The sequence below is a fragment of the Siccirubricoccus phaeus genome, from assembly GCF_008360935.1.
GTDB lineage: Bacteria > Pseudomonadota > Alphaproteobacteria > Acetobacterales > Acetobacteraceae > Siccirubricoccus > Siccirubricoccus phaeus.
The window spans coordinates 285,294-340,494 of sequence record NZ_SRXO01000002.1 but is presented as its reverse complement, the minus strand read 5'-3'; the positions used below and the strand labels follow the sequence as shown (position 1 = coordinate 340,494).

Here is a 55,201-nt window from a genome sequence, read left to right as displayed (position 1 = left end):
GCGAGCGTTCCGCCCAGCTCGAATTGCGGGTCGTAGGGCAGCAGGGTGCAGGCCAGCACCGACGGCCGCGCCGCCCCGCGCCGCTTCACCAGCATGCGGGCGGAGGCGCACATCAGGCTGTCCGGCGATTTCTTCAATATGCCCCAGCAGGCGGTGGTGATCTCCGGCACATCCGCCGCGGCATCCATCTCCGGGAACAGCATCAGCGCCACCGGATCGGTGGCATCCACCGGAATGCGATGGGCGGCGAAAAGCCGGGCGAAGCCGGCCCGCATCGCCGCCTCCCCCTCCCCGCCGAAGCCGGCGCGGCCGGCGACATGCACCTGGAAGCCATGCTCCGCCAGCCAGAGCAGCCCGTCCAGCGCCTGGGCGAAGCTGCCCGCCTGCCGCTCGGCATCGTGCAGGGCGGGGTCGTAGTGGTCGAGGCTGACGCGCAGCGTCAGCCGCGCGCGATACGCCGCGCGCAGCGCCAGCAGGGCGGCGGCGTGGTGGCGCATCGGCTTCATCGCATTGGTCAGCACCAGGGCGCGGAAGCCGCGCCCCAGCACGGCCTCCAGCATCGCCGGCAGCTCCCGGTTCAGGAAAGGCTCGCCGCCGGTGAAGCCGATCTCCTCCACCGGCAGGGCGTCGCGCGCGATCTCCGCCAGGAAGGGCGCCAGCTCCGCCGCGGAGAGATAGGCCAGCGCGTCGTTCCGCGGGCTGCTTTCGATATAGCAATGGCGGCAGGTGATGTTGCACAGCGTGCCGGTATTCACCCAGAGCGTCCGCAGCGCCGCCAGCGTCACCACGGCGCGCGATTCGCCCTTCGCCGTCACCAGCGGGTCACGGAATTTTCCGGCGGCGAGCGGGCGGTGCGGCGAAGGGGCTGACAAGCGGCGACCTCCTGATGACCAGCTAGAGCGGTTTCACGCTGACTGTGCAGCGCGAAACCGCTCTAGCTTATGGATCGTAGAGCAGATTCACGCCTCCGGGCGATGCCGCCCTCCGGCGATCTGCTCGAGGGATTCGTCCTCACGCGACAAGGGTTACACGACGCCGGCTTCCTGGCGCCGCAATCCCGCAGCGTTCGGCATCAGGAAGCCGGCCCTTGTTTTCAGCGGCCTGCCTGTTCGCTCCATGCGCCGGAACGCCGGCGAACCCTGCGGGCAGGACATTGGCGAAAACCCCGGCACACATCCCGTTAACCACCGCGTGAGACCTTCCCCGCGTGGCTGTCGTGACCCACCCCTCCCCGAACCTGCCGGACCCGCGCAATTTCGACCCGGTGATCTTCCCGGGCACCGCGGGGCTCGGCGAATGGCCGCCGCCGGCCTTCGACTTCGCGGCCGCCGCGCTGCGCGAGCCCGGCCTGTGCTTCGAGCGCGATGCCGGCGGCGCCATCGCCGTGGTGCGCCGCTTCGATCATATCCGCCTGCTCGTCGATATCGAGCGCGCCCATCTGATGTTCGACATCCGGCCGGGCACGCGGGATTTCCTGCTGCTCCGCCTGGTCCCGCCGGCGCTGCGCTATATCGAGACGGTGGAGCCGAACGACCCGGTGCCGCCTGCGCTGCGGGACGAGGACCCGCCCTTGCCGGAGGAGCACCATATCTACGCCGCCACCACCGCCCTGGTGGAGGCCATGGCGGCGACGGCGCAGGAGGAGGCGGTCGCGCTCTGCGATTCTATCCGCCGGGTGCCGCCGGGGGCGGAGATGTTCGAGCAGGCGGTGGCCCGCTGCATCACGCGGGAGGGGCTGCCGCTGGAGACCGTGGCGCCGCTGGCAAGGCGGCTGCAGCGCCTGGCCAATGCCCATGCCGGGGCGCTCGCCGCCGCCGCCGCCCAGCCGGATTACCGCGCCATGGAGCGCATGGTGCACCTGACCCACAAGGTGCTGGGGGATGATCGGCGCTGGGCGAATGATCTGCTGACCCTGGCGCTCGGCTCGCTGGGCCCGGTGATCGACCGGCCGCGCCGTACCATGGATCTGGTGGTGCGGGAGGCGGATGCCAGTTTGCGCCGCCCCGGGGCGCTGCAGAATCTCGGCCGGCTGATCACCACCCAGCGCAATTTGCGGGACCGGCTGACGGATCTCGCCTTGTTCTGGGGCCGCACGGCCACGGCCTGGCTGGCGGTGCATCCGGAGACCACGGACCGGCGGGAAATCGAAGGGCTGGCGCGCAACACGCTACGGCGGCTCTCCATCAATTCCCTCTACCAGCCGCCGGACTGATTTCACCGCCAAACCAGCCGCCGGACTGATTTCACCGCCAAGCCGCCGGCGCGGCGTCGTGGGGCCCCGGCATCCGTCACGATCGGCGCCTCGCACAGCCTGCCGCGGCAAAGCCGCGACGGGGCAACAGGCGGCGCGGGCGGACCGTGGACGCTGTGCGCCAGCCTCAAGGGGCGCGGCGGAAGGGTTGCAGCAGCAGGCGGTCCAGCCGCTGCTGCGGCGCCGCGCGCCAGCCGGGCAGGCCGATCACCACCGCCTCCCCCGCCGCCGGCGCGGCGCGGTAGCTGCCGAAGATCCGGTCCCACCAGGGCAGGCAGAAGCCGAAGCAGCTATCCGTCTCCGCCTTCGCTTCCGAGTGATGGGTGCGGTGCATCTCGGGCGTCACCAGCACCAGGCGCAGCGCCTGCTCCAGCCGTGGCGGCAGGCGGATGGCGGCGTGGTTGAACATGGCGGTCGCGTTCAGCAGCACCTCGAAGGCGAGCACCGCAACGGGCGGCGCGCCCAGCGCCACCACCGCCGCCATCTTCAGCGCCATGGAAAGCAGGATTTCCAGCGGGTGGAAGCGCAGCGCGGTGGTGGCATCCAGATCGGGGTCCGCGTGATGCACCCGGTGCAGCCGCCAGAGCAGTGGAACCGCATGGCTCACCCGGTGCTGGGCATAGACCAGCAGATCCAGCGCCAGCAGCGCCGCCGGCACAGAGAACCATGGCGGCGCGCCGGCCAGCAGCCCGATCCCCCGCGCCTCCGCCCAGAGCGCGGCGCCGACCGCCGCGGCCGGCACCGTCGCCCGCACCGCCAGCGCCCCCGCCACCCCCAGGCCGAGATTGCCCAGCCACCGCGCCGCGGTGGCGCGGCGCCAGGGCCATAGCCTTTCGGCCAGCAGCAGCGCCGCCAGCACCCCGAGGAAGACAGCCAGACGGATCACCGGTTCCTGCGGCATGGGCGCAAAATGGCGCGAAGGGCACTATCCTCCAAGCGCCGGGCGGGGGGGCCGCCTATATCCTGCCGGCCCACCCGGAAAGCTTAGCCAGGCCACGCCACCCCCGAGGACCCACCCAGGCCGACGACCCGGGCCGACCACCCAGGCCGACCACCCAGGCCCATGACCCCAGGCCCATGACCCAGGAAGGACGCCGCATGAGCTGGCAACCCGCCGAGGACCCCGTCTGCCCCGCCCCGCCGTCCGGCGTGGAGCTGGTGCTGCTGCCCCGCGCCCATGATGTGGGCGGCTTCGAGGTGCGCCGCGCCCTACCGGCCAAGGAACGCCAGATGGTCGGCCCCTTCATCTTCTTCGACCAGATGGGGCCGGGGGAATTCCTGGCCGGCAAGGGGCTGGATGTGCGGCCGCACCCGCATATCGGGCTTTCCACCGTCACCTACCTGTTCCAGGGGTCCATCCTGCACCGGGACAGCCTCGGCTCCCGCCAGCCCATCCTGCCGGGGGCGGTGAATTGGATGACGGCCGGGCGCGGCATCGTCCATTCCGAGCGGACCGATGCGGCAGAGCGGGACCATGCCAACCCGCTCTACGGCATCCAGCTCTGGGTGGCGCTGCCGAAGGGGTTGGAGGAGACCGATCCCTCCTTCATCCACCACCCTGAAGCGACCCTGCCGGCTGTCACCGATGGCGGGCTCTCCCTGCGGCTGATCGCCGGCGAGGGCTGGGGGCTGCGCTCTCCGGTCGCTACCGCCTCGCCGCTCTTCTACGCCGATGCGGTGCTGGCCCCGGGCGCCGCGGTGCCGCTGCCGGAGCAGCAGGAGGAACGCGCCGCCTATGTGCTGGAAGGCGGTGTGAGCGTCGCCGGCGACGTGTTCGAGGCCGGGCGGATGCTGGTGTTCCGCGCCGGGGACAAGCTGGCGCTGCTGGCCGGGCCGCAGGGCGCGCGGCTGCTGCTGCTGGGCGGCGCGGCCATGGACGGGCCGCGCTACCTGTTCTGGAATTTCGTCGCCTCCAGCCGGGAGCGGATCGAGCACGCCAAGGAGGAATGGCGGGCGCAGCGCTTCGCCAAGGTGCCGGACGATGCGGAGGAGTTCATCCCGCTGCCGGAGGCGCGGGTGCAGGCCGGCGCCGCGACGCGGCCGAGCGAGGGGTCGCCGACCAGCTAGTGTCCCGGTTCCGAAGTCCTGCGGACTTCGTTCTCGGGCACTAGCTTTTGTTTTCAGTCGCCTGCTTGTCCGCTACGTCGCTGGGAATCCAGCGAACTTCGCGGGCAGGACACTAGAGCAAACTCCGATCAGGTGGCATCACCTGATCGGAGTATTTGCTCGCTTGGACAAAGGCCTAGAGCATTCTCCATGGACCAAGGTGCATGGAGAATTGCTCTAGATGCGGACCGCGCTGATCTACACCCTGGCGGCGCTGGCCGAGATCGCCGGCTGCTTCGCCGCCTGGGCCTGGTGGCGGCTGGGCGCCTCGCCGCTGTGGCTGGTGCCGGGCGGGCTGAGCCTGGCGGCCTTTGCCGGGCTGCTGACGCTGAGCCCGGCCGAGCTGGCGGGGCGCGCCTTCGCCGCCTATGGCGGGGTGTATATCGTGGCGAGCCTCGCCTGGATGTGGCTGGTGGAGGGACGGGCGCCGGATCGGTGGGATGTGGCCGGGGCGGTGGCGTGCCTGGGCGGGGCCGGGGTGATCCTGTTCGGGCCCAGGCATTGAGAGGGGCTCCGCCCCTCTCAAACTCTCCCCGCCAAAGGCCGAAAGGCCTTGGAAACCATGAGTTTTGCGCTTCGACCGACGGGTCCAAACTCACGGGTTCCAAGGGCCCTTCGGCCCTTTGCGGGGTGAGCGCGAGAGGGGCAGAGCCCCTCTCGACTAGGTCAAGAACGCCCCCCCATTCACATGAATGGTCTGCCCGGTGACATACCCGCCCTCCGGCCCCGCCAGCAGCCGGACCATGGCGGCGATCTCCTCCACCGAGCCCTTCCGCTGCAGCGGGATCCCGCTTTCCCGCATCGTGCTCGGCCGCGCGCCCGCGGACGCCCCGCGCACCGTGTCGATACTGCCCGGCGCCACGGCGTTGCAGCGGATGCCATGTGGCGCCAGCTCCACCGCCAGCGCCCGCATCAGCCCTTCCAGCCCGGATTTGCTGGCTGAGACATGCACCCGGTTCGGCGTGCCGATATGGGTCGAAATCCCCGACAGCCCGATGATCGAACCGCCGCCGCGCCGGATCATCTGCGGCACCACCGCCTGGCTGAGGATGAAGGCGCCATCCAGCGCCACGGAGAGGATCTCCCGCCACTCCGCCAGCGACATCTCCAGGAACGCCGTCTGCCGTCGCAGCCCGGCATTGGCCACGGCGATGTCGATGCCCCCCAGCTCCGCCTCCGCCCGCGCCGCCATGGCGGCGACGGCATCCGGCACGGTGACATCCGCCAGGCAGGCGATGGCGGTGCCGCCGGCAGCGCGGATCTCCGCCGCCACGCCCTCGATCGCCGCCTGGTCGTGGCGGCCGTTCACCACCACCGCCGCACCGTCCCGCGCCAAGCTCAGCGCGATGGCCCGGCCGATATTCTTGCCCGCGCCGGTGACGAGGGCGACCTTCCCGGCCAGGACGCCCGATGCCCGGAGCGGCGCGGGCCGCGGCGGGCCGGGCCGGCCGCCCTCTTCCTCTTGTGCGCCCGCCATCTCAGCCCTCGGTCACATAGGGCTTGGCCGCCGCCTCATAGGCGCCGTAGCCCAGCAGCTCGCGGAATTTCGCGGTGGGCAGCGCCGCCCCGACCGCCTCCTGCTCTCCGGCCTTCAGCGCCGCCAGCCCGGCCTCGATCCCCGCCATGGCCGGGGAGATCATGCCCGTCGGGAAGGTGCCGATCTTGAGGCCCAGCTCCGCCGCCAGCGTCTGGCTCGGCGCGATGCGACCGCCGCCCGGGGAGAGCACGGCGAAGGAAGGCCGACCCTTCGCCGCCGCGACGGCCCGCCGCACCTCCGCCTCATCCGCCGGGCTGTCGAGGAAGAGGATATCGGCCCCCTCCTCCACATACATCTCGATCCGCGCCACGGCTTCGTCGATGCCGGCGGTCGGGCGGCAATCCGTGCGGGCGAGGATCAGGATGCCGCTCTCCTTCGCCGCGGCGACGGCGGCGCGGATCTTCATCCGCGCTTCCTCGCGCGGGATGCAGGGCTTGCCGGCGGCGGTCAGGCCGCGCGGGGTGATTTTGTCCTCGATGAGGATGGCGGCGGCGCCGGCCTGGCCGTAGGCGCGGACGGTGCGCTGCACGTTCATGGCATTGCCGTAGCCATGGTCGCCATCGGCCAGGATCAGCAGATCCGGCGCGGCGCGGCGCACCATGGTGAAGCTGTCGAACATCTCGCCGAAGGAGATCAGGTCGAGATCCGGCCCGCCAAGGCGGCTGGCGGCGACGCAGGAGCCGGAGAGGAATGCAGTCTTGAAGCCGGCGCCGGCGGTGAGCTTGGCGGAGATGCCATCCCACACCGCCGGCATGGCGATGAGGCCGGGCTCGGCCAGCAGGGCGCGCAGGCGTTCAGGCGGGGTGGGCATGGCATTTCCTCGGGAGTCGGTTGGGGGAGGATGTTGAGCGCGTTTCGGGCCGGCTGGAAATAGGGGCGGTCCGAGAGGGGCTCTGCCCCTCTCGGGCTCACCCCGCCAAAGGCCGAAAGCCTTTGGAAACCTTGAGCCTGGACCCGCCGGTTCGAACTGCGGGACAAAAATCGCAATAGCTGTCGGTCCCTGGCGAGGATCGGAGGCGGCGCGCCTACGGGCGTCCTTGAACGGCGTGCCGGCGCCATGACGCAAGAGACCCGCCACAAGCCCTTCTGCGGCAGGCTCAAAGGATCGGCTAGCGCAGATCGCCGGAGGGCGGCATCGCCCGGAGGCGTGAATCTGCTCTACAATCCATAAGCCAGAGCGGTTTCGCGCTGCACAGTCAGCGTGAAACCGCTCTAGAAATGGCTCCAGCCGAGCCGCGGCAAGGCCAAGGGCGCGCCGGCAGCATCCAGTACCCGCACCTCGGCAGGTCCCTCCACGAATTCGCCGATGCGCGTCACCGCCACGCCGGCCGCCGCGGCACGAGCCTCGACCTCCGCCCCCTGGCCGGGCGGTGCCGCGAACAGCAGCTCATAGTCGTCACCACCACCCAGCACCAAAGGCAGCAGCGCCGGGTCCCCCGCCAGCAGCGCCGCGGCCGGCGGGGAAAGCGGCACGGCATCCGCCCGCAGCACCGCCCCGCAGCCCCCGGCCCGGCAGAGATGCCCAAGGTCCTGCACCAGCCCGTCCGAGACATCCATCGCCGCTCGTGCCAGCCCGCTCAGCGCCTGGCCCAGCGCCAGCCGCGGCTGCGGCACCCGGTAGCGCCCCGCCAGATGCCCCGCCGCATCCGCCGGCAGCCTGCCTTGGAGCACCCGTAGCCCCAACGCCCCATCGCCGATGCTGCCGGAGACCCAGATCTCGTCCCCCGGCCGCGCCCCCGCCCGCCGCAGCGCCGCCCCGGGCGCCACATGGCCGAGGATGGTGAGGGACAGGCTGATCGGCCCGGGGATGGAGACCGTATCCCCACCCAGCACGGAAAGCCCGAATTCTGCCTGATCCGCCGCCAGCCCGGCGACAAAGCCAGCCAGCCACGCCTCGGACGTGCCCGCCGGCAGCGCCGTCGTCATCAGATAGCCCAGCGGCGCCGCCCCCATGGCGGCCAGATCCGAGAGATTCACCCGCAGCAGCTTGCGCCCGATGGTCTCCGGCGGGTCCTCGGCCAGGAAATGCACCCCCGCCACCATCGCATCCGCCGCCAGCACGAGCTGCTGCCCCGGCGGCGGGTCCAGCAGCGCCGCGTCATCCGCCAGATCCAGCGCGCCGGGCCCGGCCAGCTTGCGGAAATGCCGGGCGATGAGCGCGAATTCGCCCGGCAGGCTCATCGCCCTCGCGCCTCAGCGCCGGTGCTGGGCGGCGAATTCCTCGGCGCGCAGCGCCCGCGCCATGGCGTCCAGCACGCCATTGGCGAAGCGCGGCTCCTCGCCGCCGAAGAAGCCATGCGCGATGTCGAGATACTCGTTGATCACCACCCGCGCCGGCGGCGCCTTCTGCTCCCACAGCTCCGCCGCCGCGGCGCGCAGCAGGGCGCGCAGCACCGGGTCCAGCTTGGCCAGCGGCCAATCCTCGTCCAGATGGCGGGCGATGATGCCGTCCAGCACCTCGCCATTCTTCGCCGCCCGGCGGACGATGGCGCTGAACAGCGGCGCGTCCGCCTCCGGCACCTGGCCATCCTCGAAGGCGCCGGTGCCGAGGCGGTGGCGCAGGAATTGGGAGATGACCGGCTCCGCCGCCTCCCCTGTCTGCTCGCTCTGGTACAGCGCCTGCACCGCCGCCAGCCTTGCGCCGGTGCGCGGCCGGCCGCGCGAGGCGGGCGCCGCCTGGGCGGGGCGCTTGCCCTTGGCCGCCGGCTTCGGCGCAGCGGCAGCGGGCCTGGCCTGCGGCTTCGCCGCCTCCGGCTTCCCCTCCGCCGCCATTTCCGCGCGCAGCCGGTCGAGCTCCGGCGTCTCCGATCCTTCCTTCGGCATCAGAGACCCCAGCGCCGCCGCAGCCGGAGCTGGCCGAGCAGCGCATGCGCCGCCTCGGCCCCCTTGTTGTGCTTGTCCTCCGCCGAGCGGGCCAGGGCCTGGGTGAGGGTGTCCACCGTCAGCAACCCGAAGCCGATGGCGGCGCCGGTCTCGCTGGAGATGTCCATCACCCCCTGGCAGATGGCGGTGCAGATGAAGTCGTAATGGTCGGTCTCGCCCTTCACCACGCAGCCCAGCAGCAGGAAGCCGTCATATTCTTCCGTCTTCTGCGCCAGCGCCATGCGCAGCGCCGCCGGCAGCTCATAGCCGCCGGCCACCGCCACGGTCTGGTGGAAGGCGCCAACGGCGGCGAAGACCTGCTCCGCGCCGCGGCGCATGCCGCTCACCACCGCCTCGTAATAGGGTGCCTCAATCACCAGCAGCCGCGGCGCGGGGCCCGGTACGGGCTCTGCCACGCGCTCCGGCGCGTCGATCGTACTCATTCCGCATCCTTCCGGAGGAGCGGCCGCGTCTCGACAACCCTCAGGCCATAGCCTTCCAGGCCGACGATCGGCCTTGGGTTGTTGGACAGCCGCACCATGTCGCGTACGCCAAGATCGGCCAGGATCTGGGCGCCGATCCCATAGTCGCGGATCTCCGGCGGTGCAACGCGGCGATCCTTGTTGCGCTTCACCTGCTCGCTCATATTCGTCGGGCGCCAGTCGCGGATCACCACCACCACGCCGCGCCCGGCCTGGGAAATCATCCGCATCGCCTCATGCAGGTCGCGGCTGCCGGTGCCCATGATGGTGTCGTGCAGCAGGTTCGCCGCATGCATCCGCACATGCACGGGACCGGGGACGGTGACGTCGCCTTTGACCAGCGCCAGGTGCTCGCCATGCTCCAGCGTCTGGGCATAGACCACGAGCTGCCATTCGCCGCCGATCAGGTGGTCGATCGTGCCTTCCTGGATGCGCCGCACCAGCCTTTCCGTCCGCCGGCGATGCGCGATGAGGTCGGCGATGGTGCCGAGCTTGAGGCCGTGATGCTGCGCGAAGGTGACGAGGTCCGGCATCCGGGCCATCGTCCCGTCGTCGTTCATGATCTCGCAGATGACGCCGGAGGGATTCAGCCCGGCCAGCCGCGCGAGGTCGACCGAAGCTTCGGTATGCCCGGCGCGGACCAGCGTGCCGCCATCCCGCGCCATCAGCGGGAAGACATGGCCCGGCGTCACCAGATCCTCCCGCCCCGCCTCCGGGTTGATGGCGACGGCGATGGTATGCGCCCGGTCGGCGGCAGAGATGCCGGTGGTGACGCCCTCCTTCGCCTCGATGGAGACGGTGAAGGCGGTGGAATGCCGCGTGCCGTTGGCGGCGGCCATCAGCGGCAGGCCGAGCTGTTCCACCCGGTGCCGGCCGAGCGCCAGGCAGATCAGCCCGCGCGCGTGCTTGGCCATGAAATTGATGGCGTCCGGCGTGGCGAATTGCGCCGGGATGACGAGATCGCCCTCATTCTCCCGGTCCTCGTCATCCACCAGGATGAACATGCGGCCGCGTCGGGCTTCCTCGATCAGCTCCTCGGTCGGGGAGATGAAATCGGCGAAGCTGGCCTTGTGCGGCAGGGCGGCGGTCATCCTGGAGGTCCCCTACTGAGCGGCCGGCGGGGCCAGCGCCCCGGGATCGGCCGCCACCAGCCGCGCCACATAGCGGGCCAGCGTATCGATCTCGATGTTCACCCGCGCGCCGGGCTGCAGCGTGCCGAAGGTGGTCACGGCGGCGGTGTGGGGAATGATGTTGACCCCGAACACGTCCCCGTCAACCTCGTTAACCGTCAGTGACACCCCGTCGATGGCGACGGAGCCCTTGACGGCGACGAAGCGTGACAAACCGGGCGGCAGGCGGAACCGCCAGCGCACCGACCCGTTCTCCGGCGCTGCCGAGAGCACCTCCGCCACGCCATCGACATGGCCGGAGACGAGGTGCCCGCCCAGCTCGTCGCCGATGCGCAGCGAGCGTTCCAGATTGACCCGGCTGCCCGGGCGGAAGCCGCCCAGGATGGTCTTCGACAGGGTCTCGGCCGAGGCATCCACCGCGAACCAGTCGCCGCCGAGCTGGACGGCGGTGAGGCAGCAGCCGGAGCAGGCGATGGAGGCGCCGATGACGGCCGGTGCCGGCTGCGCCAGGAAGGCAGGGGAGGTGCCGATGACGAGGCGCATATCCTGCCCCTCCCCGATCGGCTGCACCTCCCTGACCGTTCCGAGGTCGGTCACGATTCCGGTGAACATGGCCCCTCGACCTCCTCGCTGACATATTCGCTGAGCCAGTCCGCCCCGACCGGCCGGCTGGAGATGCGCCGGAATCTGGGCATGGCGGAAAGCAGGTCCAGCGGCAAGGGCTGCACGGCCGGCAGCCCGTCCCCGCCCATGATTCCGGGCGCGTGGAACCAGGCGAGGCGCTGCACCAGCCTGGCGCGCAGCAGCGCGGCAGCAAGGCCGGCGCCGCCTTCGGCCATCACCCTGGTGATGCCGCGCTGCGCCAGGGCGCCGAGCAGGGCGGCCAGGTCCAGCCCGCGCCTTTCCCGCCGCACCGGCAGGATTTCCACCCCCGCTTCCTGATAGGGGGCGAGGGCGGCGGGCTTCTGCCCGGTGCGGGTGGCGATCCAGGTCGGCACAAGCCGCGCCGTGGTGACCAGCTTCGCGCCGAGCGGCGTGCGCAGCCGGGAATCCGCCACCACCCGCGCCAGCTTCACGCGGGACATGCCGGGGATGCGGCAGGTCAGCTCCGGATCATCCGCCAGCACCGTGCCGCTGCCGACCAGGATGGCGTCATGCCGGGCGCGGATGGCATGCGCGGCGCGGCGGGCCTCCGGGCCGGTGATCCATTGGCTCTCGCCGGTGGCGGTGGCGATGCGGCCATCCAGCGTCGTCGCGAGCTTCAGGGTGACGAGGGGCAGGCCGCGGGTGATGCGGCGGGCGAAGCCGGCATTCAGCGCCTCCGCCTCCGCCCGGCCAAGGCCGAGTTCGACGATCACGCCGGCCTCCCTGAGGCGGGCCAGGCCGCGGCCATCGACGCGCGGGTCCGGGTCGCCGGCCGCGACGACCACGCGCCTGACGCCGGCGCGGATCAGGGCGTCGCAACAGGGCGGGGTGCGGCCCCAATGGGAACAGGGTTCCAGGGTGACATAGGCGGTGGCGCCGCGCGCCGCCTCGCCGGCGCGGTCCAGGGCCTGGGTCTCGGCATGCGGGCGGCCGCCGGGCTGGGTCCAGCCGCGGCCGACCACCTGGCCATCCTTCACCAGCACACAGCCCACGGCCGGGTTGGGCCAGGTATTGCCCAGCCCGCGGCGAGCCACCGCCAGCGCCGCCCGCATATGGGCAAGATCGGCGTCAGGATCGGCCATGGGGCGGCGCTGTGAACATCATCGGGGGAAAGTGGCGTGACAAAGGGGTGAACGAAAGGGGGGATCGGGGAGGGCCCTGCCCTCCCCGAGCTCCTCCCGCAACGGGTTCCCATCGACGATGCGGGGCATTGTCGATGGGGTCTCCCTCAGGCCGAAGGGCCTTCGGAAGCCATGAGTCAGGCGCGTTCCAGCAGTACCGCGCCGGCGGGCAGCACCCGTCCGCTCCAGCCGGGCGGCACCAGGGTGGTGGCATCCAGCTGCGTCAGGATGGCGGGGCCGGCGAAGGTCGCCCCGGCCGCCAGCCGGGCGCGGTCCAGGATGCGCGCCTGCACCACGCCCTCCGGCCGGCGCAGCGCCTGGGTGCCGAGCTCGGCGCCCTCGCCGCCCTGGGGGGCCGGCATGGTCGGCGCCGGCAGGCGGCCCGCCGCCTCCACCCGCAGCGTCACGATCTCGATCGCCACCCCGGGCAGGTCGAAGCCGTACAGGCCGCGATGCGCCGCGGCGAAGCCCTCCGCCAGCGCCGCCCGCGGATCGGCCGCCGCCGGCCAGGGGACCGCCAGCTCGAAGCCCTGCTCCTCATAGCGCAGCAGGGCGCGGCGCTGCGTGCTGCGATCCGCTTCCGCCACCGCCTCCTGCGCGAACCAGGCGGCGGCCTCCGCCTCCAGCGCGGCGAAGCCGGCCTCCAGCCCGGCGGGATCGGCCACCGCCAAGGGCTGCGCCACGCTGCGGCTGAACTCCGCCTTCAGATCCGCCGCCAGCAGCCCCTGCGCACACAGCACCCCCGGCGAGGGCGGCACCAGCACTCGGGTCATCCCCAGCAGCTCCGCCAGCGCCGTGCCATGCAGCGGCCCGGCGCCGCCGAAGGGGACGAGCGCGAAGCCGCGCGGATCATGCCCCCGCTCCACCGAGACGATGCGGATGGCGCCCACCATGGTGTTGTCGGCAATGGCGAGGATGCCGCGCGCCGCCGCTTCCAGGCTCAGCCCCAGCGGCTGTGCCACATGCTCGGCGATCGCCGCCTCCGCCCGCGCCGGGTCCAGCGCCATCCGCCCGCCCAGCAGCGCGGGCGGCAGATGCCCGAGCACCAGATGCGCATCCGTGACCGTCGGGCGGCTGCCGCCGCGGCCGTAGCAGGCGGGGCCGGGATCGGCCCCGGCGCTCTCCGGCCCCACCGTCAGCGCCCCGCCGGCGACGCGCGCCAGGGAGCCGCCGCCCGCGCCGATGGTGACCATGTCCACCATCGGCAAGGGCAGCGGCCAGGGCCCGACCCTTCCGGATTGCGTCAGCCCCGCCTGCCCGCCCTTGATGAGGCAGATATCCGCCGAGGTGCCGCCGATATCGACGGTGATGATGTCCGGAATCCCCGCCGCCCGCGCCATGGCGGCGGCGCCGACCACCCCGGCCGCCGGGCCGGAGAGCGCCGTCTGCACCGGCGCGCGGCGGATGGCCGCCGCCCCGGCGACCCCGCCATTGGAGCGCATCAGCAGCAGCGGCGCGGCGATGCCGCCCTTGGCCAGCCTTTCCTCCAGCCGCCCGACATAGGTGGCGACGGCGGGCATGACGGCGGCGTTCAGCACCGTCGCCATGCTGCGTTCGTATTCCCGCACCACCGGCAGTACGTCGCAAGAGGCGGTGAGCGCCAGGCCGGGCGCCGCCTCGCGGGCGATCGCCAGCGCCCGGCGTTCCTGCGCCGGGTTGGCGAAGCTGTGCAGGAAGCATATGGCGATGGCCTGCGCCCCGCCCGCCTGCGCCGCCTGCACGGCTTCGCGCACCGCCTGTTCGTCCAGCGGCGCCAGCTCCGCGCCATCGGCGCCGATGCGGCCCGGGATCTCGAAGACCAGCGAAGGTGGCACCGGGCGCTTCGGCTTCCGCCAGGCCCAAAGATTGTCCCGCCGCGGCAGATCCGCGCGGCCGATCTCCAGCACATGCCGGAAGCCCTTGGTGGTGAGCAGCGCCGTTGGCGCCGTCTTGCCCTCCAGGATCAGGTTGGTGGCGACGGTCGTGCCATGCAGCACCCGGCCGATCTCGCCGGCGCTGCGCCCTGCCTCCGCCAGCGCCAGGCCGACGCCGGTGAGGAAGGCCTCCGAGGGATCGCGCGGGGTGGAGGGCGTCTTCGCCGTCCAGGCCTCGCCCGTGGCGGCATCCTGCAGCGTGATGTCGGTGAAGGTGCCGCCGATATCGACGGCGACAAGCAGGCTGGTCATGGCGCGCTCCCTCCCCCGCCTTGCGGGGGAAGGCCGGGGTGGGGGTGCCGGGCGCCCGCCTCACGCCACTGCATCGACATACCCCTTCCGGTGGAACAGCTTCACCTCGCCGCGCCCCTCGCGCCGCGCTGCCGTCGCCGCCGCATCCACCGCGCCGTCACGGATCACCACGCCATAGTCGCGCGCTGCCGCTTCGGCGCTGACCGCGCCCCCCTTCACATCCGCCAGCACCAGCGCCGGGTCACGCGCGAAGGGATGACCCCAGCCGCCGCCCCCGCCGGTTTCCAGCCGCAGCACATCGCCCCGCTTCAGCACCGTGCCGTCCGAGAGCGGCGCCAGCACCCTCTCCCCCGGCGTGCCGGGATTGACCACCGCCCGGCCGCTGCCGCCATTCAGCCCCCCGGCCACGCCCCAGGGCGGGTTCTGCACGCTGTCGATGCGGATGGCGACCTGCGCCTCCTCGCACAGCACCTCGTATTCCCGCACCACGCCGCAGCCGCCGCGATACTGCCCCGCCCCGCCGCTGTCCCGGTGCAGCCCGTATTCGCGCAGCCGCACCGGATAGGTCAGCTCCATGAACTCCGCCGGGTAATTCTCCTGCGCGACGAAGTAGACGGCATCCACCCCATCGGCGAAGGGCCGCGCGCCATAGCCCACGGCGACGCCGTCGCTCATCAGGAAGCGGCGGCCAGCATGCGCGCCGCGCAGCGCCAGGATGACATAGGCGGAATGCGCCGCCGGCGCCTCGCCCTGCCGCGCCACCGCCACCAGCCCATGCAGCGCCGCCAGCAACCGCATCATCGTCAGCCCGCGCAGCCCCAGCGGCGCCGGCGAACGCGGCCAGAGCAGCGAGCCCTCGCGCAGCCTGACCTCGTCGATGGCGCGCGGCCCGCCGGCATTCAGCACCTGCCCTGCCTCGCCCTGGAGGAAATAAAGGCCGAGCGCCATGCCCGGCACATCCGGGTGCATCAGCAGGTTCACCGGGCCCTGCGCCTGGTCGTCCGTGGCGGTGGCGTCGAGGATGAACCGGTCATCCTCCGTCCGCGTCAGCGCCAGCCGCAGCACGAAGGGGCCGTTCCCCTGCCCGTCGCTGTCGATGGCATCGGCGAAGCGCGTGGTGCCGACCGGAAAGGCGTCCCGCAGCTTGGCGCGCACCAGCGTCTCCGTTCGCCGCAGCAATTGCGCGAAGGCATCCGCCAGCACCGCCGCGCCGAAGCGTGCGGCGAGTTCCGCCACCCGCGCCTCCCCCAGCCGCACCGCGGCCATCAACGCCCGCGTATCGCCCTGGGATTGCAGCGGAAAGCGACTGTTGCGCCAGAAGGTGCGGAGCAAATCCTCGTTCGTGATGCCATCCCGCACCAGCCGTACCGGCGGGATGATGATGCCCTCCTGGAAATGATCCGTCGCATCCGGGCTGAGCGAGCCGGGGCGCAATCCGCCAATGTCGGAAAAATGCGCCCAGCCCATGACGAAGCCGACGCGCACCTCGCCGAGAAAGACCGGCGCCAGGAACACCTGGTCGTTGGAATGGGACACGGCGCCGCGTGAGCCGTAGCAGTCATTGTACCAGTACAGGTCGCCAGGGCGCATGCTCTCCAGCGGATACACGGCAAGCACCGGGCCGACGATGTCGCCGAAGATCGGCAAATCACTCCCCACCGCCATGGCGCCGGAGGCATCGAAGAGCGCGGTGTAGAAATCCTTCTTCTCGCGGATGAAGGCGGACATGGCGGTGCGCTCCAGCAGCGCCTCCATCTCCGCCTGGGCGGCGCGGGCGGCACCGCGGATGATCTCCAATGAAACCGGATCACACTGCATCAGCATCCCCGAGGGGGACGCTGTCCCCCTCGACCCCCTGCCAAGGGCCGAAAGGCCCTTGGAACCCTTGAGTCTAGGCGGCGAGATGGCATGCGACTCCATCCTTCAACACGGGCGCTTCCACGGCGCAGCGATCGACCGCCGCAGCACAACGCGGATGAAAGCGACACCCCGCGGGCACCGCCCGCAAACTCGGCGGATCGCCCGGCAAGCCAGGACCGGCCGCACCACCATCCAGGCGCGGCGCGGCCGCCAGCAAGGCGCGCGTATAGGGGTGCCGCGGCGCCGCGAACAGCCGCTCTGCCGCCCCCTCCTCCACCACCCGGCCGAGATACATCACCGCCACGCGGTCGCACACCCGCCGCACCACCGAAAGATCATGGCTGATGAAGAGATAGGTCAGCCCGAACCTCTCCCGCAGCTCCCTGAGCAGCCGCAGCACCGCCGCCTGCACGGAGAGATCCAGCCCCGCCGTCGGCTCATCCAGAATCACCAGCTTCGGCCGCAGCAACAGGATGCGTGCCAGCCCGATGCGCCGCTGCTGCCCGCCGGACAGCTCATGCGGGTAGCGCGCGGCGAAGGCGGGATCCAACCCCACCGCCTGCAGCGTCTCCGCAATGCGGGCCTCACGCTCCGCCGCATCCGCCACGCCGTGGATGCGCAACCCCTCGGCCAGGGTCGCGCCCACCTGCCACCACGGGTCCAGCGCCGCCCCGGGGTCCTGATGCACATATTGCACGGCGGCGCGGGTGCGGCGCGCCTCAGCCGGCGCCTCGCCACCCACCTTGCGGCCGTCCAGCCGGATCTCCCCCGCCGCCTCCTGCTGCAGGCCGAGCAGGGTGCGCGCCAGCGTCGTCTTGCCGCAGCCGCTCTCGCCGACCACGCCGAACACCTCGCCGGCGCCGATCGAGAGATCGACCCCATCCACCGCCCTGACACCGGGCCGCGACCCGAACAGGGCCCGCCGCGCGCCGAGCTCCACCACCAGCCCGCTGGCTCCGATCAGCTCAGCCACGCGGCGCCTCCTCATACCAGGGGCAGGCGACGGCGCGACCCTCGCCCGCGGGCAGCATCGGCGGCACCTCGATCGGGCAGCCGGAATGGAGCTGCGGGCAGCGCGGATGGAAGCGGCAGCCGGGCGGCTGCGCCGTCGCCGCCGGCACGGTGCCGGGAATGCCGAGGAGATCCGTCGCCCGGTCCGGATGGCAGGCCAGCAGCATGCGCGCATAGGGGTGCAGGGGCGTGTCCAGCACCGCGCGGGTCGGCCCCGTCTCCGCCACCCGCCCGGAATAGAGCACCGCCACCTGATCGCACACCGTCGCCAGCACGCCGAAATCATGCGTCACGAAGAGCAGCGACAGCCCCCGTTCCGCGATGAGCTGCCGCAGCACAACCAGAATTTCCCGCTGCGTCGTCACGTCCAGCGCCGTGGTCGGCTCATCCGCGACGACGAGCGAGGGCTCGCAGGATAGCGCCGCCGCGATCAGCAGCCGCTGCCTTTGCCCGCCGCTGAACTGGTGCGGGTATTTTGCCAGCGCCCCGCCCGGATCGGGCAATTGCACCGCGCGGAACAACTCGACCAGCTTCTCCTTGTGGTCCCGCCGGCGCCCGGGCGCGTGGCGCCGCATCACTTCGAGAATCTGGTCGCCGGCGCGGAACACCGGGTTCAGCGAGAGATAGGGGTCCTGCGGAATGAATCCGATCCGTCCCCGTACCGAGGCGCCATGGTCGCTGAGGATGTCCTCCCCCTCGAACAGCACCGCGCCCTTCGGCACCGTGGCGCCGCGCGGCAAGATGCCGAGGATGGCGCGCAGCAGCGTGGACTTGCCGCAACCGCTCTCCCCTACCACGCCGAGCGAGCCGCCCTTCGGCACCGCCAGGGTCACGTCGTCCAGGATGCGCGCCAGCCCGCCATCGGTGCGGATATGCACAGCCAGATTCTCGACCGAGAGCAGCGGCCGCGTCAGCACCGCGCTCATCGCCCTGCGCCTCCCGGTGTCCTGCCGCGGCTTCGCCGCGGCAGGCTGTGCTGAAGCCCTGGCCGCAAGGCGCCCATGGGGCCCCCGCGGAACCGCGCAGCGGCTTCGTGGGGATTGATCAATGCCGACTCCTCCGCAGCCGGGGGTCGGCGATGTCGCGCAGCCCGTCGCCCAGCAGGTTGAAGCCCAGCACCAGCAGCAGGATGGCGAGGCCGGGGAAGGTCGGGAACCACCAGGCCTCCGGCAGATGCTGCCGCGCCTCGGCCACCGCCAGCCCCCAATCCGGGTCCGGCGGCGCCGCGCCCACGCCGAGGAAGCCGAGCAGCGCCGCCGTCAGGATGGTGAAGCCCATGCCGATGGTGGCGCGGATCACGATGGCCGGCGCCGCGTTCGGCAGCACATGCAGCAGCAGGATGCGCGGCGTGGAAGCCCCGATCCCCGCCAGCGCATCGACGAAGAGCGCGCCGCGCAGCCGCCGCGTCTCGGCATAGACGGTACGAGCGAAGAAGGGCCAGTAGGTCAGGGCCAGCGCCAGCATCGCCGTGGTCAGCCCCGGCGCCAGCAACTGCCCCAGCGCCAGGGCCAGGATGAGCTGCGGCACGGCGAGGAACACATCGGTGACGCGCATGAGCAGCTCGGAAAGCCAGCCATCCCGCCACCCCGCCACCAGCCCCACCGGCACGCCGATGGCCAGCGACGCCCCCACCACGGCCACCGCCACCAGCAGCGCGCTGCGCGTGCCGAGGATGACGCGGGAGAGCACGTCCCGCCCGAGATTGTCGGTGCCGAAGGGAAACTCCGCGGAGGGCGGCCGCAGCCTTTGCAGGATGTGGCTTTCGAAGGCGTCCTCCGGATAGGGCGCGAGCCAGGGCGCGAAGATCGCCACGAATACCGCGAACAGCACCAGCGCCAGGCCGAAGGTAGCGACCGGGTCGCGCAGCAGCCGCCTCAGCGCAGGAAAGCGCGGGCGCGGCCGCTTCAGCCCGCCGCGCCCTTCGCCAGGGTTCCCAGGCAGCGGAGCTGCGTGGGAGGGCTCGACGCTCCGGGCATCGGACGCGCTCATCGCACGTCTTCCGCCACGCGCGGGTCGATCAGCGCCTGGGCCACGTCCACCAGCACATTCACCACCGCATAGACCACGCCGACCACCAGCGTGACGGCCAGCAGCGCCTTGTAATCAGCCGTCAGGATCGCCTGCACCGCATAGGTGCCGAGGCCCGGCCAGTCATAGATCGCCTCCACCGCCACGGCGCCGGAGATCAGCGCGCCGAACAGCAACCCGATCTGCGTCACCGTCACCGTCACTGCATTGCGCAGCACGTAGATGGCGTAGAGCCGGAACTTGCCGTAGCCCGCCGCCCGCGCGTACAGCACGAAATCCTTCTGCAGCATCTCCAGCATGCCGGACCGGGTGAAGCGGGCGATGCTGGCGAGGCCGGGCAGGCAGAGCGTCACCGCCGGCAGCACCAGATGCCACACCGCATCGCGGAATTGGTCGAAGCGCCCGGCCAGCAGGCTGTCGATGGTCAGCAGCCCGGTGACGGTGGGCGGCAGGCCGAGATCCACATCCACCCTGCCCCGCAGCGGCAATATGTCGAGGTCCATCGCGAAGACGAGCTGCAGCATCAGCGCCAGCCAGAAGGAGGCGATGGCGAGCCCGCCGACGGAGAGCAGCCGCACGATCTGGTCCACCGGCCCGTTATGGTTCAGCGCCGCCACCAGCCCCAGCGGAATGCCGATGATCGTCGCCAGGAAGAGCGCCGCGAAGGTCAGTTCCAGCGTCGCCGGCAGGCGCTGGGCGATCTCCTCCGTCACCGGCCTTCCGGAGAAGATGGAGCGGCCGAGATCGCCCGTCAGCACCTGCCGGATATGCACCAGCGCCTGTTCCAGGATCGGCCGGTCCAACCCGTATTTCTCGCGGATCTCGGCGATCTGCGCCGGCGTCGCGCTGTCCCCCGCCAGCGCCGCCGCGGGGTCGCCGGGGATCACCCGCGTCAGCACGAAGGTCAGCAGCACCAGCCCGAACAGCGCCGGCAGCGCCAGGAGGATCCGCCGCAGGACATAGCGCGCCACCGCCCGCTATTGCTCCGACCAGAGGGTGCGCAGCTCCCCGCCCGAGCCCACCGGGGAGAAATTCCAGCCCTGGATGCGGCGGGAGACGCCACGGAGATTGACCGTGTTGTACACCCAGATGTCCGGGCTGTCCGCCACCACCAGCCGCGTCGCCTCCTGGTACAGCTTCTCCCGCTCCGCCTGGTCCAGGCTGCCGCGGGCGCGGGTCAGCAGCTCATCGACGCGCGGGTTGCGGTACCAGCTCGACGCCTTCCAGGTGCCGTGGAAGCGGCTGTCATACATCTGGCCGATCCAATTCTCCGGGTCGATGAAGTAGCTGCTGACCCAATGGATCCAGGTATCCGGCGTCGTCTCCGGCCTTGTGGTGGAGGCGGTGATGTTCGCCCAGGTATTCGGCACGATCTTCAGGGTCACGCCCACGCGGCGGAGATCTGCCTGGAACATCTGCGCCGCCTGGGTGGTCTGCTCCAGCTCGGATTGCAGATGGATCTCGATCTCGCGGTTCAGCGGCGCACCGGCCGCCCGCGCCTTGTCGCAATGCTCCTTCGCCTTGGCGAGATCGAAGGCATAGGGCGCCAGGTCCGGCGGGTTCCCCCACAGGCTGTTCGGATTCGGGCCCGGATTCCGGATGACGAAGCCGCGCAGGATGATGTTGTTGAAGCCCTCATAGTTGAAGGCATGGGCGAAGCAGAGCCGCGCATCGAGGTTGTCGAAGGGCGGCTTGCGGTTGTTCATGCGGATGATGAAGGTCCGCATGGTCTCGTCCTTCTGCACCCGGGTGCGCGGGTTGCGCTCCACCCGATCCACCTGGTCGGTGGGCAGGTAGCTGTCGCCGGCGTCGATCTCGCCGCGCTGCAGCGCCAGCACGCGGGTGCTGGTCTCGAGGATCGGCCGCGACCGCACCTGGTCGAAGGGGTTTCGGTTGTGCGACCAGCCGAGGAAGTGGTCGCGGAAGCGGTTGAAATCCAGCGAGGTGCGGGCGCGATAGGTCTCCGCATCCACCATGTAGGCGCCGGAGCCGGCATCATGCGTCGCCAGCCAGGCGGCGCCCCAATCCTCGTTCGCCGTATTCGCCTGCACCAGCTTGCTGTTGACGATGGCGACCAGCGGCATCGCCGCCAGGAAGGGCGCATAGGGCGTGCTGAGCACGAAGCGCACCTTGTTCGGGGCCGGCGCCGTCACGTTCTCCACCTTCAGCACCGGGCTGAAGGCGGCGGCGGGGGCGCGGTTCATCGCCAGCAGGCGACGGAAGGAATAGACCACGTCCTCCGCCGTCATCACCGTGCCGTCATGGAATTTCACCCCCTCGCGCAGGGTGAACTCCCAGGTGAGGCCATCCTCGCTGGTGGTGTGGCCGGTGGCGAGCCAGGGCTCCAGCCGCGGCGGATTGCCCTGGTAGCGGTACAGCCCGTCATAGGCGTTCAGCAGGATGTACTGCATCGGCACGTCGAAGATCGCATGCGGATCGAGCGTCGCCGCCAGGCTGTCGCCCCAGACCATGGGCCGCGGGGCCTCCGCCCGCGCCGCGGGGGCGGCGAGGAGCAGGGCGGTCAGCAACAGGGCAAGGCGGCGCATCGCGGGTCTCCGGCAGAACCGGCGGGAGTGAAAGCCCGGGCGCTCGCGCCAGGCAAGGGGGCAATCGGCGCGAAGCCCGGGCAGCGGGACGTATTCTGCCCAGCATGGCGGCACCCCCCGCCACCTTGCCCGCTTGGCGCGCATGGTCCTAGGCTGCGGCGATCGCGCAGGAGAGCTTTGCCATGCCCGCCACCATCCCCGTTCTCGACCTCGGCCCGCTGCTGGAGGGCCGGCCCGGCGCGCTGGAGACGCTGGGCGCCGAGCTGCGCCGCGCCTTCACCGAGGTGGGCTTCTACTTCGTCCGCAATCACGGCGTGCCCCAGAAGCTGATCGATGCCGCCTTCGCCGCCGCCGCGCGCTACCACGCGCAGCCGATGGAGGCGAAGCTCGCCATGCCCTTCAACGAGCACAATCAGGGCTACCTGCCGATGCGCGGCAACACCACGCGCATGAATGCCGTGGACGGCATCAAGAAGCCCAACATGAACGAGGCGGTGTTCTTCAAGCGCGAGCTGCCGGCGGACCATCCGGACGTGCTCGCGGGCAAGCGCTTCCGCGCGGTGAACCAGTGGCCCGCCGATCTGCCCGGCTTCCGCGAGACGGCGCTGGAATATGCCGGGGCGATGGAGCAGCTCGGCAAGACGCTGGTGCCGATCTACGCCGCCGCGCTCGGCCTGCCGCATGACTGGTTCGACGACAAATTCCGCGAGCCGATGTTCACCCTGCGCATGACCCACTACCCGCAGCAGGAGCCGACGGCGGAAGCGGATGAGTGGGGCCTGGCGCCGCATGCGGATACCAGCTTCATGACCATCCTGGCGCAGAACAAGGTGCCGGGCCTGTCCATCCGCCTGCCGGACGGCACCTGGATCGACGCGCCGGCGCTGGAGGGCTGCTTCCTGGTGAATGGCGGCATGATGCTGCGGCGCTGGACCAACCAGCTCTTCCTCGCCACGCCGCACCGGGTGACCAACCGCAGCGGCAAGGAACGCTACGCCATCCCCTTCTTCATGGATTGCTCCTACGACGCGGTGATGGCGCCCATCCCCACCTGCATCAGCAAGCAGAATCCGGCCCGGTTCCAGCCCTTCACCTATCTGGACTTCATGAGCGAGTATTCGGGCACGAATTACGGGGAGCGCGGCCGCTCCGCCGCGGGGGTGGAGCTGCAGGGGGCCTGAGCCCCCGGCGTTTTCCCTCTTTTCATCTTCGGCGGCGCATAGCCTACTTCCGGAAAACCGGGAGGAAACCACGTCATGCGCCGTCGTACCCTGCTCCCTGCCCTTGCGGTCGCCCCCTTGCTCGCCCCTTGGGCGGCGCGGGCGCAGAATTTCGCGGAACGTCCGGTCAGCCTGGTCACCGGCTATTCGCCGGGCGGCTCCACCGACATCGCCGCGCGGCTCCTGGCGGACCGGCTGGCGGTGCATCTCGGCCCCGGCACCCGCATCGTGGTGGAGAACCGGCCGGGCGCGGCCGGGGCGGTCTGCAGCGAATGGCTGAAGCGCCAGCCGGCGGATGGCTTCACCATGATGGTGGCCGAGACCGGCTCCCACGCCATCGCCCCCAACGCCATCACCAACTGGAACCGCTACGACCCGGTGAACGACTTCACCCATCTCGGCATCATCGGCGCGCCGCCCCTGGTGCTGGTGGTGAATAACCGCTTCCCCGGCGGCAGCGCGGCGGAGGTGGTGGCGGCGATGCGCCGCGCCCCGCCCGAAAGCATCACCTACGCCACTTCCGGCGTCGGCGGCGTGCTGCATTTGGCCTCGGAGATGCTGGGGCAGCACCTGAACACCCGCTTCGTGCATGTGCCCTATCGCAGCGGGGCGCAGATGATGCAGTCCATCCATACCGGGGAAGCGCAATTCGGCATAGCCGCCCTCGCCTCCGCCAATCAGATGATCCGAGACGGCATGGTGCGCGGCGTCGCCGTGACAGGGCGGCAGCGCTTCCCCACCTATCCGGAGATGCCGACCTTGGTGGAGGCGGGGGTGCCGGGCTTCGAATTCGATACCTGGTTCATCCTGGTCGGCCCGCCCGGCATGCCGCTGCCGGCAGCGAGCGCCATCAACCGCGCGCTGGTGGCCACGCTGCATGAGGACCCGACGCGCGACCGGCTGCTGGCGGCGGGGCACGATGCCTGGCGAGCAGCGAACGGGCTGGACGAAGCACGGGGCTTCATCGTGCGGGAACAGGAGAAGTACAAGGCGGTGGTGGCGAGGACGGGGGTGCGACTGGAAGGGTAATCGAGAGGGGCTCTGCCCCTCTCGAGCTCACCCCGCCAAAGGCCGAAGGGCCTTTGGAAACCCTGAGTTGGCGTGAGCAGGTTCAAACTGTGGGGCGAAAGGCGGCGACCAGTTCGGCACAGCGCGGCAGACGATCGACGCCGCGCGCCATCTCCCACATTTCCACCCAGCGGGGGCCGAAACCTGGTTCGACCATGCGGCGGAATTTGTCGCGCATGGCGGCTTCGGGCAGCGGGCGGTCGGGGTCGCCAGGGGTGCCGATGACCGTGCACTCCCGCACCGAGCCATCCGCCAGGCGCAGCACAAGGGTGCAGACGCGCTCCGCCGGTTGTCGCGCCGTATAGGCTGGCTCCTCGCGCACGCTCACCCTGGCGGCCAGGGCGCGCGTCGCCGGGTCGGCGATGGCCTCCTCGGCGAAGGCCTCCACCCAGGCATGGCCACGCAGGATGCGCGTCGCTACGGTGAAGGGGATGCTGAAGCGACCGGCAATGGGTGAGACCGGCGCGCGCTCGGACAGCGTGGCGGCGGAGGCGAAGGTGGCGACCTCGATCGCCGCGACCTGGCCGGGGTCCAGCGGGGACTCCGCCAGCAGCAATTCGATCGCCTCCAGCGCCCCCTGGGTCTCGCGGCAGCAGGCGTTGGTCTTGAGGAAGGCTTCCAGAATGAAGGGGCGGGTGGCGGAGGCGTCATAGGCCGCCTGGTCGAAGCCCTCGCCGATCACCTGGCCGAAGACCACGGGGATGCCGCCCGGCTCGCCGGTGACGCCGGCCTCCAGCAGGTCCACCGCCAGCAGCCCGTTCTGCGCCGCCGCGCCGGCATAGATGTTGCGCACGGAGCCGCCGCGCAGCGAGGCGGTGACGCTGGTGGCGAGGCCGAGGCTCGCCGCGAGGTCCAGCGCCGCCCGCAGCCATGCCGGAGGATAGCCGCGCAGCGTCGCCACCGCCGCTGCGGCGCCGATCACGCCCCAGGTGCCGTGCGGATGCGCCGCGGGACGCAGCCGCATGGCGTGGCCGACGCGGGAGCCCTCATGATAGCCGGCGATGATGGCGGAGAGCAGCGCCTCGCCGCTGGGGTTGGTGGCAGCGGCCTCGGCCAGGGCCGGGGCGATGGCGTGGATGGCGGGATGGCCGCCGGCGGCGTAGTTGCCCTCGTCCAGTTCCACCGCCGTGCCGGCATAGCCGGTGAGGAAGGCGGCCATGGGGGGCGGCGCGGCGGCGGTGCATCCCACCAGCTTCACGCCGCCTCCCGCGTGCCGGGCGGTGATGGCTCTGACGCTGCCTTCCCGATGCCCGGCGAGGATGGCGCCGAGCGTATCGGCCAGGATCAGGGCGGCGTGGTTGCGAAGGGCGTCGGGCATGGGGTGAGTGTGCCGGGGCCGGCGCGGCGGCGCCAGACTGGCTTGGCGGTGTGCCCGTCGGGTTTGGGACCCCTGGTCTCCAAAGGGCTTTCGGCTGCGGTGGTGGGGGTTGGATGCACCGCGTACAACGAGGGGGTCGCGGCACCGCCGCGACGCCCCTCTCGTCTGCGAGCCTCCGGCATGTCCCGCATTGTTTCCCTCGGCTTGTTGCTGCCTTTCCTGCGTCCCTATCGCGGCCGGGTGGTGTTGGCGGGGCTGGCCTTGCTGCTCGCCTCCGAGCTTGTCCTCTCCCTTGGCCAGGGCCTGCGCCATCTCATCGATGCCGGCTTCGCCAGCCGCAGCACCACGGGGCTGGACGTGGCGGCGCTCGGCATGTTCGGCCTGGTGGCGGCCCTCGGCATCGCCACCGCCGGGCGCTACTGGCTCGTCACCTGGCTCGGGGAGCGGGTGGCCGCCGATCTGCGCCGCCAGGTCTTCGACCATCTGCTCCGCCTCTCGCCCGCCTGGTTCGAGACGGCGCGGACCGGCGACATCCTCTCCCGCCTTTCCGCCGATGTGGCGCTGCTGCAGACGCTGATCGGCTCCGCCGTCTCCCAGGGGCTGCGCAACGCGCTGATGGCGGCGGGCGCCTTCGGCATGCTGCTGGTGACGAGCCTGAAACTGGCCGGGTTGGTGGCCGTGGTGGTGCCGCTGGTGGTGCTGCCGCTGGTCACCTTCGGCCGGCGGGAGAAGCGCCTCAGCCGGGTGGCGCAGGAGCGGGTGGCGGATCTCGGCGTGGCGGCGGAGGAGGCGATCCACGGCTTGCGCACCGTGCAGGCCTTCACCCGGGAAGCGGCGGAAAGTGCCCGCTACGCCGCCCAGGCGGAAGCCTCCGTCGCCGCGGCGCAGCGGCGGATCGCCACGCGGTCCATGCAGGTGCTGGTCGTCATCCTGCTCGGCTTCGGGGCCATCACCTTCGCCCTTTGGGTCGGCGGGCGGGACGTGCTGGCGGGGCGGATGACGGGCGGGGAGCTTTCGGCCTTCGTCCTCTATGCCGTGCTGATGGCCAGCGCCGGCGCGCAGATCAGCGAGGTCTGGGGCGATGTGCAGCGCGCCGCCGGCGCGGCGGAGCGGCTGGTGGAGCTGCTGGAGGTGCCGCCCGCCATCGCCGCGCCGGCCCACCCCGCCCTGCTGCCGAGCCCGACGCGCGGCCGTATCGCCTTCGAGGAGGTCTCCTTCCGCTACCCCTCGCGGCCGGAGCAATCGGCGCTGGACGGCATCTCCTTCACCATCGCGCCGGGGGAGCATGTGGCGCTGGTCGGCCCCTCCGGCGCCGGCAAGACCACGGTGCTGCAATTGCTGCTGCGCTTCTATGACCCGCAGGCGGGGCGCATCACGCTGGATGGCGTGGACATCACCCAGGTCGATCCCGCGGCGCTGCGCGCCCGGCTCGGGCTGGTCTCGCAGGAGCCGGTGATCTTCTCCGCCAGCGCCGCGGACAATGTCCGCTTCGGCCGGCAGGAGGCGAATGACGCCGAGGTAGTGGCGGCGGCGCAGGCTGCGGCGGCGGATGGCTTCCTGCGGGCGCTGCCGCAGGGCTATGCCAGCTTCCTCGGCACCAAGGGGGTGATGCTGTCCGGCGGCCAGCGGCAGCGCCTGGCCATCGCCCGCGCCATATTGCGCGACCCCGCGGTGCTGCTGCTGGATGAAGCCACCAGCGCGCTGGACGCCGAGAGCGAGCAGGCGGTGCAGCAGGCGCTGGAACGCCTGGCCCAGGGCCGCACCACGCTGGTGGTGGCGCATCGCCTGGCGACGGTCCGCCGCGCCGACCGCATCCTGGTGCTGGACAGCGGGCGGATCGCCGAGAGCGGCACGCACGACTCGCTGGTGCGCCAGGGCGGGCTCTATGCCAGGCTGGCGGCGCTGCAATTCGGCGTGGCGCCCGTCGTCGGCGCGTGAAACCATGCGGGCTGGAGACCGCCGCATGCTGACCGCCTATTTCCTCAACGGCCCGAACGCCAATCTGTACGGGTTGGACGCCAAGGGCACCTATGGGACGGAAAGCTTCCCGGCGATCCGCGCCCGCTGCCTGGCCGCCGCCGAACGCCACGGGCTGGATTTGGAATTCCGCCAGACCAACGATGAAGGCCAGCTCATCGACTGGATCCAGGAAGCCCGCGAACGCGCCGATGGGCTGCTGATCAACGCCGCCGGCCTCTCCTACACCTCCATCGCGGTGCTGGACGCGCTGCTGATGATCGAGGGCCCGGTGATCGAGGTGCATATGAGCAACATCCACCGCCGCGAGCCCTTCCGGCACAAGACCTTCACCAGCAAGGCGGCGACCGCCTCCATCTGCGGCCTCGGCCCGCTGGGCTATGAGCTGGCGATCGGCGCCATGGCCGATCTCATCGCCGCCGGAGTCTCCCGCTGATGGTGGCCGTCGCCTTCTTCAGCGAGGTGGATGACCCGGAGGATTGGCGCCGCGCCCTCGGCGCTGTCCTGCCGGAGGCGGAGTTCCGCGTGGCGCCCGCGCTCGGCGACCCGGCGGAGATCGAGGCGGCGATGGTCTGGAAGCCGCCCGCCGGTTTCTTCGCGCCCATGCGGAAGCTGAAGCTGGTGGTCAATCTCGGCGCCGGCGTGGACAGCCTGGTGGGGCGGGACGATTTGCCGCCCGTCCCCATCGCCCGGCTGAACGACCCCGGCATGGTGCAGTTGATGACCAGCTATGTGGTCTTCGCCGTCACCCGCTATGCCCGGGACATCCACCATTTCGAGCGCGCCCAGCGGCGCGGCGCGTGGGAGTACCGCCACCCGCGGGCGCTGGACCGGATCAGGGTGGGCGTGCTCGGCCTGGGGGAGCTGGGCGGGCCGGCGGCGCAGGCGCTGGCCGGCATGGGCTACAGCGTCACCGGCTGGTCGCGCAGCCCGAAGAGCATCCCCGGCGTGCGGTGGGAAGGCTCGCTCGATGCCGTGCTGGCGGAGAGCGAGATCCTAGTCGCGCTGGTGCCCCTCACGCCGGACACGCGAGGGCTGATCGGGGCACGGGAGTTCGGCCTGCTGCCGCGCGGCGCCAAGCTGGTGAATGCCTGCCGCGGCCCGGTGGTGGATGAGGCGGCGCTGCTGGTCGCGCTCAGCGACGGCACGCTGGAGGCGGCGACGCTCGACGTCTTCAACCAGGAGCCGCTGCCGGAGGGTCACCCGCTCTGGCGCATGGAGAATGTGCTGATCACCCCGCACCTCGCCAGCATAACCGTGCCGGACAGCGCCGCCCGCGACGTGGCGGAGAGCATCCGCCGCGTCCTCCGCGGCGAGCCGCCCTTGCACCAGGTCGATCCGGGGCGGGGGTACTGACTCTCCCCACGAAGCTGCTGGCGCAGCTTCATGGGGCTCCGGAGGCGCTTGGTAACGGAAGCCTCGCACAGCCTGCCGCGGCAAAGCCGCGGCAGGGCAACGGGCGGCCTCAGGCCGTGCGGCGGGGGGCCGCCTTTCCGCGCGGCGCGGGCAACCCACATGCTAGCCTCCAACAGGAAGGAGAGAAGGCCATGTCGGACGCCAAGATCGCCCCGAACCTGCCGCAATGGATGCTGGACCATGTCCACCGCTACCTCTCCAGCGGCGGCACGGATGGTCATATGTACGATGCGAAGCTGCCGGACGGGCAGCCCATCACCGTTCCGGCCCTGCTGCTGATCACCACCGGGCGCAAATCCGGGGAGAAATACCTCTTCCCGCTCTATTACGGCACCGAAGGCGACAGCTTCATCATCGTCGCCTCCAAGGGCGGGGCGCCGGACCATCCCGGCTGGTACAAGAACCTGCTGGCGAACCCGCTGGCGGAGGTGCAGGTGGGCACGCGCCGCATCCCCGTCCGCGCCCGCACCGTCACCGGGCCGGAACGCGCGAAGCTGTGGGAGAAGGCGCTGAAATTCTGGCCGCCCTATGCGGATTACGCGAAGAAGACGGAACGCGAGATCCCGGTGGTGCTGCTCGACCCAGTGAATTGAGGCAGCTAGGGCTTCGCCCCTCATACTCCGGCGGGGGCGCTGCCCGTTGGCGGCACCGCCGCCAACCGCCTCGAGTCGGCAGGTTCAACCCACGGGTCTGAAACTCGGACCGGGGTCCGGGGCCAGGTCCTGGCCCCGGCGGGAGTGCAGAGGGCAGCGCCCTCTGCCGGGGGTGTCGGGGGCGGAGCCCCCGCCTGGCACGCCCGTTGCGCTTCCCCTCCGCCCCGCCATGCCGGCCGGGGAGGAGGCCCCCGCCATGCCCGCCCTGCCCCTGCTGCTGCTCGCCCTGGCCCTCGCTTGGCCCGCCATGGCGCAGAATGTGGAGCAGGGCCAGCTCTGCCGCGCCGCCATCGCCACCGTGGAACGCGAGGCCAACCTCCCGCCGCGGCTGCTGGCGGCCATCGGGCGCGTGGAAAGCGGCCGGCGGGACCCCGAAAGCGGCGCCTTCCACCCCTGGCCCTGGACCATCAATGCGGAGGGGCGCGGCAGTTTTTTCCCGGACAAGCCGGCAGCCATTGCCGCGGTGCGGCAGCTCCAGGCCCAGGGGGTGCGGTCCATCGATGTGGGCTGCCTGCAGATCAACCTCCGCCACCACCCCAACGCCTTCGCCAGCCTGGAGGAGGCCTTCGACCCCCTGGCCAATGCCCGCTACGCCGCCCGCTTCCTGATCGAGCTGCAGGCGGCCCGCGGCGACTGGATGGTGAGTGCCAGCCACTACCATTCCCAGACGCCGGATTTCGCCAGCGCCTATCGCACCCGGGTGACGGCGGCGCTGCTGGCCGAACAAGGGACGCCGGAGGCCCCGGCCACCGCCATGGCGGCGCTGCGCCCGCAGCCTGCGCCGGCGGCGCCCATCCCGGGCAGCGGCGGCTTCATGCTTTCCAACGGCGCCGACCGGGCGGCGCTCACCCCCGCCGCCCCTGGCACGGTGGGGCGCGGCCTGGCCGCCTATCGTGCCTTGCCCATCCCGCTGGCCGGCCGCACCCCCATCGCCGGCGCCCGACGGCTGTAGGCGCAAGCGCCGCCCATGTCCTGCCGCGGCAGGCTGTGAGAGGCCGAGGGAGCACAGCAACTCCAGGGGCCCCGCGGCGCCGCGCAGCGGCGGCGTGGGGAGCGTTAGAGCGTGATCGGTTGAGGTCGAATCGACCGAAACCGTGAATCACGCGACCGAACAATGAGCTAGAGCGGGGCGGGTGAGCGCAGCTCAACCGATCCCGCTCCAGTGTCCTGCCCGCGAGTTCGCTGGATTTCCAGCGAACGCAGCGGACAAGCAGGCCACTGAAAACACAAGCTAGTGGCCCGAGAACGAAGTCCGCAGGACTTCAGAATCGGGACACTAGCGCATGGGCCAGGAATACATCAGCCCGCCATCGGTCCAGAGCCGGTTCAACCCGCGCTCCAGCCCGATCGGGGTGTTCGGGCCGATGGTCCGCTCAAACAGCTCCCCGTAATTGCCGATGGCGCGGATCAGGTTGTAGGCCCAGGCCGGGTCCAGCTTCAGCGACTGGCCGAGCACCGGATCCACCCCCAGCAGCCGGCGGATCTCCGGGTTGGGGCTCTGCCGCAGCTGCTCGGCATTGCCGCTGGTCACGCCCAGCTCCTCCGCCTGGATCAGGGCGGAGATGGTCCAGCGCACCACGTCGAACCACTCCTGGTCGTCGCGCCGCACCACCGGCCCGTAGGGCTCCTTGGAGAAGCGCTGCGGCAGGATGACGTAGTCGCCCGGCCGGGTGAACTGACTGCGCAGCGCGGCGAGCTGCGTTGCATCCGTGCCGATCGCGTCGCAGCGCCCGGCCTGCAGCGCCGCGGCATTGTCCTGCATCCGCTCCTGCAGCAGCGGGGTGAAGCGGAGGTTGTTGGCGCGGAACCAGTCGGTCGTCACCAGCTCATTCGTCGTGCCGGGGGAGAGGCAGATGGTCATCCCCTCCATGCCCTTCGGGTCCGTCAGGCCGGCATCCTTCCGCACCATGAAGCCGTGGCCGTCATAGAGATAGACCACCACCATGCGCAGGCCGAGCGTCGTGTCCCGCGTCATGGTCAGCGTCGTCTGGCGGATCAGCACGTCGATCTCGCCGGACTGCAATGCGGTGAAGCGCTGCACCGCGGTCAGCGGCACGAAGCGCACCTTGGACGCGTCGCCGAACATCACCGCGGCGACGCCGCGGCAAAGATCGGCATCCATGCCGCGCCACACCCCCTGGCTGTCCGGCAGGGAGAAGCCGGCGACGCCGACATTCACGCCGCAATTCAGCGTGCCGCGCGCCTTGACGTTGTCGAAGGTCTGCCCCGCCCGGGCGCCCCCGGCCCAGGGGACGAGCCCCAGGCCGAGAGCGAAGAGGGCCAGAAAGAGAATCCGGCGCATGGTCAGCGGATCGGCGACCAGGGCACCGGCTTCAGGATCAGGTTGGTCTGCTGCTTCAGCGCGCCGAGCGGGGCGGTGGCCTTCTGGAACTCCGCCCAGCCCGGATCGCTCGCCATGGCGGTGCGCCGGCGGTCGCGATCGGCGAGCGAGGAATAGGCCCAGGCGAAGACGATCTGGTTGATCGGCCCAACCTCCGTCACCGCGAACCAGAGGAGCTGGCCGAGCAGCCGCTGCTGCACCGGCAGGCCGATGTCGCGATAGGCGTCGATCCAGGCCTGCATCTTGCCCGGGTGGAAGTCGTAGGTGCGGTGATCGACGAACATCCCGGTGCCCTCGAGCTTCCGCTCGAAGGGCTGGCCCACCTTCTGCAGCGGGGAGAAGGGCAGGGTCTTCAGCAGCTTGGCTTCCTGGGCGAACAGCGCCCCGCTTTCCCGCGTCGTCGCCAGGAAGCGCTGCCAGTCCGGATCGGCATCCCGCTTCGGCATGTTCTCCTCGCGGGTGTCGATGTCGTCGAAGCCGCGGACGAAGAGCACGCGGTTGATCTGGCCGAATTCCACCGTGAACATGCCGATCAGCGGCGTCAGGGTGCGGCCGGAGGCGGCGCCGCCGATCTCGCCATAGGCCTTCAGCCAGAGCGGCAGCTTGCCGGCATGGGCCGTGTAGATCCGCTGTTCGAGAAACATGGCGTCGCTCCTTCCTTGGCCGGGCCTCCCCGGATCCGCGGAGTGCGGCACAGCGGCGCGGCGCGGTCAATCGGGGGTGGGCGCGGCGGGGGCGGCGGCCGGTTCGTCAACAAGGGGTAATAGCGCCCGAGGGTTGTTTCCTTAACGATCCTTTCAACCTCGCGGCCGTAAGTCCGGTGTCGCCCCTTTGCAACGGACTTCCGCGATGCCGCAAGATGCGCGCCAAGGCCGGGTTGCAGATGCAGCCGCGTGCCGTTTCCCAGGTGGTGACGCCTGCCCCATCCCCGCCCGTGCCGGGCAAGGGGTGGCGTCATGAGCCTCACCCTGCTGCCGCCCAGGCCGGATGGCGGGGCCCGGACCCTGTCCGGGCGTGGCCTGCTGGATTATCTCGGCCGCCTGCTGCCGCACCCGGCCCCGGCGGCGGCCGAGGCGCCGCCCGCCGATCCGGTGGCGGTGGAAATCGCCCATATCGCCGCCTCCGGCCTGTTCGACGCGCATTGGTTCACCGAACAGCATCCGGAAGCGGCCGAGGCCCCGCACGGCGCCGTCGCCTGGCAGGTGCGGGAAGCGCCGCTGACCGCGCCGCATCCGCTCTTCGACCCGGCGCATTACCAGGCGACCGAGCCGGATTGGCGGCTCTTCGCCGCCACGCCGCTCGGCCACTACCTGCGGCGCGGCGCGGCGGCGGAGGCCAGCCCCCATCCGCTCTTCGACCCCGCCTGGTACGCTGCCCAGGTGCCGGGGGTGCCGGCGGAACGGCTCTTCCGCCATTACCTGACGGAGGGCTTCGCCGCCGGGCTGTCGCCGCACCCGGCCTTCGATCCCGGCTTCTACGCCGCGCAGCTTCCGGAATTGCGGGCGGCGGGGGTCAATCCGCTGACCCATTTCGTGCAGCTCGGCGCGGCCCAGGGGCTGTCGCCCAACCCGCTCTTCGACCTGCCCTGGTATGCGGCGCGCTACGCCCCGGCGGAGAATCCGCTGGTGCATTTCCTCACTCAGGGGGTGGCGGCGGGCGCCCGGCCGCATCCGGCCCTGCCCGCCGAGCCGCTGCGCCTGTGGCTGGCAAGGCTGGCTGCCGGGAAGGGCCAGCGGCCGGATACCGCCCCTGCCGTCACGCCGGGCCCTGCCGCCGAAGCTGCGGGAGCCGAATCGCCGGCTGCCCGAACCCCTGCCGTCGCAGCCCTGGCCGTTGCACCCCCGGCCGCCGGAGTCGGGGCCGCGCGGGCCCTGGTCCTGGCGGCGCCGGCCGCCAGGGCGCCGACCGCCGGAGCCCGGGCCATGGAAGCCCCGGCCGCCAGCGTTCCGGCCGCCGAATTCCGCGGGCCGCTGCCCGAGCCCGAGGCGGAACCCGCGCCCGGGCCGGCGCCGGTGCCGCAGGGCGAGCCGCCCGCCGCCCCGGCGCCGGACCGGGCCGCAACCGGAATTGCCGCCCCCGAGCTCTCCGGCCCGCCCGCCGCGCCGCGCGTCGCCGAACCCCAGCCAGGAGCCGACCTCGCCAGCGGGCAGGGCGCGCTCCGGGCGGCGCCGGCGGCGCCCCGCCCGGCCCCCTCCGCCCTGGCTGAAGGCCATGGCCCCGGCCTGGCCCCGACCCGCTCGCCACCCCCTCAAACACCGGAGACCGTCAACGTGACCGTCCTGAAGCCGCAATACGCGGCAGAGCCCGCCCTGGTCAGCAGCACCGGCGCCGTCACCTTCACCGGCGACCTGCTGCGGGTGGAAGACCACGAGCCGAAGCGCCTGCCGAACCCGCAGGCGACCAACATCGCCTGGATCCATGCCCTGTTCGGCCCGCTGCTGCGGGAGATCACCGGCCGCCCCTGCCGCGCCTTCGTCGCGGAGGACTACCCGAACCCCCTCGCCCGGCTCGCCATCTTCCGCCGGCTGCAGCGGGAATTCAGCACGGCCGGCTGGGCCTCGCTCTATGCCGGGCTGGAGGATGCGGCGCTGGAGGAGGACATCGCCAGCCGCTTCGCCGGCGACCTCGTGGTCAGCTACGAGCTGCCGCCCTATCTGCGCCGTATCTTCGACCGCCACGGCATCGGCTTCATCGATCTGACCATCCACCCGATCCGCTACCTGCCCGAGTACATGTTCGGCATCCGCAGCAACGTCCCGGCCATCAGCCAGCGGCTGCACGCGCTGCAGGTCCCCGCCAGGCTCTTCGCCGATTTCGCCCGCCTCTCCGCCGCCCGTACCATCCGCGTCTTCCGCCGGGCGGATCTGGAACCCGGCGCCGCCCTCTTCATCGGCCAGATGAACCGCGACTCCTCGCTGATCCACCGCGGCCGGATGTATGAGGCCGAGGATGTCGAGACGGCGCTGCTCGAACTCTCCTCGCGCTATCCGAAGGTCTACTACAAGGTGCACCCGCACCGGCGGGACGCCGCCGAGCTGAAGGCCTTCGTCGCCACCCTGCCGCGCTGCGAGTGGATCGACGCGAATGTCTACGACCTGCTGGCGCGGCCGGAGATCGCGCTGGCCGCCAGCCTTTCCTCCGGCACGCTGGTGGAGGCGCCCTTCTTCCAGCGCCCGGTGCAGCGCTACATCGACCGGCCGGTGCATGTGGACGTCACCGGGGCGGCGCATGAGGAGGTGTTCGAGAAGGGGCAGTATGTCGCGGCGCCGCCGGCGATCTTCGAGGCGCCCTACTGGGCCTACATCCTCGGCCATAGCGACACCCCGCCGCCGGTGCCGCTGTTCGACGTCACGCGCGACGCGCTGAGGACCACGCTCAACATGAAGTGGGGCCGATGAGCGCCCCCGCCCTGCCGCCGGAGGGCGGCATCCTTTACGACCTCAGCCGGCTGGTCACGCGCCACGCCCAGCACACCCCGACCGGGATCGACCGGGTGGATCTGCGCTACGCCCTCTGCGCCGCGGGCGGGGAATGGGGGCCGTCCATGCTGGTCGCCCAGCGCGGCGGCACCATCGTGGAAGTGCCGCGCTCGGCCGGCCGAAGGCTGCTGGCGCATCTCGCCGATCGCTGGATCGCGGGCGGCCCGGGCACGGAGATCGAGCCGGTGCTGCAGCAGGCCGGGCTGCTCGGCCCCACGCCCCAGGGCAAGGCGCTGGCCGAGGCCGCGGCGGGGCCGCGGCAATTCGGCCTGCGCTACCCGCGCAGCGTCTATATGAATGCCTCGCATCACGGCCTGGGCGATCAGGAGGCGCTGGGCCGGCTGCTGAACCATGTCAGCGGCGGCGTCTTCTTCGTCCACGACCTGATCCCGATCGAGTTCCCGGAATACGTCCCCCCGGGGGACAAGGCGACGCATGAGGCACGGATGCGCGCCGCCCTTTCCCTTGGCACCGCCCTCATCGTGAATTCCGCGGCGACGCAGCGGAGCCTCGAGGCCTGGGCCGCGGCCCGCGGCTTCCGCTGCCCCGCCATCCATGTGGCGCGGATTGGCCTCGAGAAGGGCTTCGCGGCGGCCGGGCCGGCGGCGGCGCCGCCGCTCGACCAGCCCTATTTCGTCTGCGTCGGCACCATCGAGCCGCGCAAGAACCACGTCACCCTGCTGCATCTCTGGCGCGCCCTGGCGCAGGAGCTGCCGGCGGCGCAGGTGCCGAAGCTGGTGCTCATCGGCCGCCGCGGCTGGGAATGCCAGCATGTCTTCGCCATGCTCGACCGCTGCGAGGTGCTGCGGCCGCATGTCATCGAGCTGAGCGGGCTGAGCGATGCGGACATGCGGGCCTGGCTGCAGAACGCTCGGGCCGCGCTGTTCCCGAGCTTCGCGGAAGGCTGGGGCATCCCGGTGGTGGAGGCCCTCGCCCTCCAGGTGCCGGTCATCTGCTCCGACATCCCGGTGCTGCGGGAGGCGAGCCAGGGCTTGGGCGATGCGGTCGACCCGCTGGATGTGCGGGGCTGGCGCGACCGCATCCTGGCCTATGCGGGCGAATCGGCGGCGGCCCGGGCGGCGCGGCGCGCGGCGCTGTCCCGCTTCGCCCCGCCGGGCTGGGACAGCCACCTGGCCGGGGTGCGCGGCGCCCTGGCCGAGGCGATGGCGGCCGGCGGCCTCGTCCGGCCGAAGGCCCTGCCGCTGGAGGAGCTGCCGGCCGGCGATGCGGTGATCCCCGAGGGTCCCGAGGCGGCGCTGGATGATTTCGCCCAGGCGGTGAAGGCCGGGGATGCCGCCCGGGGCCGGCGGGACTGGGTGGCGGCGGCGCGCGCCTATCGCCAGGCGCTCCGCCTGCGGCCGGATGAGGCGGGGATCTGGGTGCAGTACGGCCACATGCTGAAGGAGGCGGGCAAGCTCAAGGCCGCTTACGACGCCTACCACGAGGCGCTGGCCCGGATACCGCAGGATGCCGACCTGCATCTGCAGCTTGGCCATCTGTTCAAGCTGGCCCGGCGCACGCCGCATGCCCTGGCCTATTACGAGATGGCCATGCAGCTCGACCGCAGCAATGCCGAGGCACGGCGGCATGTGGAATGGGGGCATCGGCAGCTCGCCTCGGCCTGAGGCCGGCAGCGGCCGGCGCCTGCCCCGGTCCTGCCCCGCCTGGGCGGTGCCGGGGGGGGGTTGTCCGGGCAGGGTCATAGCGGCTTCCGCCTCGCCGGAAGGCGCCCCAGCCGGCCGGGCGGAGAAGCCGCTCCTGGCCTAGTGTCCTGCCCGCGAAGTTCGCTGGATTTCCAGCGAACGGAGCGGACAAGCAGGCCACTGAAAACAAAGCTAGTGGCCCGAGAACGAAGTCCGCAGGACTTCGGAATCGGGACACTAGAGCGTGATCGGTTGAGGTCGAATCGACCGAGACCGTGAATCACGCGACCGAACAATGAGCTAGAGCAGATCGCCGGAGGGCGGCATCGCCCGGAGGCGTGAATCTGCTCTACAATCCATAAGCTAGAGCGGGGCGGGTGAGCGCAGCTCAACCGATCCCGCTCTAGAGGGTTGCCGGGCACCACCTCCGCCGTGGCGGATTCCCGCCGATGCGGGGGCCGTCGCGGCGGGCCCGGCCAAGGGGGCGGGCCAAAGGGGGCGGGGCCAAAGGGGCAGGGCCAGGGGCGCCGGGCTAAGCGCCCATCCCCTCCACCAGCGCCACGTCCAGCAGGCGTTCCAGCACCTCCGGCTCCTGCGCGCCGGCGATGGCGTGGCGGCCGGCGATGACGAAGCAGGGCACGCCGTTGATGCCCAGGCGATGGGCGCGGAGATTATCCGCATGCACCGCCTCCACCTCCGCCACCGTGCCGAGGAAGCGGCGCGCCGCCTGGCCGTCCAGCCCCTGGCGCTGGGCGATGCCGGCGAGCACGCTGGTCTCGCCGATATCCAGCCCGTGCAGGAAATAGGCCTCGAAGACCGCCTCCACGATCGGGTCCGCGGCGCCGTAGCGGGCGGCCCAGCGGACCAGCCGGTGGGCATCGAGGGAATGCGGCACCCGGCGGATGCGCTCGAAATGGAAATCCACCCCTTCCGCCCGGCCCAGCTCGGCGATGGTGCCGTGCAGGCGGCGGGCGCGCTCCTCGCCGCCGAATTTCCGCACCAGGTATTCCTGCCGCGGCACCCCCTGGGGGGAGAGGTCCGGATTCAGCAGGAAAGGCCGCCAGACCAGCTCCGCCGCAATGTCCGGCCGGGCCCGCAAGGTACGGCGCAGCCGGCGGATGCCGAGGAAGCACCAGGGGCAGACCAGGTCGAAGACGACCTCGATGGGCAGGCGCGCGCGGGGCGGGGCGAGGAGGTTCACGGCGTCAGCGGCGCAAGGCGGGAGGGACTGGCATGACCGGGCAAGGCTAGACCGCCCCGGCGAAGCGTTCCACCGCGAAGGGGGTGAAATCGAGATTCGGCGCCGGGCCGAGGATCGCCCGGGCCAGGGCGGCGCCGCTGGGGGCGGAGCCGGTGAGGCCGAGATGCCCATGGCCGAAGGCGCACCAGAGGCCAGGCCAGGCGCGGACCGGGCCGAGCACCGGCAGGCTGTCCGGCAGGCAGGGGCGGTGGCCCATCCAGAAGCCCTCGGCGCCCTCGGTGCGAGCCTGGGGGAAGGCGTTGCGCAGGTCGTCCAGCAGCAGGGCGGCGCGGCGGGGGGTGGGCGGGTGGTCCAGCCCGCCGAATTCCACCGTGCCGGCGATGCGCAACCCATGCTCCATGGGGGAGATGAAGGCCTTGCGGTCGGCCGGCACCACCGGGCGCCGGACCTCGATGCCGGCGGCGGGCAGCATCACATGGTAGCCCCGCTGGGTCTCCAGCGGCACCTTGATGCCGAGCGGGGCGAGCAGCCGGCCGGACCAGGCGCCGGCGGCCAGCACCACCTGGTCGGCCGGTTCCAGCCCGGACTCGGTCCTGGCGCCGAGGACCCGGCCGCCTTCCGTGGCGATGGCGGTGACCTTGGCGCGGCGGATTTCGCCCCCCAGCCTTTCCACCCCGCGCGCCACCACCTGGGCCTGGCGCAGCGGGTTCACGCTGCTGCCCTGCTCCGGGATGAAGAGGCCGAGCTGGTAGTCGCCCTGCATGTCCGGCTCCAGCGCCTGGATCGCCGCCTTTCCCTCCAGGAATTCCACCCGCATGCCGTGCTGCTGCCGCAGCGCCCAGCCGCCGGCGTCCTTCTGGAAATGCCCCCGGTCGCGGTAGAGGTAGAGCTGGCCGGTCTCGCTGATCAGGTCCAGCGCGCCTTCCTCGGCGAGGATCAGCCGGTGCTGCTCCATGGCGCCGTAGAGCAGGCTGGCCAGCGCTTCCGCAATGCTGGCGACCCGCGCCGGGCGGGCGGCGGCGACGAAGCGCAGCAGCCAGGGCGCCGCGCGCGGCCAGTAGCGCGGCGGGATGTGCAGCGCCCCGGCGGGGTCCAGCAGCATCTGCGGCACCTGCTTGAGGACGCCCGGCATGGCCAGCGGCGCCACCGAACCGGCGCTGATCGCGCCCGCATTGCCGGAGGAGGCGCCGCTGCCCGGCGCCTCGCCATCCAGCACCAGCACCCGGGCGCCGCCGCGCGCCAGGTGCCAGGCGGTGCAGAGGCCGACGATGCCGGCGCCGATGACGATGATGCGGGGAGGGCCAGGGGAGGAGGCGGCAGGCGAGTCCATGCCGCTATTCTATGCGCACCTCCGCCCTGGCGGCGATGGCCGCCCATTTCTGCCGCTCGGCGGCGAGGAAGGCGGTGGTGTCCTCCCGCGAGGCCGCCATCGGCTCCAGCCCGCGATCATGCAGCAGGGTGCCGAGCCCCTCCGCCATCACCGCCCTGGCATCGGCGGCGAGCTTCGCCTGGATCGGCTCCGGCAGCCGCGCCGGGCCGGCCAGCACCGCCCAGGTGGCGCCGGTGAGGTAGGGGAAGCCCGCCTCCGCCACCGTCGGCACGCCGGCCACGCTGGGCAGGCGCTGGTCATGGCAGAGGGCCAGCGCCTTCAGCCGCTTCTCCCGGAGATGCGGCAGGGAGGAGGGGATGGTGTCGAAGGAAAGCTGCACCTGGCCGGCGATGAGATCGACCATCAGCGGCCCGCTGCCGCGATAGGGCACATGCGTCAGGTCGATGCCGGCGCCGAGCCGCAGCATCTCGCCGACCAGATGGGTGGAGGTGCCGTTGCCGAAGCTGCCGTAATTTAGCGCGCCCGGGCGGGTGCGGGCATAGGCGACGACATCCGCCAGGCTTTCCACCGGCAGGCCGGCATGGGCCAGCACCAGGAAGGGCTGCAGGGTCAGCCAGGTGATGCCCGTCAATTCCTTCGCCACATCCACCGGGAGGTTGCGCATGGTGGCCTGCAGGATGGCCATTTCGGCCGAGGCGCCGAGCAGCAGGGTATGGCCGTCCGGCGCCGCCTTGGCCACCTGGTCCGCGCCAAGGGCGCCGCTGGCGCCGGCGCGGTTCTCCACCACCACCGGCTGGCCCCAGCGCTTCGCCAGGCGTTCCGCCAGCAGCCTTGCCACCAGATCGGTGCTGCCCCCCGGCGGGTAGCCGACGACGAGACGGACACTGCGATTGGGATATTCGCCCTGGGCCCGGGCCGGGCCGCGGGCGATGAGGCTGGCCGGGGCGGCGAGCGCCAGGGCGGCCAGTGCCCGGCGGGCGATGCGCATGAGGTTTCCTCCCGTGATGGGCGAGGCTTCGGCCGCCGCCCGTTCCGGCCATGCTCCGCCGCCGGCGTGCCAGGCGCAAGCTTGACCTGACCGGTCGCCCGACCGATTTTGCGCGCGGAGGTCCCCGTCCATGCGCATCACGCCGAACAATGCCGGGCTCGGCGCCCGGGTCGAAGGTATCGATCTGGCCCGCCCGCTCTCCCCTGCCGATCACCGCACCGTGCTGCGGGCGCTTGGCCAGTACGGGGTGCTGTGCTTCCCGGGCCAGGATCTGGAAGCGCCGCACCTCGCCGATTTCGGCAGCCGCTTCGGCGAACTGGAAGTGAACGTGGCGAACATGTTCCACGCCCCGGGGCATCCGGAGGTGATGATCCTCTCCAACATGAAGGATGCGGCGGGGAAGCCGCTGGGGCTGAACGATGCCGGCCAGGGCTGGCACACCGACATGTCCTATTCCGAGGACATCGCCCTGGCCAATGCGCTGCATGCGAAGCAGGTGCCGCTGCGCGACGGCAAGCCGCTCGGCGCCACGCAGTTCCGCAACATGCACGCCGCCTATGACGATCTGCCGGCGGAGCTGGTGGCGCGGCTGGAAGGCCGCATGGCGGTGCACGACTTCGAGAAATTCTGGGATGTGATGCGCCAGCGTCCCGGCAGCATCCGCAAGGCGCTGACGCCGGAGCAGCGGGCGAAGAAGCCGCCGGTGGAGCAGCCGATCTTCCGGGTGCACCCGATCACCGGCCGCCGCGTGCTCTACTGCAACCCGGGCTATGCCATGTACATCCCCGGCATGGACCGCACCGAGAGCGATGCGGTGCTGGAATTCCTGTTCCGCCACCAGGCGCAGGAGAAATACCTCTACAGCCATGACTGGGCGCCGGGCGACCTGCTGATGTGGGACAATATCGGCACGGTGCACAACGCCGTCGCCGATTACGGGCCGAAGGAGCATCGCTATATCCTCCGGGTGCAGATCATGGCGACGCTCGACTACGCCGCCATGGCGGCCTGAACGATGAAGCTCGTCACTTTCGAGGCCGATGGCGCGACGCGCATCGGCGCCGTGCTGGGCGAGGCGGTGGTGGCGCTGCAGCCGGCGCTGGAAGCGGCCTGCGCCGCCGCCGGCGAGGCGCCGCAGCGCCTGCCGGAGGATATGCGCGGGCTGCTGGCGGCGGGCGAGGCGGCGCTGGTGACGGCGGCCCGGGCCGTCGCCTTCGCGGCGCGGCCGGAAAGCGTCGCGCTGCGCCGGCCGCTCTCCACGGTGAAGCTTTGCGCGCCGCTGCAACCCGGAAAGATCCTCGGCGTCGGGCGGAACTATGCCGACCATGCCAAGGAGGTGGGCGGGCCGAAGCTGGAGGCGCCGCGCATCTTCCTGAAGCCCACCTCCTCCGTCTGCGGGCCGGGCAGCGTGGTGACCATCCCCAAGGCGGCGCTGAAGCCGGATTGGGAGGTGGAGCTCGGCGTCGTCATCGGCCGCCCGGCGCGCAACGTGCCGGAGGGGACGGCGCTGGACACCATCGCCGGCTACACCGTGCTGAACGACCTGACCGACCGCGCCCTGCAATTCGACCACCCGATCGGCATGACCAGCTTCGGCAAGGGGTTGGACGGCTTCTGCCCGATAGGGCCGTATCTGACGACGGCCGACGAGGTCGGCGAGCCCTGGCAGCTCGGCCTGCGCTGCTTCCTGAACGGGGAGAAGGTGCAGGAGGGGAACACGCATGACCTGATCTTCAGCGTCGCCGCGCTGGTCGCCTGGCTGAGCCGCTTCGTCACCTTGCAGCCAGGCGACGTGATCGCCACCGGCACGCCGGCCGGCGTCGGGCATTTCCGCACCCCGCCGCGCTACCTGCAGCCCGGCGACAAGCTGCGGCTGGAAGTGGACCGCGTCGGCGTGCTGGAGCATGGGATCGGGGGGGAGGCATGAGGCACATCATCGCCGCGGTGCTGGCGCTGCTGGCTGGCGCCGCGGTGGCGCAGCCCAGGGCGCCGGGGACGGATTACCCGAACCGGCCGGTGCGCATCGTCGTCGCGCTGGCGCCGGGCGGCAATGCGGACATCAACGCCCGGATCGTGGCGCAGCAGCTCTCGCAGCAGACCGGCCAGCAATTCCTGGTGGAGAACCGCCCCTCCGGCGGCGGGACCGTGGCCTTCGAGACCGTGGCGGCGACGCCGCCCGATGGCTACACCCTGCTGGTCGGCGCGCTCGGTTCCCACACGCTGAATGTCGGGCTGTACGGCAACCGGCTGAAGGTGCATCCGCTGACCGGGGTGGACCACATCACCATCAGCAGCCATTCGGCGGTCGCGGTCGCGGTGCATCCCTCGCTCGGCGTGCGGACCCTGGCGGAGTTCCGGGAGCTGCTGCGGGCCAATCCCGGCAAGTATACCTTCGGCTCCTCCGGCAACGGCACCACCGGGCATATCGCCGGCGCCATGCTGGTGCAGATGCTGGGGGTGGAGGCGCAGCACATCCCCTATCGCGGCTCGGCCGCGGCCTTCACCGATCTTGTGGCCGGACGCACCCAATTCCAGGCCGACACCATCTCCTTCCTCGCCGAGCATTTCCGCAGCGGCGCGGTGCGCGGCATCGTCATCGCCACGCCGGAGCGTTCGCCCTTGGCGCCCGACGTGCCGACCAGCGCGGAGACCGGCCTGCCGGAATACATCGCCACCACCTGGACGCCCTGGAGCACGACCTTGGGGACGCCGATGGTGATCCGGCAATTCCTCTATGAGCAGATCGCCGAGGCGCTGCGCGCACCCGCAGTGGGGGAGCGGCTGCTGCAATTGGGCAATACGATCCCGGAGGGGATGACGCCGGAGCGCACCCGCGCCTTCATCGCCAGCGAGATCGAGCGCTGGGTGCCGATCGTGCGGGCTTCCGGCGCGAGCGTGGACTGATTTCCCCACGAAGTCGCTTCGCGCCTTCGCGGGGGCCCTGTCCTACGCGGCCCAGGCGGGCGCTGCGCGCCGCCTCGGGCCCCTTCGGCCCGGATGAACACACCTCGCACGGCCCGTCGCGGCAAAGCCGCGCCGGGGCAACAGTGGGGGCAGGTTGCAGCCATGCGCCCGGGGCGCGTGCAGAAAGGGAAGGCCAGAACCATGGCAAAGAACGTCACCACCGGGCGGCGCGTGCCGGCAGAAGCGATCAACGCCCAGATCCACGCCATCCTGACGCGCTGGGGCATGCCGGAGGAACAGGCGAAGACCACCGCGCAGATCATGGTGGAAACCGACCTGCTCGGCGTGGACAGCCACGGCCTCTCGATGCTGATGACCTATGAGGAAGGCGTGCAGCAGGGCCGCATCAAGCCCGCCGCCCTGCCGCGCCTGGTGCGGGACACCGGCCCCACCGCCCTGCTGGATGCCGGGGACGGCCTCGGCCATCCGGTGGCCGCCATGGCGATGAACCTCGCGGTGGACAAGGCGCTGGCGCAGGGCATCGGCGTGGTCGGGGTGGTGAACAGCCACCATTTCGGCGCCGCCGGCGCCTATGCCCGCATCGCCGCCGCGCGCGGCGTCATCGGCATGGTCACGAGTTCGACCCGCGGCGTCACCATGGTGCCGACGCGCGGCGCCATGCCGGTGCTCGGCACCAACCCGCTGGCCTTCGCCGCGCCGGCGAAGCGCAACAACCCGTTCGTGCTGGACATGGCCACCACCACCGTCGCCGCCGGCAAGGTGAAGGTGCACCACCTGAACGACGCCCCGCTGCCGGAAGGCTGGGTGCTGGACGGCAAGGGGCAGGGCGTGACCGACCCGCATGAGGGCAACGCCTTCGTCTTCCAGCGCAAGGAAGGCGGCATCACGCCCCTGGGCGGGGTGGAGGAGCGCGGCAGCGCCAAGGGCTACGGGCTGGCGATGATGGTGCACATCCTGGGCGGCGCGCTGGTGGGCGCCAGCTTCTCGCCCATCCGCAACCGCAACCCGGACCCCAGCCTGCCGCACAATATCGGCCATTTCTTCCTGGCGCTGGACCCGCGCGCCTTCCGCGCCGAGGGCGAGTTCGAGAGCGATCTGGACGACGTCATCGACATCCTGCACGCCACGCCGCCCGCCGACCCGGCGGAGCCGGTGCTGGTGGCCGGGGAGCCGGAAGACCGGATGCGGGAGGAACGGCTCCGCCTGGGCGTGCCGGTGCCGGACAGCCTGGATGCGCTGATCCGGGGGATCTGCGAGCGGAGCGGCGCGCCTTATCTGCTCAGGCCCAACGCCTGAGACCGAGGGGGGCTTTGCCCCCCTCGACCCCCCACCAAAGGCCGAAGGGCCTTTGGAAACCATGAATTTCGGCCGCGACGGTCGTCGGGACGCCAAACTCACGGGTTCCAAGGGCCTTTCGGCCCTTGGCGGGACGGAGTTTGAGGAAGGGCAGAGCCCTTCCTCAATCCCGCGTCTCGAACCGATATACCTTGCTGACCACCTTCCACCCCGCCTCGGTGCGGTTCAGCACCAGGTAGTCGGTGAAGTAGCGGGGCGGGATCTGGCAGGCGACCTTCACGAAGGCGGTCTCCGGCCCGCTGATGTCCAGCATCAGGATCCGGTCATCCCGCGCCAGCCCCTTGGATTTGGCGGAGGGACGGCTGCGCACCATGGCCAGCCATTCCTCCCGCGGCATGTCGCCGACGCCGCCATCCTTCGCCCAGTAGAGATGGCTGCAAGGATGGAAGGCGGCGGCGAGCTTGTCCGCATCGCCCTCGTACAACCCGTCGAAATAGGTCTGGATCACCTGCTCGATCTCGGCGACGGCGCTCGCCGGCATCGGCTTGCCGCTGGCATCGGGCATGTTCGCTCCTCCTCTCCTGATGCGGCGCATCCTGGCATGGAAACCCCGCCCCTTGCATCCCCGGCGCAGCGCCGGATACTCGGCCCCGAACGGGAGAGAACAACCATGTCCTTCGGGCGCCGCGCCCTGCTGGCCCTGCCCCTTCTGGCGCGGCCCGCCTTCGCGCAGGCCTGGCCCAGCCGGCCGATCCGCCTGCTGGTGCCCTATGCCACCGGCGGCGGCACGGATCTGCTGGCCCGCGCCCTGGCCGAAGCGCTACGCCCTGCCCTGCCCCAGCCGGTGGTGGTGGAGAACCGCGCCGGCGGCGCCGGCGTGATCGGGCCGAGCTGGTGGCGCGGGCGGAGCCGGACGGCCATACGCTGATGGCCGTCGTCTCCACCCATGTCGCCAACCGCTACTTCCTGCCCGCCCTGCCCTACGACCCGCTGAAGGATTTCACTCCGGTCGCGCTGCTGACGCGCAACACCATGGTGCTCGCCGCCGGCACCGCCCAGCCCTTTGCCGATCTGCCCGCGCTGCTGGCGCGCGCCCGGGCGCAGCCGGGGCGCATCGGCACCGGCAGCACGGAAAGCCTCTCCTCCTTCATCGGGCAGGAGCTGGCGCGGCGCGCCCAGGTGGAGATGCCGGATGTGCAGTACCGCTCCGGCGGGCAGTTGATGAACGACGTCGTCGCCGGCCATCTGCCGGTGGGCTGGACCAGCACCGCCAGCGCCATGCCGCATATGCAGACCGGGCGCGGGCGCGTCCGGCTGCTCGCGGTCTCCACCGCCACCCGTACCCCCTTCTTCCCCGAGACGCCGACGGTGCAGGAGCAGGGCATCCCGGAATTCGACCTTCCCGGCTGGGTCGGCCTCTACGGCCCGTCCGGCCTGCCGGCGCCGGTGGTGGAGCGGCTGCACCAGGCCCTCGCCCGCGCCTTCGAGGATGCGACGCTGCGCCAGCGCTTCGCCGCCATGGGCATCGAGCCCGCCCTCGGCCCCGGCACCGCGCTGCAGGCGGCGGCGGAGCGGGAGGACCGGCTCTGGGCCGCGGCAGCCGCCGCCGGCCATATCCAGAAGCAGCAATGAGCAGGAGACGCGCATGGCCAACCCCGCGCTGAAGGCCGCCTTCGCCGCGAAGCGCTTCGTCGTGGCGCCCGGCATCTTCGACATGATCAGCGCCAGGGTGGCGGATGGGCTGGGGTTCCAATGCCTCTACGTCACCGGCTTCGGCACCGTCGCCTCGCATCTCGGCGTCGCCGATGCCGGCATCGCCACCTATACGGACATGGTCTCGCGCGTCGGCCAGATGGCGCGCGGCGTGGCGACGCCGGTGATCGCGGATGCGGATACCGGCTATGGCGGCCTGCTGAACGTCCGCCACACCGTCATGGGCTATGAGGCGGCGGGCGTCTCCGGCATCCAGCTCGAGGACCAGGAGATGCCGAAGAAATGCGGCCACACGCCCGGCCGCCGCGTCATCCCGGCGGAGGAGATGGCGCTGAAGGTCCAGGTGGCGGCGGAGGCGCGGCGCGACCCGAATTTCCTCATCGTCGCGCGGACCGATGCCCGGACGACGCTGGGGCTGGAGGAGGCGATCCGCCGCGGGAAGCTCTATGCCGAAGCGGGCGCCGACATCATCTTCATCGAAAGCCCGGAGAGCGAGGCGGAGATGCGGGCGATCGGCCAGGCCATCGACAAGCCGCTGCTCGCCAATATGGTGGAGGGCGGCCGCACGCCCATCCTGCCGGCGGCGAGGCTAGCGGAGATCGGCTATGCCATGGCGATCTATCCGGCGATCGGCTTCCTCGCCGCGGCGGCGGCGCTGGAGAAGGCCTATGCCCATCTGAAGGCGGAAGGCGACAGCAATGCCATCGGCGAGAGCTACGGCTTCAAGCGCATGACGGAGCTGATGGGCTTTCCGGAGGTGTGGGAGTTCGAGAAGCGCTGGGCACGGGAGTAGCGGATCGGAGGCGCCCAGGGCGCCGTCGCGTCCGGCGCCTCGTGCGCGCTCGACGGCGCGCCGGAGGCGCGCCTCCGGCGCGCCGAGCGCACCTCAAGCCCGGCCATGAGGCTGTTTTCAAGTCGAGGATGCCGCGCAGCGGCACCGTTCGTCACGCCGGAGCCGCGCTATTCCCACGACGCGCGGCTTCGTCCTTGGCTCGAAAACAGCCTCATGGCCCTCGCAATGGGTCGCCTTCGACCGTGTCGAAGGCGCATGAATGCGCCTTCAGCCAAGGAGCAAGGCCGCTCCAGGGCTGCAGGAGCGAACACAGGAGGGACACAGCCATGGCAGCGCAGTTCGAGAGCGTGAAGGCGCTCGTCTTCGACGTCTTCGGTACGGTGGTGGACTGGCGCGAGGGCATCGCGCGGGACGCCGCGGTGTTCCTCGCCCGCCACGGCCGCGGCGATATCGACCCGCGCGGCTTCGCCGATGCCTGGCGCCGCCGCTACCAGCCGGCGATGGAGCAGGTCCGCAGCGGCCGCCGCCCCTTCACCCGGCTGGACGTGCTCCACCGGGAAAACCTGGACGCCGTCCTGGCCGATTACGGCCTCAGCCCCGCCGCCATCGGCGAGGCGGAGCTGGATGCGTTCAACCGCGCCTGGCATCGGCTCGACCCCTGGCCGGAAGCCGTCGCCGGCCTCACCCGGCTGAAGCGGAAATTCATCATCGCGCCGCTCTCCAACGGCAATATCGCGCTGATGCTGAACATGGCGAAGCGCGCCGGCATCCCCTGGGACGGCATCCTCGGCTCGGAAGTGGCGCAGGCCTTCAAGCCGCAGCCCGAAGCCTATCTGCGCACCGCCGAGGTGCTCGGCATCCGCCCGGCCGAGCTCTGCCTGGTCGCGGCGCACAACAACGACCTGGCGGCGGCGCAGAAATGCGGCCTCGCCACCGCCTTCGTCCCCCGCCCCACCGAGCACGGCCCGAACCAGACCACGGATCTGGAGCCGAGCGGCACCTGGAGCGTGGTGGCGAAGGATTTCCAGGACCTGGCTCACAAGCTGGGCTGCTGAAGGGCAGGCCGGCACGGCCTGCCGGCCGCGTCGCCCTGCCGCCAGCACCAGGCGGTTCCGCCCGCCCCGCCTGGCGGCAGGGAGCGCACCATCCGCCTGGCAGTGGCAACGGCGCATGCCGGCGCGGCCCGCCGCGCCGCTCCACAGGCGCGCCCGGCTACATCGCCCGGGTGCCGGCCGGGAAGAGCGGCCCGCCATAACCCGCCTCCACCGGGATCCGCAGGAAGCGGGCGCCGCTCGTCGCATCCGTCTCCAGCACCGGCTGCACCCGCACCACCTCCCGCGCCCGCGCCGCCGCCAGCGCCGCCTCCAGGGAGGCCGCGCCGGCGAGGCGGCGAAGGTTGAGCCGCGTCGGGAACAGCACGGTGCGGGTGCCTGCCTCGGCCGCCGCCAGCGCCGCCTCGGGGGTGATCCAGACGCTGTCCACCGCCTCATGCCCGTCATGCGCCGCCGCATGGCCGCCCGGGGCGGGGGCCAGGAAGAAATGCGTGTCGAAGCGCTTCGGCAGATCCTCCGGCGTCACCCAATGGGCGAAGCGCACCAGCGCGCCGATATCCGGCACCAGCCCTTCCGCCTGCAGCAGCGCGGCGAAGCCGCGGGCGCCGGCATTCAGCGCCTCCCGGTGCGCCGCCGCCACCGCCGCCCCCTGCGCCGGCGTCAGCGCCACGCCCGCTTCGGTACGGGCCAGCAGCAGCCCGCTCTCCTCGAAGGCCTCGCGGATGGCGGCGACGCGCAGCGCGGCGAAGGGATCCGCCGCATCCAGCCCGGCGGCGATCTCCGCATCCGCCGCCTCCACCCGCCCGCCGGGAAAGACCAGCGCGCCAGCGGCGAATTCGATCTGCCGGTGGCGCACCACCATGAACACCTCGGGGCCCGCCGGCCCGTCGCGCAGCAGCAGCACCGTGGCGGCGGGGCGGGCGGGGGCGGGTTCGGCCATGCAAGTCACTCCGTACGGATGCCGGCGGTGCGGATCAGCGGTGCCCAGCGGGCGTGGTCGGCGGCGATGAAGACGGCGAATTGCTCGGCCGTGCCGCCCACCACCTCGCCCGCCTGGGTCTGCTCCACCACCTGCCGCACCTCCGGCTGCTGGATCGCGCGATTGAAGATGCGGTTGGCCGCCTGGACGATCTCCGCCGGCAGCCCCGCCGGGCCAACAATGCCGTGCCAGACCGAGGCCTGGAAGCCCGGCACCGTCTCGGCAATGGTCGGCACATCCGGCAGCAGCGCCACCCGCCGGGGGGCGGCGACGGCGATCGCCCGCAGCTTGCCCTCGCGGATCTGCGGCAGGGTGGTGGAGACGGTGATGATGGCGCTGCCGGTCTCATTCGCCAGCAGGCTGCGCAGCGCCTCGGCGCCGCTGCGATAGGGCACCGGCGTCATGCGGGCGCCGATCTCGCGCAGCAGCAGCTCCTGCGCCAGGTGGCCGACATAGCCGATGCCGGGATGGGCATAGACCTGGTCCGGCTGGGCCTTCGCGCCGGCGATGAACTCCGCGAGACTCCTGACCGGCGAGGCGGCGGGCACCACCAGCACCAGCGGCAGCGTCACCAGGTGGCAGATGGGGGCGAAGGCCGTCATCGGGTCGTAGCCGAGGCTCGGCTGCAGCTCCTTGGCGATGGCGTTGGCGCCGAGATCGGCCATCATCAGCGTGGTGCCGTCCGGCCGGGACTGGGCGACGAAGGCGCCGGCGATGGTGCCGCCGGCGCCGGCGCGGTTCTCCACCACCAGGGTCTGGCCATTGGCGAGCGCCGGGAAGGCGTTGGCGACGGTGCGGGAGAGGGTGTCGATGGCGCCGCCTGCGCCGAAGGGCACGACGAGCCGCACCGGACGGTCCGGCCAACCGGCCTGAGCCCGGGCAGTGCGGGGCGGGGCGAGGCCCGGCAGGGCCAGCCCGGCCAGGGCGAGGGCGGCGCGGCGGCTGGGGGCGAAGGACGTCATGTGAAGGTCTCCCGGTTCCCCGCAAGCTGCCGCCATGCCGGTCATTCCGCAAGCCGGCACGGCATGGCAGCCTGGTGTCCCGATTCCGCAGTCCTGCGGACGTCGTTCTCGGGCCACCAACTCTTGTTTTCAGGGACCTGCCTGCCCGCTGCGTTCGCTGGAAATCCAGCGAACTTCGCGGGCAGGACACTAGAGCGGGATCGGTTGAGCTGCGCTCACCCGCCCCGCTCTAGCTCATTATCCGGTCGCGTGCAGCTCGTTATCCGGTCGCGTGCTTCACGGCTTCGGTCGATTCGACCTCAACCGATCACGCTCTAGGTTGGCGGGCCGCGCCCCGCCTATGCTGGCAGGTCGCTGGTGTCCCCGATTCCGCAATCCGCCGGACTCCGTTCTCAGGCCACCGGCCTCGGTTTCGATAGCCGGCCTGTCCGCGCCCTGCGCGGGGGATCCAGCGCGTTTCGCGGGCAGGACAGCATGGGGAGTCGCCGCATGACCTGGTCCATCACCGCCCATGACCCCAAGACCGGCGCCTTCGCCGTGGCGGTCGCCACCTGCAATTTCGCGGTGGGGGCAAGCTGCCCCTTCGTCCGGGCAGGGGTCGGCGCCGTCTCCACCCAATCCATGACCAACCGCTATCTCGCCCCGGCCATCCTGGACGGCATGGCGCGCGGCCTGACCCCCGCCGCCGCCATCGAGGGTGCGGTGGCGAGCGACCCCGGCCGCGGCATCCGCCAGGTGCATGCGGTGGACCGGCACGGCAACAGCGCCGCCTGGACCGGGGAGAATTGCGTGGAATGGTGCGGCCACCGGACCGCGGAGGGCTTCTCCGTCGCCGGCAACATGCTGGCCGGGGAGGCGGTGGTGGCGGATTGCTTCGCCCGCTTCGCCGCCGGCACGGCGCTCGACCTGCCGGAGCGGCTGATGGCGGCGATGGAGGCCGGCGAGGCGGCGGGGGGCGACCGGCGCGGCCGGCAATCCGCCGCCATGGTGCTGGCGACGACGGAGGATTTCCCCGACCTCGACATCCGCGTGGACGACCATGCCGACCCGATCGCCGAGCTGCGCCGGCTGCTGGGCATCTGGACCCGGGACCGCAAGCCGGGGCTGGCGGACACGCCGCGCAAATCCAACCCCGCCGGACGGATCAACCTGGACGGCATCGAGGCCGGCTGGCGCGCCCGCGGGCTCGATCTCCGCTTCCGGCGGTAGGGGGCGGGGCCGGGACCGGCCGGGGCGGCTTCCCGGCCGGGCGCGCGCCCAGGGCGCTGGAGGGCGCGGCAGCCGGCACGTGCATGCAATGGCAAGGATTCGTGGCCCATCAGCCACAGGCACGCAAAGGTTGCATTTATTCGGCGCCAAATCACTGATTCTGGCGAGATCATCGCGTAATATCCGTCGCCAGGGGCAAGCGCGGCCGTAGTGCGCAGCCTCATACTGCGCCAATTGCCTCTCTGTCTGTGGAGATTTCACAGGAAAAAGACGTTTGTGGGCATTCGGTGCATGACTTGCGGGAGCCGGCCGGCTATGCTCCAGAGCACTCATTCGGGGACTAGGATTGTCCTGCTCGGTCCGTTCCGATCCCAGTCGTGACCGTCTGGTCGTGCTCGCGCGCGACCCGGCGGTGATCGCGGCGGCGCATGCCGCCACGAACCGGCTGGGGCGGCCGCCTGCCATGGTGGTGACCAGCGGGCGGGAAGCGCTGGCGCAGATTGCGGCGCCGGGCCTCGCCCCGCGCCATCTGGTTTGCGAGCCGCAGGCGGCCGGATCCGACTGGCCGGATCTGCTGGATCTGCTGCGCGACCCCAGCGCCTCCACCGGCCTTCTCGTCGTCTCCTCCGCCCCGCAGCAGGACGGGCTGCCGGGCGATGTGGTGGCCCTGCCGGCCGACCCGCTGCGCCTGGCCGCCGCCCTGCTGGCGCCCCCCGCCTCTTCCGGCGCGCTGCCGGATGCCGCGGCCAGCCTGCTGGAAGCGGCCCTGGCCAGGGGGGAGATCGCGGTGCGCTTCCAGCCGGTGGTCAGCCTGCTGGACCGCCGGCCGGTGCTGGTTGAAGCCCTGGCCCGCTGGCACATGCCGCATGCCAAGGTGGGGCCGGATGCCTTCATCGCCCTGGCGGAGCGCGCCGGGCTGGCGCGCAAGCTCTCCATCGCCGTCGCCTCCCGCGCCGGGGCGGAGCTGGCCGGGCTGGGGCCGGGCTTCCCGAGCCTCGGCCTGGCGCTGAACCTGCCGCTCGCCCTGCTGCTGCAGCCGGACCTGGCCGCCTGGCTGGGCCGCGCCTTGGCCGGCACCGGCATCGGGCCCGGGCGGCTCTTCCTGGAACTCACCGAAACCACCGAGGTGCGCGACGAGCGCCTGCTGCGGCGCGCCCTGCGCCGGCTGAACGCCGCCGGCTACCGGGTGCTGCTGGACGATCTGGCGCTGGGGGACGGGCGGGACCGGCTGCTCGCCCTGCCCTTCGCCGGCTTCAAGCTGGACCGCAGCCTGGTGGAACGGCTGCCATGCGAGGCCGCGGCACGGCATGCGGTGCGCCGCCTGGTCGGCTTGGCCCGGCAGCGCGGCCAATTGGTGATCGCGGAAGGCCTCGCCGATCTCGGCCAATGGTCGCAGCTCCGCGGGCTGGGGCTGGATTGCGCCCAGGGCTTCGGCATCGGCCGGCCGCTGCCGGCCAGCGCCCTCGGCACCTGGCTGGCCGGCTGGCGGGGCTATCGCCGCGGCTGATGGACGCGGCGCCCGGCCCGGGCGATGCTCGGGGCCGGGAGGGCACGGCGATGCAGGATGCGCCAAACGGCGAGGGCGACGGGGAAAGGCTGACCCTGTTCGGCAGCTTCACCTCCAGCTCCAGCTTCAAGCCCATGCTGTTCCTGGCGCTGGCCGGGCTGTCCTTCAGCTTCCGCACGGTGAACCTGAAGACCGGGGCGCAGACGCGGCCGGACTATCTGGCGGTGAACCGCTACGGCCAAGTGCCGGCGCTGCGGCACCGGGGGCTGACCATCGTGCAGTCCAACGTCATCCTGGACTATCTGGCGCGGGTGACGGGGCGGTTCGAGCCGCCGCACGAGCAGGATCGCTGGCAGGCGCGGGAATGGCTCTCCTGGGAGGCGGATGCCATCACCAACGTCGCCAAGGTGCGGCATTACAGCCGCTTCCGCGCGGTGGACCCGGCGGTGATGGAGTATTTCCGCCCGCTGGCCGAGGCGGCGCTGGACCGCGTGGACCAGGCGCTGGCAGGCCGCGACTGGCTGGTTGGGGAGGCGCCGAGCATCGCCGATCTCGGCTGCTGGGGGCGGATGGTGTTCATGGCCGAAGGCGGATTCGAGCTGGCGCGCTGGCCGAGGCTGGCGGCCTGGGCCGGGCGGATCCAGGCCATGCCGGGCTATGCGGCGCCCTATGAGCTGATCCCGAAGAAGGATGCGGAGATCGCGCGGCGCTGAGGGGGCATGGGGCTCCGCCCCTGACCCCCGGCAGGGGCGCTGCCCCTGCACCCCGCCGGGGGGAAGGCGTCCCCCGGACCCCGCCATAAGTTTGCTGGTTCAACCTGCAGCCTCACACCGGGAGGCGCTGCCTTCACCGCGCCTCCCCGGCCGAGCATGGGGCAGAGCCCCCTTTCTTCGCCCTTCTCAGATCACCCGTAGACCCGCCGATAGAGCGCGATGATCTCCCCCGCTTCCGGCACCCGCGGGTTGTTGGCCGGGCTGCCGGAGGCCAGCGCCTGCTGCGCCATCAGCGGCAGCAGCCCTTCCCATTTCGCGGCGCCGATGCCGTATTCCGCCGGCGTCGGCACGCCGAGCTCCTGGTTCAGCGCGCGCAATTCCTCCAGCAGCTTGCTGCCCGCCACCTGGTCGGCGTCATCCCTGCTCGCCACGCCGATGGCCCGTGCCGCCTCGGCATAGCGCGGCAGGGCGTGGTTCAGCCCGTATTCCGTCACGGCCGGCAGCAGCATGGCGTTGGAAAGCCCGTGCGGCACGTGGAAATGCGCGCCGATCGGCCGGCTCATCCCATGCACCAGCGCGACGGAGGAATTGGAGAAAGCAAGGCCGGCCTGCATCGCGCCCAGCATCATCGCCTCCCGCGCCGCGGCGTTCTGCGGCTGGCGATAGGCGATGCGCAGATGCCGCCCGATCAGCCGCATCGCCGAAAGCGCCAGGCTGTCCGCATGCGGGTTGGCGCGCTTGGAGACGAAGGCCTCCAGCGCATGGGTCAGGCTGTCGATGCCGGTATCCGCCGTGGTGCGGGCGGGCACGCTGTAGGTCAGCTCGTAATCGACGATCGCCGCCAGCGGCAGGGCGCCGAGGCCGGCGATCAGCATCTTCTCCTCGGTCTCGGTGTCGGTGATGACGGTGAAGCGCGTCGCCTCGCTGCCCGTGCCGGCCGTGGTCGGGATGCAGATCACCGGCACCGCTGCCTTGTCCGCGCTCGCCGGCACCTTGAAGGCGCGCATCTTGGCGCCCGGCTCCGCCGCGGCGAGGATGGCCATGGCCTTGGCCGTATCCATCGGGCTGCCGCCGCCGAAGCCGATCAGGCAGTCATAATCGCCGGCGCGGAAGGCGGCGACGCCGGCCTCGATGACGGTGTCGGTCGGGTCCGGCACGGTCTCGCTGAACACCGCCGCGGTGATGCCGGCCTTGCCCAGCGGCTCCAGCACCCGGTTCACGGTGCCGGAGGAGACCATCCAGGGATCGGTGACGAGCAGCGGGCGGGACAGGCCGAAGAGGCCGAGCACCTCCGCGACCTGCGCGGTGCTGCCGCCGCCGATGCGCATCAGCCGCGGCGAGACGATGGTGGCGATCATGGCTGCTCCTCCCGCACTCATTTCCCCCAGCGGACCGCTGCGCGGCCTGGCGGGGGCCCCGGAATCGCTGGAGTCCGAGGCTTTCCCAAAGCCTTCCGCGGCAAGGCCGCGGCAGATACCGGGCGGCGCTGATCCGGGATGTGTGTTGCGGGCAGGATAGGCGGGTGGCGGCAATTCCGCCAGGGCGGGAGGCGTCATGCCCCCTGCCCTTTCCCGGTGGCGTCGGCTCAGGCGGTGAAGTCCAGCCCGGCGGTGAGGTCGGCCAGGGTCCTGGTCCCCTCGGCCAGGCGGATATAGCCCTCCTGCGCCGCGCGGA

51 protein-coding genes (2 of these 51 only partly in view) are annotated in these 55,201 nt (G+C 71.6%); 23 read left to right on the top strand and 28 right to left on the bottom strand.

All coding sequences use genetic code 11. The features are described 5' to 3' along the window. Window positions 1-872: the 5' portion of a radical SAM protein gene (locus E5N76_RS03980; protein WP_149535997.1), read on the bottom strand. It extends 82 nt beyond the left edge of the window; 872 of the gene's 954 nt are visible here — the first part of the coding sequence; it begins with the start codon at window positions 870-872; its stop codon lies off the left edge, out of view. Between the two features lie 335 nt (window positions 873-1,207). On the opposite strand from E5N76_RS03980, the gene E5N76_RS03975 reads away from it, so the two are divergent. Then, on the top strand, window positions 1,208-2,212 hold the full coding sequence (locus E5N76_RS03975; RefSeq protein ID WP_149535996.1) for a hypothetical protein: 1,005 nt from the start codon (window positions 1,208-1,210) through the stop codon (window positions 2,210-2,212). A 166-nt stretch (window positions 2,213-2,378) separates the two neighbouring features. Here the strand turns inward: E5N76_RS03975 and E5N76_RS03970 are convergent, their stop codons facing one another. Then, window positions 2,379-3,152 (bottom strand): sterol desaturase family protein, encoded by a 774-nt coding sequence (locus tag E5N76_RS03970; RefSeq protein WP_149535995.1) that lies wholly within the window; start codon window positions 3,150-3,152, stop codon window positions 2,379-2,381. Window positions 3,153-3,349: 197 nt separating this feature from the next. Between E5N76_RS03970 and E5N76_RS03965 the strand changes: the two genes are divergently transcribed. Beyond that, window positions 3,350-4,318 (top strand): pirin family protein, encoded by a 969-nt coding sequence (locus E5N76_RS03965; protein ID WP_149535994.1) that lies wholly within the window; start codon window positions 3,350-3,352, stop codon window positions 4,316-4,318. A 220-nt stretch (window positions 4,319-4,538) separates the two neighbouring features. After that, on the top strand, window positions 4,539-4,862 hold the full coding sequence (locus E5N76_RS03960; RefSeq protein ID WP_149535993.1) for a YnfA family protein: 324 nt from the start codon (window positions 4,539-4,541) through the stop codon (window positions 4,860-4,862). A 156-nt stretch (window positions 4,863-5,018) separates the two neighbouring features. Here the strand turns inward: E5N76_RS03960 and E5N76_RS03955 are convergent, their stop codons facing one another. From E5N76_RS03955 to E5N76_RS03885, 15 genes are all read right to left on the bottom strand, one after another. After that, complete coding sequence (locus tag E5N76_RS03955) at window positions 5,019-5,834, bottom strand: SDR family NAD(P)-dependent oxidoreductase (RefSeq protein ID WP_149535992.1); 816 nt, start codon at window positions 5,832-5,834, stop codon at window positions 5,019-5,021. Window position 5,835: 1 nt separating this feature from the next. Then, entirely contained in the window at window positions 5,836-6,705 is an 870-nt protein-coding gene (locus E5N76_RS03950) for an isocitrate lyase/PEP mutase family protein (protein WP_149535991.1), read from the bottom strand. A 401-nt stretch (window positions 6,706-7,106) separates the two neighbouring features. Continuing rightward, window positions 7,107-8,075 carry a thiamine-phosphate kinase gene (gene thiL / locus E5N76_RS03945; RefSeq protein WP_149535990.1) on the bottom strand — a complete coding sequence of 323 codons (969 nt, stop codon included), beginning with the start codon at window positions 8,073-8,075 and terminating at the stop codon, window positions 7,107-7,109. Between the two features lie 12 nt (window positions 8,076-8,087). Then, window positions 8,088-8,717, bottom strand: a complete 630-nt coding sequence (gene nusB, locus E5N76_RS03940; protein WP_408021689.1) for a transcription antitermination factor NusB — start codon at window positions 8,715-8,717, stop codon at window positions 8,088-8,090. Then, window positions 8,717-9,199, bottom strand: a complete 483-nt coding sequence (gene ribH / locus E5N76_RS03935; protein ID WP_149535989.1) for a 6,7-dimethyl-8-ribityllumazine synthase — start codon at window positions 9,197-9,199, stop codon at window positions 8,717-8,719. The genes nusB and ribH overlap by 1 nt, the downstream gene beginning before the upstream one ends. After that, complete coding sequence (ribB, locus tag E5N76_RS03930) at window positions 9,196-10,329, bottom strand: 3,4-dihydroxy-2-butanone-4-phosphate synthase (protein WP_149535988.1); 1,134 nt, start codon at window positions 10,327-10,329, stop codon at window positions 9,196-9,198. Before ribB ends, ribH begins: the two co-directional genes overlap by 4 nt. A gap of 12 nt (window positions 10,330-10,341) precedes the next feature. After that, a complete protein-coding gene (locus tag E5N76_RS03925) occupies window positions 10,342-10,980 on the bottom strand; it encodes a riboflavin synthase (RefSeq protein WP_149535987.1) in 639 nt (212 codons plus the stop codon). Further along, complete coding sequence (ribD, locus tag E5N76_RS03920; RefSeq protein WP_235907562.1) at window positions 10,962-12,095, bottom strand: bifunctional diaminohydroxyphosphoribosylaminopyrimidine deaminase/5-amino-6-(5-phosphoribosylamino)uracil reductase RibD; 1,134 nt, start codon at window positions 12,093-12,095, stop codon at window positions 10,962-10,964. The genes E5N76_RS03925 and ribD overlap by 19 nt, the downstream gene beginning before the upstream one ends. A 176-nt stretch (window positions 12,096-12,271) precedes the next feature. Next, a complete protein-coding gene (locus tag E5N76_RS03915; protein WP_149535986.1) occupies window positions 12,272-14,299 on the bottom strand; it encodes a hydantoinase/oxoprolinase family protein in 2,028 nt (675 codons plus the stop codon). A 60-nt stretch (window positions 14,300-14,359) separates the two neighbouring features. Then, the gene (locus tag E5N76_RS03910; RefSeq protein ID WP_207791854.1) at window positions 14,360-16,096 is read right to left on the bottom strand and encodes a hydantoinase B/oxoprolinase family protein; all 1,737 of its coding nucleotides are present in this window, start codon (window positions 16,094-16,096) and stop codon (window positions 14,360-14,362) included. Window positions 16,097-16,190: 94 nt separating this feature from the next. After that, entirely contained in the window at window positions 16,191-17,132 is a 942-nt protein-coding gene (locus E5N76_RS03905; protein WP_187829961.1) for an oligopeptide/dipeptide ABC transporter ATP-binding protein, read from the bottom strand. Further along, entirely contained in the window at window positions 17,125-18,096 is a 972-nt protein-coding gene (locus tag E5N76_RS03900; protein WP_149535983.1) for an ABC transporter ATP-binding protein, read from the bottom strand. Before E5N76_RS03900 ends, E5N76_RS03905 begins: the two co-directional genes overlap by 8 nt. Before the next feature lie 118 nt (window positions 18,097-18,214). Next, complete coding sequence (locus tag E5N76_RS03895) at window positions 18,215-19,159, bottom strand: ABC transporter permease (RefSeq protein ID WP_149535982.1); 945 nt, start codon at window positions 19,157-19,159, stop codon at window positions 18,215-18,217. Next, window positions 19,156-20,169, bottom strand: coding sequence for an ABC transporter permease (locus E5N76_RS03890; RefSeq protein WP_149535981.1), 1,014 nt, complete (start codon window positions 20,167-20,169; stop codon window positions 19,156-19,158). The genes E5N76_RS03895 and E5N76_RS03890 overlap by 4 nt, the downstream gene beginning before the upstream one ends. A gap of 6 nt (window positions 20,170-20,175) precedes the next feature. Then, window positions 20,176-21,744 carry an ABC transporter substrate-binding protein gene (locus E5N76_RS03885; protein WP_187829960.1) on the bottom strand — a complete coding sequence of 523 codons (1,569 nt, stop codon included), beginning with the start codon at window positions 21,742-21,744 and terminating at the stop codon, window positions 20,176-20,178. 182 nt (window positions 21,745-21,926) lie between these two features. Between E5N76_RS03885 and E5N76_RS03880 the strand changes: the two genes are divergently transcribed. Then, on the top strand, window positions 21,927-22,925 hold the full coding sequence (locus E5N76_RS03880) for an isopenicillin N synthase family dioxygenase (protein ID WP_149535979.1): 999 nt from the start codon (window positions 21,927-21,929) through the stop codon (window positions 22,923-22,925). 75 nt (window positions 22,926-23,000) lie between these two features. Next, a complete protein-coding gene (locus E5N76_RS03875) occupies window positions 23,001-23,993 on the top strand; it encodes a Bug family tripartite tricarboxylate transporter substrate binding protein (protein WP_149535978.1) in 993 nt (330 codons plus the stop codon). 82 nt (window positions 23,994-24,075) lie between these two features. On the opposite strand, the gene E5N76_RS03870 is transcribed toward E5N76_RS03875, so the two are convergent. Next, window positions 24,076-25,350, bottom strand: coding sequence for an MmgE/PrpD family protein (locus E5N76_RS03870; protein ID WP_149535977.1), 1,275 nt, complete (start codon window positions 25,348-25,350; stop codon window positions 24,076-24,078). A gap of 180 nt (window positions 25,351-25,530) precedes the next feature. Here E5N76_RS03870 and E5N76_RS03865 point away from each other — a divergent pair, with 180 nt between their 5' ends. The 5 genes from E5N76_RS03865 (at window position 25,531) to E5N76_RS03845 (ending at window position 30,348) form a co-directional block, all read left to right on the top strand. Continuing rightward, the gene (locus E5N76_RS03865; RefSeq protein WP_149535976.1) at window positions 25,531-27,288 is read left to right on the top strand and encodes an ABC transporter transmembrane domain-containing protein; all 1,758 of its coding nucleotides are present in this window, start codon (window positions 25,531-25,533) and stop codon (window positions 27,286-27,288) included. Window positions 27,289-27,313: 25 nt separating this feature from the next. Further along, entirely contained in the window at window positions 27,314-27,763 is a 450-nt protein-coding gene (locus E5N76_RS03860; RefSeq protein WP_149535975.1) for a type II 3-dehydroquinate dehydratase, read from the top strand. Then, complete coding sequence (locus tag E5N76_RS03855; protein ID WP_149535974.1) at window positions 27,763-28,683, top strand: 2-hydroxyacid dehydrogenase; 921 nt, start codon at window positions 27,763-27,765, stop codon at window positions 28,681-28,683. The genes E5N76_RS03860 and E5N76_RS03855 overlap by 1 nt, the downstream gene beginning before the upstream one ends. A 191-nt stretch (window positions 28,684-28,874) precedes the next feature. Next, the gene (locus E5N76_RS03850) at window positions 28,875-29,336 is read left to right on the top strand and encodes a nitroreductase family deazaflavin-dependent oxidoreductase (RefSeq protein ID WP_207791853.1); all 462 of its coding nucleotides are present in this window, start codon (window positions 28,875-28,877) and stop codon (window positions 29,334-29,336) included. Between the two features lie 256 nt (window positions 29,337-29,592). Beyond that, entirely contained in the window at window positions 29,593-30,348 is a 756-nt protein-coding gene (locus tag E5N76_RS03845; protein WP_149535973.1) for a lysozyme family protein, read from the top strand. A 324-nt stretch (window positions 30,349-30,672) separates the two neighbouring features. Here E5N76_RS03845 and E5N76_RS03840 read toward each other — a convergent pair whose 3' ends face one another. Together E5N76_RS03840 and E5N76_RS03835 are read right to left on the bottom strand one after the other, a co-directional pair. After that, window positions 30,673-31,698, bottom strand: coding sequence for an amino acid ABC transporter substrate-binding protein (locus E5N76_RS03840; RefSeq protein ID WP_149535972.1), 1,026 nt, complete (start codon window positions 31,696-31,698; stop codon window positions 30,673-30,675). Between the two features lie 2 nt (window positions 31,699-31,700). Further along, window positions 31,701-32,381 (bottom strand): NIPSNAP family protein, encoded by a 681-nt coding sequence (locus tag E5N76_RS03835; protein ID WP_149535971.1) that lies wholly within the window; start codon window positions 32,379-32,381, stop codon window positions 31,701-31,703. Between the two features lie 312 nt (window positions 32,382-32,693). On the opposite strand from E5N76_RS03835, the gene E5N76_RS03830 reads away from it, so the two are divergent. Together E5N76_RS03830 and E5N76_RS03825 are read left to right on the top strand one after the other, a co-directional pair. Further along, on the top strand, window positions 32,694-35,135 hold the full coding sequence (locus E5N76_RS03830; protein ID WP_149535970.1) for a hypothetical protein: 2,442 nt from the start codon (window positions 32,694-32,696) through the stop codon (window positions 35,133-35,135). After that, complete coding sequence (locus E5N76_RS03825) at window positions 35,132-36,841, top strand: glycosyltransferase family 4 protein (protein ID WP_149535969.1); 1,710 nt, start codon at window positions 35,132-35,134, stop codon at window positions 36,839-36,841. Before E5N76_RS03830 ends, E5N76_RS03825 begins: the two co-directional genes overlap by 4 nt. A 550-nt stretch (window positions 36,842-37,391) precedes the next feature. Here the strand turns inward: E5N76_RS03825 and E5N76_RS03820 are convergent. The 3 genes from E5N76_RS03820 to E5N76_RS03810 are packed head-to-tail and all read right to left on the bottom strand — an operon-like array spanning window position 37,392 to window position 40,378. Beyond that, window positions 37,392-38,060, bottom strand: coding sequence for a DsbA family oxidoreductase (locus E5N76_RS03820; RefSeq protein ID WP_187829982.1), 669 nt, complete (start codon window positions 38,058-38,060; stop codon window positions 37,392-37,394). A gap of 46 nt (window positions 38,061-38,106) precedes the next feature. Next, a complete protein-coding gene (locus E5N76_RS30250; protein ID WP_149535968.1) occupies window positions 38,107-39,390 on the bottom strand; it encodes an NAD(P)/FAD-dependent oxidoreductase in 1,284 nt (427 codons plus the stop codon). 4 nt (window positions 39,391-39,394) lie between these two features. Next, window positions 39,395-40,378: a tripartite tricarboxylate transporter substrate binding protein gene (locus E5N76_RS03810; protein WP_187829959.1), complete on the bottom strand. Its 984-nt coding sequence runs from the start codon at window positions 40,376-40,378 to the stop codon at window positions 39,395-39,397. Between the two features lie 130 nt (window positions 40,379-40,508). Here E5N76_RS03810 and E5N76_RS03805 point away from each other — a divergent pair, with 130 nt between their 5' ends. From E5N76_RS03805 to E5N76_RS03790, 4 genes are all read left to right on the top strand, one after another. Continuing rightward, window positions 40,509-41,390 carry a TauD/TfdA dioxygenase family protein gene (locus E5N76_RS03805; protein ID WP_149535966.1) on the top strand — a complete coding sequence of 294 codons (882 nt, stop codon included), beginning with the start codon at window positions 40,509-40,511 and terminating at the stop codon, window positions 41,388-41,390. A 3-nt stretch (window positions 41,391-41,393) separates the two neighbouring features. Further along, window positions 41,394-42,305, top strand: a complete 912-nt coding sequence (locus tag E5N76_RS03800; RefSeq protein WP_149535965.1) for a fumarylacetoacetate hydrolase family protein — start codon at window positions 41,394-41,396, stop codon at window positions 42,303-42,305. Beyond that, window positions 42,302-43,282, top strand: coding sequence for a Bug family tripartite tricarboxylate transporter substrate binding protein (locus E5N76_RS03795; RefSeq protein WP_149535964.1), 981 nt, complete (start codon window positions 42,302-42,304; stop codon window positions 43,280-43,282). Before E5N76_RS03800 ends, E5N76_RS03795 begins: the two co-directional genes overlap by 4 nt. A gap of 201 nt (window positions 43,283-43,483) precedes the next feature. Then, window positions 43,484-44,599 carry an Ldh family oxidoreductase gene (locus E5N76_RS03790; RefSeq protein ID WP_149535963.1) on the top strand — a complete coding sequence of 372 codons (1,116 nt, stop codon included), beginning with the start codon at window positions 43,484-43,486 and terminating at the stop codon, window positions 44,597-44,599. A 163-nt stretch (window positions 44,600-44,762) separates the two neighbouring features. Here the strand turns inward: E5N76_RS03790 and E5N76_RS03785 are convergent, their stop codons facing one another. Next, a complete protein-coding gene (locus E5N76_RS03785) occupies window positions 44,763-45,164 on the bottom strand; it encodes a nuclear transport factor 2 family protein (protein ID WP_207791851.1) in 402 nt (133 codons plus the stop codon). 105 nt (window positions 45,165-45,269) lie between these two features. Between E5N76_RS03785 and E5N76_RS03780 the strand changes: the two genes are divergently transcribed. The 4 genes from E5N76_RS03780 (at window position 45,270) to E5N76_RS03765 (ending at window position 48,160) form a co-directional block, all read left to right on the top strand. Further along, window positions 45,270-45,527, top strand: coding sequence for a tripartite tricarboxylate transporter substrate-binding protein (locus tag E5N76_RS03780; protein WP_149535962.1), 258 nt, complete (start codon window positions 45,270-45,272; stop codon window positions 45,525-45,527). Next, window positions 45,494-46,231, top strand: coding sequence for a Bug family tripartite tricarboxylate transporter substrate binding protein (locus tag E5N76_RS03775; RefSeq protein ID WP_149535961.1), 738 nt, complete (start codon window positions 45,494-45,496; stop codon window positions 46,229-46,231). Before E5N76_RS03780 ends, E5N76_RS03775 begins: the two co-directional genes overlap by 34 nt. Window positions 46,232-46,244: 13 nt before the next feature. Beyond that, window positions 46,245-47,105 (top strand): isocitrate lyase/PEP mutase family protein, encoded by an 861-nt coding sequence (locus tag E5N76_RS03770; protein ID WP_149535960.1) that lies wholly within the window; start codon window positions 46,245-46,247, stop codon window positions 47,103-47,105. Between the two features lie 326 nt (window positions 47,106-47,431). Then, window positions 47,432-48,160, top strand: coding sequence for a haloacid dehalogenase type II (locus E5N76_RS03765; RefSeq protein ID WP_149535959.1), 729 nt, complete (start codon window positions 47,432-47,434; stop codon window positions 48,158-48,160). Window positions 48,161-48,317: 157 nt separating this feature from the next. Here E5N76_RS03765 and E5N76_RS29330 read toward each other — a convergent pair whose 3' ends face one another. After that, entirely contained in the window at window positions 48,318-49,097 is a 780-nt protein-coding gene (locus E5N76_RS29330) for an NUDIX hydrolase (protein WP_187829958.1), read from the bottom strand. A 5-nt stretch (window positions 49,098-49,102) separates the two neighbouring features. After that, the gene (locus E5N76_RS03755) at window positions 49,103-50,098 is read right to left on the bottom strand and encodes a Bug family tripartite tricarboxylate transporter substrate binding protein (protein WP_187829957.1); all 996 of its coding nucleotides are present in this window, start codon (window positions 50,096-50,098) and stop codon (window positions 49,103-49,105) included. A gap of 489 nt (window positions 50,099-50,587) precedes the next feature. On the opposite strand from E5N76_RS03755, the gene E5N76_RS03750 reads away from it, so the two are divergent. The 3 genes from E5N76_RS03750 to E5N76_RS03740 all read left to right on the top strand — a co-directional run bounded on the left by E5N76_RS03750 (window position 50,588) and on the right by E5N76_RS03740 (window position 53,527). Then, on the top strand, window positions 50,588-51,307 hold the full coding sequence (locus E5N76_RS03750; protein ID WP_149535957.1) for a DUF1028 domain-containing protein: 720 nt from the start codon (window positions 50,588-50,590) through the stop codon (window positions 51,305-51,307). A gap of 391 nt (window positions 51,308-51,698) precedes the next feature. Further along, the gene (locus tag E5N76_RS03745; RefSeq protein ID WP_149535956.1) at window positions 51,699-52,814 is read left to right on the top strand and encodes an EAL domain-containing protein; all 1,116 of its coding nucleotides are present in this window, start codon (window positions 51,699-51,701) and stop codon (window positions 52,812-52,814) included. A gap of 50 nt (window positions 52,815-52,864) precedes the next feature. Then, window positions 52,865-53,527: a glutathione S-transferase family protein gene (locus E5N76_RS03740; protein WP_187829956.1), complete on the top strand. Its 663-nt coding sequence runs from the start codon at window positions 52,865-52,867 to the stop codon at window positions 53,525-53,527. A 191-nt stretch (window positions 53,528-53,718) separates the two neighbouring features. On the opposite strand, the gene E5N76_RS03735 is transcribed toward E5N76_RS03740, so the two are convergent. Both E5N76_RS03735 and E5N76_RS03730 read right to left on the bottom strand, forming a co-directional pair. Beyond that, window positions 53,719-54,885, bottom strand: coding sequence for an iron-containing alcohol dehydrogenase (locus tag E5N76_RS03735; protein ID WP_149535954.1), 1,167 nt, complete (start codon window positions 54,883-54,885; stop codon window positions 53,719-53,721). A gap of 227 nt (window positions 54,886-55,112) precedes the next feature. Next, window positions 55,113-55,201, bottom strand: partial view of a calcium-binding protein gene (locus E5N76_RS03730; protein WP_149535953.1) — the end only. Its footprint extends 748 nt past the window's final position; only the last 89 of its 837 coding nucleotides appear in the window; its start codon lies beyond the right edge, outside the window; its stop codon occupies window positions 55,113-55,115.

Excerpts from the sequence above, each read along its gene's own strand:
- E5N76_RS29330 (WP_187829958.1), bottom strand. The coding sequence starts at position 49,097 with ATGGCCGAACCCGCCCCCGCCCGCCCCGCCGCCACGGTGCTGCTGCTG.
- E5N76_RS03780 (WP_149535962.1), top strand. The coding sequence starts at position 45,270 with ATGTCCTTCGGGCGCCGCGCCCTGCTGGCCCTGCCCCTTCTGGCGCGG.
- E5N76_RS03825 (WP_149535969.1), top strand. The coding sequence starts at position 35,132 with ATGAGCGCCCCCGCCCTGCCGCCGGAGGGCGGCATCCTTTACGACCTC.
- E5N76_RS03795 (WP_149535964.1), top strand. The coding sequence starts at position 42,302 with ATGAGGCACATCATCGCCGCGGTGCTGGCGCTGCTGGCTGGCGCCGCG.
- E5N76_RS03800 (WP_149535965.1), top strand. The coding sequence starts at position 41,394 with ATGAAGCTCGTCACTTTCGAGGCCGATGGCGCGACGCGCATCGGCGCC.
- E5N76_RS03735 (WP_149535954.1), bottom strand. The coding sequence starts at position 54,885 with ATGATCGCCACCATCGTCTCGCCGCGGCTGATGCGCATCGGCGGCGGC.
- ribB (WP_149535988.1), bottom strand. The coding sequence starts at position 10,329 with ATGACCGCCGCCCTGCCGCACAAGGCCAGCTTCGCCGATTTCATCTCC.
- E5N76_RS03900 (WP_149535983.1), bottom strand. The coding sequence starts at position 18,096 with ATGAGCGCGGTGCTGACGCGGCCGCTGCTCTCGGTCGAGAATCTGGCT.
- E5N76_RS03810 (WP_187829959.1), bottom strand. The coding sequence starts at position 40,378 with ATGCGCATCGCCCGCCGGGCACTGGCCGCCCTGGCGCTCGCCGCCCCG.
- E5N76_RS03770 (WP_149535960.1), top strand. The coding sequence starts at position 46,245 with ATGGCCAACCCCGCGCTGAAGGCCGCCTTCGCCGCGAAGCGCTTCGTC.
- E5N76_RS03740 (WP_187829956.1), top strand. The coding sequence starts at position 52,865 with ATGCAGGATGCGCCAAACGGCGAGGGCGACGGGGAAAGGCTGACCCTG.
- E5N76_RS30250 (WP_149535968.1), bottom strand. The coding sequence starts at position 39,390 with ATGGACTCGCCTGCCGCCTCCTCCCCTGGCCCTCCCCGCATCATCGTC.
- E5N76_RS03805 (WP_149535966.1), top strand. The coding sequence starts at position 40,509 with ATGCGCATCACGCCGAACAATGCCGGGCTCGGCGCCCGGGTCGAAGGT.
- E5N76_RS03865 (WP_149535976.1), top strand. The coding sequence starts at position 25,531 with ATGTCCCGCATTGTTTCCCTCGGCTTGTTGCTGCCTTTCCTGCGTCCC.
- E5N76_RS03860 (WP_149535975.1), top strand. The coding sequence starts at position 27,314 with ATGCTGACCGCCTATTTCCTCAACGGCCCGAACGCCAATCTGTACGGG.
- E5N76_RS03850 (WP_207791853.1), top strand. The coding sequence starts at position 28,875 with ATGTCGGACGCCAAGATCGCCCCGAACCTGCCGCAATGGATGCTGGAC.
- E5N76_RS03755 (WP_187829957.1), bottom strand. The coding sequence starts at position 50,098 with ATGACGTCCTTCGCCCCCAGCCGCCGCGCCGCCCTCGCCCTGGCCGGG.
- E5N76_RS03765 (WP_149535959.1), top strand. The coding sequence starts at position 47,432 with ATGGCAGCGCAGTTCGAGAGCGTGAAGGCGCTCGTCTTCGACGTCTTC.
- E5N76_RS03845 (WP_149535973.1), top strand. The coding sequence starts at position 29,593 with ATGCCCGCCCTGCCCCTGCTGCTGCTCGCCCTGGCCCTCGCTTGGCCC.
- E5N76_RS03875 (WP_149535978.1), top strand. The coding sequence starts at position 23,001 with ATGCGCCGTCGTACCCTGCTCCCTGCCCTTGCGGTCGCCCCCTTGCTC.
- nusB (WP_408021689.1), bottom strand. The coding sequence starts at position 8,717 with ATGCCGAAGGAAGGATCGGAGACGCCGGAGCTCGACCGGCTGCGCGCG.
- E5N76_RS03840 (WP_149535972.1), bottom strand. The coding sequence starts at position 31,698 with ATGCGCCGGATTCTCTTTCTGGCCCTCTTCGCTCTCGGCCTGGGGCTC.
- E5N76_RS03960 (WP_149535993.1), top strand. The coding sequence starts at position 4,539 with ATGCGGACCGCGCTGATCTACACCCTGGCGGCGCTGGCCGAGATCGCC.
- E5N76_RS03790 (WP_149535963.1), top strand. The coding sequence starts at position 43,484 with ATGGCAAAGAACGTCACCACCGGGCGGCGCGTGCCGGCAGAAGCGATC.
- E5N76_RS03855 (WP_149535974.1), top strand. The coding sequence starts at position 27,763 with ATGGTGGCCGTCGCCTTCTTCAGCGAGGTGGATGACCCGGAGGATTGG.
- E5N76_RS03965 (WP_149535994.1), top strand. The coding sequence starts at position 3,350 with ATGAGCTGGCAACCCGCCGAGGACCCCGTCTGCCCCGCCCCGCCGTCC.
- E5N76_RS03885 (WP_187829960.1), bottom strand. The coding sequence starts at position 21,744 with ATGCGCCGCCTTGCCCTGTTGCTGACCGCCCTGCTCCTCGCCGCCCCC.
- E5N76_RS03785 (WP_207791851.1), bottom strand. The coding sequence starts at position 45,164 with ATGCCCGATGCCAGCGGCAAGCCGATGCCGGCGAGCGCCGTCGCCGAG.
- E5N76_RS03870 (WP_149535977.1), bottom strand. The coding sequence starts at position 25,350 with ATGCCCGACGCCCTTCGCAACCACGCCGCCCTGATCCTGGCCGATACG.
- E5N76_RS03915 (WP_149535986.1), bottom strand. The coding sequence starts at position 14,299 with ATGACCAGCCTGCTTGTCGCCGTCGATATCGGCGGCACCTTCACCGAC.
- thiL (WP_149535990.1), bottom strand. The coding sequence starts at position 8,075 with ATGAGCCTGCCGGGCGAATTCGCGCTCATCGCCCGGCATTTCCGCAAG.
- E5N76_RS03955 (WP_149535992.1), bottom strand. The coding sequence starts at position 5,834 with ATGGCGGGCGCACAAGAGGAAGAGGGCGGCCGGCCCGGCCCGCCGCGG.
- ribH (WP_149535989.1), bottom strand. The coding sequence starts at position 9,199 with ATGAGTACGATCGACGCGCCGGAGCGCGTGGCAGAGCCCGTACCGGGC.
- E5N76_RS03750 (WP_149535957.1), top strand. The coding sequence starts at position 50,588 with ATGACCTGGTCCATCACCGCCCATGACCCCAAGACCGGCGCCTTCGCC.
- E5N76_RS03950 (WP_149535991.1), bottom strand. The coding sequence starts at position 6,705 with ATGCCCACCCCGCCTGAACGCCTGCGCGCCCTGCTGGCCGAGCCCGGC.
- E5N76_RS03925 (WP_149535987.1), bottom strand. The coding sequence starts at position 10,980 with ATGTTCACCGGAATCGTGACCGACCTCGGAACGGTCAGGGAGGTGCAG.
- E5N76_RS03895 (WP_149535982.1), bottom strand. The coding sequence starts at position 19,159 with ATGAGCGCGTCCGATGCCCGGAGCGTCGAGCCCTCCCACGCAGCTCCG.
- E5N76_RS03830 (WP_149535970.1), top strand. The coding sequence starts at position 32,694 with ATGAGCCTCACCCTGCTGCCGCCCAGGCCGGATGGCGGGGCCCGGACC.
- E5N76_RS03835 (WP_149535971.1), bottom strand. The coding sequence starts at position 32,381 with ATGTTTCTCGAACAGCGGATCTACACGGCCCATGCCGGCAAGCTGCCG.
- E5N76_RS03880 (WP_149535979.1), top strand. The coding sequence starts at position 21,927 with ATGCCCGCCACCATCCCCGTTCTCGACCTCGGCCCGCTGCTGGAGGGC.
- ribD (WP_235907562.1), bottom strand. The coding sequence starts at position 12,095 with ATGGCCGATCCTGACGCCGATCTTGCCCATATGCGGGCGGCGCTGGCG.
- E5N76_RS03970 (WP_149535995.1), bottom strand. The coding sequence starts at position 3,152 with ATGCCGCAGGAACCGGTGATCCGTCTGGCTGTCTTCCTCGGGGTGCTG.